The 54,790-nt window shown below is 67.7% G+C and carries 54 protein-coding genes (1 of these 54 cut by a window edge); 26 read left to right on the forward strand and 28 right to left on the reverse strand.

Translation table 11 applies throughout. From position 1 onward, the window contains the following. Window positions 1-45: 45 nt before the first annotated feature. Window positions 46-2,388, reverse strand: coding sequence for a penicillin-binding protein 1A (locus A9976_RS20885; RefSeq protein WP_259649265.1), 2,343 nt, complete (start codon window positions 2,386-2,388; stop codon window positions 46-48). Between the two features lie 163 nt (window positions 2,389-2,551). Then, the gene (locus tag A9976_RS20890) at window positions 2,552-3,121 is read right to left on the reverse strand and encodes a bacterioferritin (protein ID WP_034389809.1); all 570 of its coding nucleotides are present in this window, start codon (window positions 3,119-3,121) and stop codon (window positions 2,552-2,554) included. Between the two features lie 242 nt (window positions 3,122-3,363). Between A9976_RS20890 and A9976_RS20895 the strand changes: the two genes are divergently transcribed. The 3 genes from A9976_RS20895 (at window position 3,364) to A9976_RS20905 (ending at window position 5,636) form a co-directional block, all read left to right on the forward strand. Continuing rightward, complete coding sequence (locus A9976_RS20895; RefSeq protein WP_183020601.1) at window positions 3,364-3,870, forward strand: glutathione peroxidase; 507 nt, start codon at window positions 3,364-3,366, stop codon at window positions 3,868-3,870. 129 nt (window positions 3,871-3,999) lie between these two features. Beyond that, window positions 4,000-5,064, forward strand: coding sequence for an asparaginase (locus A9976_RS20900; RefSeq protein ID WP_183020602.1), 1,065 nt, complete (start codon window positions 4,000-4,002; stop codon window positions 5,062-5,064). A 113-nt stretch (window positions 5,065-5,177) separates the two neighbouring features. Beyond that, on the forward strand, window positions 5,178-5,636 hold the full coding sequence (locus A9976_RS20905; RefSeq protein ID WP_012202823.1) for an RDD family protein: 459 nt from the start codon (window positions 5,178-5,180) through the stop codon (window positions 5,634-5,636). A 37-nt stretch (window positions 5,637-5,673) separates the two neighbouring features. On the opposite strand, the gene A9976_RS20910 is transcribed toward A9976_RS20905, so the two are convergent. From A9976_RS20910 to sbcD, 5 genes are all read right to left on the reverse strand, one after another. After that, window positions 5,674-6,117, reverse strand: a complete 444-nt coding sequence (locus A9976_RS20910) for a lysozyme inhibitor LprI family protein (protein ID WP_183020603.1) — start codon at window positions 6,115-6,117, stop codon at window positions 5,674-5,676. Between the two features lie 192 nt (window positions 6,118-6,309). After that, the gene (locus A9976_RS20915; protein WP_183020604.1) at window positions 6,310-6,918 is read right to left on the reverse strand and encodes a hypothetical protein; all 609 of its coding nucleotides are present in this window, start codon (window positions 6,916-6,918) and stop codon (window positions 6,310-6,312) included. Window positions 6,919-7,124: 206 nt separating this feature from the next. Beyond that, complete coding sequence (locus A9976_RS20920) at window positions 7,125-8,063, reverse strand: GSU2403 family nucleotidyltransferase fold protein (protein ID WP_034366888.1); 939 nt, start codon at window positions 8,061-8,063, stop codon at window positions 7,125-7,127. Between the two features lie 82 nt (window positions 8,064-8,145). After that, window positions 8,146-11,655, reverse strand: coding sequence for an AAA family ATPase (locus A9976_RS20925; protein ID WP_183020605.1), 3,510 nt, complete (start codon window positions 11,653-11,655; stop codon window positions 8,146-8,148). Continuing rightward, on the reverse strand, window positions 11,652-12,929 hold the full coding sequence (gene sbcD / locus A9976_RS20930) for an exonuclease subunit SbcD (protein WP_183020606.1): 1,278 nt from the start codon (window positions 12,927-12,929) through the stop codon (window positions 11,652-11,654). The genes A9976_RS20925 and sbcD overlap by 4 nt, the downstream gene beginning before the upstream one ends. Before the next feature lie 139 nt (window positions 12,930-13,068). On the opposite strand from sbcD, the gene A9976_RS20935 reads away from it, so the two are divergent. Then, window positions 13,069-13,455 (forward strand): VOC family protein, encoded by a 387-nt coding sequence (locus A9976_RS20935; RefSeq protein WP_012202828.1) that lies wholly within the window; start codon window positions 13,069-13,071, stop codon window positions 13,453-13,455. Window positions 13,456-13,594: 139 nt separating this feature from the next. Here the strand turns inward: A9976_RS20935 and A9976_RS20940 are convergent, their stop codons facing one another. Beyond that, window positions 13,595-13,996 (reverse strand): hypothetical protein, encoded by a 402-nt coding sequence (locus A9976_RS20940; protein ID WP_013804557.1) that lies wholly within the window; start codon window positions 13,994-13,996, stop codon window positions 13,595-13,597. Window positions 13,997-14,028: 32 nt separating this feature from the next. After that, window positions 14,029-14,670, reverse strand: a complete 642-nt coding sequence (locus tag A9976_RS20945; RefSeq protein ID WP_183020607.1) for a peptidoglycan recognition family protein — start codon at window positions 14,668-14,670, stop codon at window positions 14,029-14,031. 367 nt (window positions 14,671-15,037) lie between these two features. Between A9976_RS20945 and A9976_RS20950 the strand changes: the two genes are divergently transcribed. The 3 genes from A9976_RS20950 to A9976_RS20960 all read left to right on the forward strand — a co-directional run bounded on the left by A9976_RS20950 (window position 15,038) and on the right by A9976_RS20960 (window position 18,149). Next, window positions 15,038-15,649, forward strand: coding sequence for a class I SAM-dependent methyltransferase (locus tag A9976_RS20950; protein WP_183020608.1), 612 nt, complete (start codon window positions 15,038-15,040; stop codon window positions 15,647-15,649). An 8-nt stretch (window positions 15,650-15,657) separates the two neighbouring features. Next, window positions 15,658-16,503: a tRNA-uridine aminocarboxypropyltransferase gene (locus A9976_RS20955; protein ID WP_183020609.1), complete on the forward strand. Its 846-nt coding sequence runs from the start codon at window positions 15,658-15,660 to the stop codon at window positions 16,501-16,503. Window positions 16,504-17,000: 497 nt separating this feature from the next. Beyond that, window positions 17,001-18,149, forward strand: coding sequence for an acyltransferase (locus tag A9976_RS20960; RefSeq protein WP_013804553.1), 1,149 nt, complete (start codon window positions 17,001-17,003; stop codon window positions 18,147-18,149). A gap of 80 nt (window positions 18,150-18,229) precedes the next feature. Here the strand turns inward: A9976_RS20960 and A9976_RS20965 are convergent, their stop codons facing one another. From A9976_RS20965 to A9976_RS20975, 3 genes are all read right to left on the reverse strand, one after another. Beyond that, entirely contained in the window at window positions 18,230-18,877 is a 648-nt protein-coding gene (locus tag A9976_RS20965; RefSeq protein WP_183020610.1) for a DUF924 family protein, read from the reverse strand. Between the two features lie 200 nt (window positions 18,878-19,077). Then, on the reverse strand, window positions 19,078-20,463 hold the full coding sequence (gene yjjJ, locus A9976_RS20970; RefSeq protein WP_183020611.1) for a type II toxin-antitoxin system HipA family toxin YjjJ: 1,386 nt from the start codon (window positions 20,461-20,463) through the stop codon (window positions 19,078-19,080). 280 nt (window positions 20,464-20,743) lie between these two features. Then, on the reverse strand, window positions 20,744-21,817 hold the full coding sequence (locus tag A9976_RS20975; protein WP_183020612.1) for a porin: 1,074 nt from the start codon (window positions 21,815-21,817) through the stop codon (window positions 20,744-20,746). Between the two features lie 294 nt (window positions 21,818-22,111). Between A9976_RS20975 and A9976_RS20980 the strand changes: the two genes are divergently transcribed. Then, the gene (locus tag A9976_RS20980; RefSeq protein ID WP_183020673.1) at window positions 22,112-22,660 is read left to right on the forward strand and encodes a DUF1439 domain-containing protein; all 549 of its coding nucleotides are present in this window, start codon (window positions 22,112-22,114) and stop codon (window positions 22,658-22,660) included. Between the two features lie 27 nt (window positions 22,661-22,687). Here A9976_RS20980 and A9976_RS20985 read toward each other — a convergent pair whose 3' ends face one another. Beyond that, window positions 22,688-23,674, reverse strand: coding sequence for a tripartite tricarboxylate transporter substrate binding protein (locus A9976_RS20985; protein ID WP_183020613.1), 987 nt, complete (start codon window positions 23,672-23,674; stop codon window positions 22,688-22,690). A 143-nt stretch (window positions 23,675-23,817) separates the two neighbouring features. On the opposite strand from A9976_RS20985, the gene A9976_RS20990 reads away from it, so the two are divergent. Together A9976_RS20990 and A9976_RS20995 are read left to right on the forward strand one after the other, a co-directional pair. After that, the gene (locus A9976_RS20990) at window positions 23,818-24,540 is read left to right on the forward strand and encodes a glutathione binding-like protein (RefSeq protein ID WP_183020614.1); all 723 of its coding nucleotides are present in this window, start codon (window positions 23,818-23,820) and stop codon (window positions 24,538-24,540) included. Window positions 24,541-24,671: 131 nt separating this feature from the next. Continuing rightward, window positions 24,672-25,718, forward strand: coding sequence for a pirin family protein (locus A9976_RS20995; RefSeq protein WP_183020615.1), 1,047 nt, complete (start codon window positions 24,672-24,674; stop codon window positions 25,716-25,718). 16 nt (window positions 25,719-25,734) lie between these two features. Here the strand turns inward: A9976_RS20995 and A9976_RS21000 are convergent, their stop codons facing one another. From A9976_RS21000 to A9976_RS21010, 3 genes are read right to left on the reverse strand one after another with little or no spacing between them, the layout of a single operon-like run. Then, window positions 25,735-26,187 carry a carboxymuconolactone decarboxylase family protein gene (locus A9976_RS21000; RefSeq protein ID WP_183020616.1) on the reverse strand — a complete coding sequence of 151 codons (453 nt, stop codon included), beginning with the start codon at window positions 26,185-26,187 and terminating at the stop codon, window positions 25,735-25,737. 16 nt (window positions 26,188-26,203) lie between these two features. Then, the gene (locus tag A9976_RS21005; protein WP_183020617.1) at window positions 26,204-27,562 is read right to left on the reverse strand and encodes a lyase family protein; all 1,359 of its coding nucleotides are present in this window, start codon (window positions 27,560-27,562) and stop codon (window positions 26,204-26,206) included. Between the two features lie 16 nt (window positions 27,563-27,578). Then, entirely contained in the window at window positions 27,579-28,589 is a 1,011-nt protein-coding gene (locus A9976_RS21010) for a tripartite tricarboxylate transporter substrate binding protein (RefSeq protein WP_183020618.1), read from the reverse strand. 99 nt (window positions 28,590-28,688) lie between these two features. Between A9976_RS21010 and A9976_RS21015 the strand changes: the two genes are divergently transcribed. Then, window positions 28,689-29,603 carry a LysR family transcriptional regulator gene (locus tag A9976_RS21015; RefSeq protein ID WP_183020619.1) on the forward strand — a complete coding sequence of 305 codons (915 nt, stop codon included), beginning with the start codon at window positions 28,689-28,691 and terminating at the stop codon, window positions 29,601-29,603. On the opposite strand, the gene A9976_RS21020 is transcribed toward A9976_RS21015, so the two are convergent. Then, window positions 29,596-30,483 (reverse strand): LysR family transcriptional regulator, encoded by an 888-nt coding sequence (locus A9976_RS21020; protein ID WP_183020620.1) that lies wholly within the window; start codon window positions 30,481-30,483, stop codon window positions 29,596-29,598. The two genes, A9976_RS21015 and A9976_RS21020, sit on opposite strands and share 8 nt — an antisense overlap. Before the next feature lie 116 nt (window positions 30,484-30,599). Between A9976_RS21020 and A9976_RS21025 the strand changes: the two genes are divergently transcribed. The 4 genes from A9976_RS21025 to A9976_RS21040 all read left to right on the forward strand — a co-directional run bounded on the left by A9976_RS21025 (window position 30,600) and on the right by A9976_RS21040 (window position 33,905). Then, window positions 30,600-31,961: an acyclic terpene utilization AtuA family protein gene (locus tag A9976_RS21025; RefSeq protein ID WP_183020621.1), complete on the forward strand. Its 1,362-nt coding sequence runs from the start codon at window positions 30,600-30,602 to the stop codon at window positions 31,959-31,961. Between the two features lie 13 nt (window positions 31,962-31,974). Next, on the forward strand, window positions 31,975-32,334 hold the full coding sequence (locus tag A9976_RS21030) for a hypothetical protein (protein WP_183020622.1): 360 nt from the start codon (window positions 31,975-31,977) through the stop codon (window positions 32,332-32,334). A 47-nt stretch (window positions 32,335-32,381) separates the two neighbouring features. Then, on the forward strand, window positions 32,382-33,365 hold the full coding sequence (locus A9976_RS21035) for a tripartite tricarboxylate transporter substrate binding protein (protein WP_183020623.1): 984 nt from the start codon (window positions 32,382-32,384) through the stop codon (window positions 33,363-33,365). Window positions 33,366-33,434: 69 nt separating this feature from the next. Further along, window positions 33,435-33,905, forward strand: a complete 471-nt coding sequence (locus tag A9976_RS21040) for a peptidylprolyl isomerase (protein ID WP_183020624.1) — start codon at window positions 33,435-33,437, stop codon at window positions 33,903-33,905. 87 nt (window positions 33,906-33,992) lie between these two features. Here the strand turns inward: A9976_RS21040 and A9976_RS21045 are convergent, their stop codons facing one another. Then, complete coding sequence (locus A9976_RS21045) at window positions 33,993-34,838, reverse strand: class III extradiol dioxygenase family protein (RefSeq protein WP_183020625.1); 846 nt, start codon at window positions 34,836-34,838, stop codon at window positions 33,993-33,995. A gap of 47 nt (window positions 34,839-34,885) precedes the next feature. Next, the gene (locus A9976_RS21050; RefSeq protein ID WP_012202847.1) at window positions 34,886-35,227 is read right to left on the reverse strand and encodes a protocatechuate 4,5-dioxygenase subunit alpha; all 342 of its coding nucleotides are present in this window, start codon (window positions 35,225-35,227) and stop codon (window positions 34,886-34,888) included. 76 nt (window positions 35,228-35,303) lie between these two features. On the opposite strand from A9976_RS21050, the gene A9976_RS21055 reads away from it, so the two are divergent. Then, window positions 35,304-36,323 carry a LysR family transcriptional regulator gene (locus A9976_RS21055; RefSeq protein WP_183020626.1) on the forward strand — a complete coding sequence of 340 codons (1,020 nt, stop codon included), beginning with the start codon at window positions 35,304-35,306 and terminating at the stop codon, window positions 36,321-36,323. Here A9976_RS21055 and A9976_RS21060 read toward each other — a convergent pair. Next, a complete protein-coding gene (locus tag A9976_RS21060) occupies window positions 36,225-37,106 on the reverse strand; it encodes a gamma-glutamyl-gamma-aminobutyrate hydrolase family protein (RefSeq protein WP_012202849.1) in 882 nt (293 codons plus the stop codon). The genes A9976_RS21055 and A9976_RS21060 overlap by 99 nt on opposite strands. A 372-nt stretch (window positions 37,107-37,478) precedes the next feature. Between A9976_RS21060 and A9976_RS21065 the strand changes: the two genes are divergently transcribed. Next, window positions 37,479-37,859 (forward strand): HPF/RaiA family ribosome-associated protein, encoded by a 381-nt coding sequence (locus A9976_RS21065; protein WP_012202850.1) that lies wholly within the window; start codon window positions 37,479-37,481, stop codon window positions 37,857-37,859. Between the two features lie 101 nt (window positions 37,860-37,960). Here A9976_RS21065 and A9976_RS21070 read toward each other — a convergent pair whose 3' ends face one another. After that, window positions 37,961-38,920, reverse strand: a complete 960-nt coding sequence (locus A9976_RS21070) for a pirin family protein (RefSeq protein ID WP_183020627.1) — start codon at window positions 38,918-38,920, stop codon at window positions 37,961-37,963. 191 nt (window positions 38,921-39,111) lie between these two features. On the opposite strand from A9976_RS21070, the gene A9976_RS21075 reads away from it, so the two are divergent. Then, entirely contained in the window at window positions 39,112-39,408 is a 297-nt protein-coding gene (locus tag A9976_RS21075) for a hypothetical protein (protein WP_012202852.1), read from the forward strand. Window positions 39,409-39,490: 82 nt separating this feature from the next. Here the strand turns inward: A9976_RS21075 and A9976_RS21080 are convergent, their stop codons facing one another. After that, a complete protein-coding gene (locus A9976_RS21080) occupies window positions 39,491-39,901 on the reverse strand; it encodes an OsmC family protein (protein WP_183020628.1) in 411 nt (136 codons plus the stop codon). A 60-nt stretch (window positions 39,902-39,961) separates the two neighbouring features. Next, the gene (locus tag A9976_RS21085) at window positions 39,962-40,858 is read right to left on the reverse strand and encodes an MBL fold metallo-hydrolase (RefSeq protein ID WP_183020629.1); all 897 of its coding nucleotides are present in this window, start codon (window positions 40,856-40,858) and stop codon (window positions 39,962-39,964) included. 85 nt (window positions 40,859-40,943) lie between these two features. Here A9976_RS21085 and A9976_RS21090 point away from each other — a divergent pair, with 85 nt between their 5' ends. The 4 genes from A9976_RS21090 to A9976_RS21105 all read left to right on the forward strand — a co-directional run bounded on the left by A9976_RS21090 (window position 40,944) and on the right by A9976_RS21105 (window position 44,113). Then, window positions 40,944-41,261, forward strand: a complete 318-nt coding sequence (locus A9976_RS21090) for a helix-turn-helix transcriptional regulator (RefSeq protein WP_183020630.1) — start codon at window positions 40,944-40,946, stop codon at window positions 41,259-41,261. A 27-nt stretch (window positions 41,262-41,288) separates the two neighbouring features. After that, window positions 41,289-41,819 (forward strand): rhodanese family protein, encoded by a 531-nt coding sequence (locus tag A9976_RS21095; RefSeq protein WP_043825412.1) that lies wholly within the window; start codon window positions 41,289-41,291, stop codon window positions 41,817-41,819. A 100-nt stretch (window positions 41,820-41,919) separates the two neighbouring features. Then, a complete protein-coding gene (locus A9976_RS21100) occupies window positions 41,920-43,302 on the forward strand; it encodes an aminopeptidase P N-terminal domain-containing protein (RefSeq protein ID WP_012202857.1) in 1,383 nt (460 codons plus the stop codon). Next, window positions 43,295-44,113 (forward strand): abortive infection protein, encoded by an 819-nt coding sequence (locus tag A9976_RS21105; protein ID WP_183020631.1) that lies wholly within the window; start codon window positions 43,295-43,297, stop codon window positions 44,111-44,113. Before A9976_RS21100 ends, A9976_RS21105 begins: the two co-directional genes overlap by 8 nt. 2 nt (window positions 44,114-44,115) lie before the next feature. On the opposite strand, the gene A9976_RS21110 is transcribed toward A9976_RS21105, so the two are convergent. From A9976_RS21110 to A9976_RS21120, 3 genes are all read right to left on the reverse strand, one after another. Next, complete coding sequence (locus tag A9976_RS21110) at window positions 44,116-45,384, reverse strand: TIGR03118 family protein (protein WP_183020632.1); 1,269 nt, start codon at window positions 45,382-45,384, stop codon at window positions 44,116-44,118. A 190-nt stretch (window positions 45,385-45,574) separates the two neighbouring features. Next, entirely contained in the window at window positions 45,575-47,236 is a 1,662-nt protein-coding gene (locus A9976_RS21115) for an AMP-binding protein (RefSeq protein WP_183020633.1), read from the reverse strand. After that, window positions 47,233-48,216: a cyclase family protein gene (locus tag A9976_RS21120; RefSeq protein WP_183020634.1), complete on the reverse strand. Its 984-nt coding sequence runs from the start codon at window positions 48,214-48,216 to the stop codon at window positions 47,233-47,235. The genes A9976_RS21115 and A9976_RS21120 overlap by 4 nt, the downstream gene beginning before the upstream one ends. Before the next feature lie 373 nt (window positions 48,217-48,589). On the opposite strand from A9976_RS21120, the gene pyk reads away from it, so the two are divergent. Next, window positions 48,590-50,026, forward strand: coding sequence for a pyruvate kinase (gene pyk / locus A9976_RS21125; protein WP_183020635.1), 1,437 nt, complete (start codon window positions 48,590-48,592; stop codon window positions 50,024-50,026). 139 nt (window positions 50,027-50,165) lie between these two features. Here pyk and A9976_RS21130 read toward each other — a convergent pair whose 3' ends face one another. Both A9976_RS21130 and A9976_RS21135 read right to left on the reverse strand, forming a co-directional pair. Then, window positions 50,166-50,750 carry a phosphatase PAP2 family protein gene (locus A9976_RS21130; RefSeq protein ID WP_183020636.1) on the reverse strand — a complete coding sequence of 195 codons (585 nt, stop codon included), beginning with the start codon at window positions 50,748-50,750 and terminating at the stop codon, window positions 50,166-50,168. 12 nt (window positions 50,751-50,762) lie between these two features. Further along, window positions 50,763-51,539, reverse strand: coding sequence for a phosphatase PAP2 family protein (locus tag A9976_RS21135; RefSeq protein WP_183020637.1), 777 nt, complete (start codon window positions 51,537-51,539; stop codon window positions 50,763-50,765). 93 nt (window positions 51,540-51,632) lie between these two features. On the opposite strand from A9976_RS21135, the gene A9976_RS21140 reads away from it, so the two are divergent. From A9976_RS21140 to fba, 3 genes are all read left to right on the forward strand, one after another. Next, the gene (locus A9976_RS21140; RefSeq protein ID WP_183020638.1) at window positions 51,633-52,331 is read left to right on the forward strand and encodes a response regulator transcription factor; all 699 of its coding nucleotides are present in this window, start codon (window positions 51,633-51,635) and stop codon (window positions 52,329-52,331) included. Beyond that, the gene (locus A9976_RS21145) at window positions 52,328-53,698 is read left to right on the forward strand and encodes a sensor histidine kinase (protein WP_183020639.1); all 1,371 of its coding nucleotides are present in this window, start codon (window positions 52,328-52,330) and stop codon (window positions 53,696-53,698) included. The genes A9976_RS21140 and A9976_RS21145 overlap by 4 nt, the downstream gene beginning before the upstream one ends. Window positions 53,699-53,827: 129 nt before the next feature. Then, a protein-coding gene (fba, locus tag A9976_RS21150; RefSeq protein ID WP_183020640.1) for a class II fructose-bisphosphate aldolase crosses the window boundary here: on the forward strand, window positions 53,828-54,790 show its 5' portion. It continues 102 nt past the right edge of the window; 963 of the gene's 1,065 nt are visible here — the first part of the coding sequence; it begins with the start codon at window positions 53,828-53,830; its stop codon lies beyond the right edge, outside the window.

Consider the following 54,790-nt stretch of genomic DNA (forward strand, 5'->3'; position numbering starts at 1 on the left):
TGCCCATGGTGGGAGACTTCATGTCCCGCGCCCTGCGCAGCCCCGTCATCGACGCCAAGGCCCGCTTCGAGCCGCCCGTTCAGGGGTCGGGGTTGGCTCCGGAATGGCGGGTTGGTCGGGCTGGGCGGGCGGCTGCTGGTCGGGCCACCAGCCCTGCATGCGTTCGCGCAGGCGGCCGACCATGTCGGACCACCAGTGGCTTTGTTCGGGCGGCTCGAAGCGGGCCTTGGCGTCGATGACGGGGCTGCGCAGGGCGCGGGACATGAAGTCTCCCACCATGGGCAGGGCGCTGCGCGAGCCCTGGCCCCAACGGTCGCTGCGCAGGGTGATGCGCGGGTCGTTGAAGCCGGCCCAGGCGCCGGTGACGATTTCCGGGTGCATGAGGATGAACCAGCCGTCGGCATTGCCCTGGGTGGTGCCGGTCTTGCCGGCCACGTCGGCGTGGATGCCGTAGCGCTGGCGCACGGCCACGGCCGTGCCTTTGTCCACCACGGAGCGCAGCATGTCCACCAGGGCGTAGGCGTGGTCTTCGTCCAGCGCGCGCTCGGGCTTGGGCGGGCTGAATTCTGCGATGACCTTGCCGTCGGCGTCCTCGATGCGCGTGACCATCATGGGCGGCAGCCAGCGGCCACCGTGGGCCAGGCTGGCATAGGCGTTGACCATTTCCAGCAGTGACACCGGGCTGCTGCCCAGGGCCAGGGCGGGTACTTCGTCCAGCGGGCTCTGGCGCACGCCCAGGGCGCGCGCCAGGCGTGCCACGCGGGCGGGGCCCACGGACTGCATGACTTCGGCGGTGATGGTGTTCTTGGAGTAGGCCAGGGCGTCGCGCAGCGTCATCTCGCGGCCCGTGGGTGGCGTGGCGTCGGTGGGGCGCCAGACTTCGCCGCCGGGCAGCTTGATTTCCACGGGGCCGTCCACGCGCTTGTCGTCGGGGGTGGCGCCCTGCTGCAGCGCGGCGCCATAGACAAAGGGCTTGAAGGTGGATCCGGGCTGGCGCCGTGCCTGCTGCACGTGGTCGTAGGCGTCCTGCGTGAAGTCGCGGCTGCCCACCCAGGCCAGCACTTCGGAGGTGGCCGGGTTCAGCGCCACAAAGCCTGCCTGCACGCGGGTCTTGTCCTCGCGCAGCTGCTTCATGAAGGCCTTGTCGGCCAGCAGGGCCTTGAGGGTGTCTTCCTCGCTGTCCTTGTCCGTTGCCTTGTCCTTGCCTTGGCCGTCCGCGCGTTTGCGCGCCGCGCGCCAGGCGGGGGTCTCCCGCACCAGCTGTTGCACCAGCGGGTTGGCGGCATTCCAGCCGTCGCGCTGGCTCCAGGCGCCGTTGGCCACGCCCTGCAGCGTGCGCGTCTGGCGCGCCACGGCCTGGTTGGCCCAGTTCTGCAGGCGCGAGTCGATGGTGGTGTGCACCACCAGGCCATCGGTGTAGATGTTGTAGTCGTTGCGGTCGGCCCAGTCGATCAGCCACTTTCGCAGTTGCTGCGCGAAGTGCGGCGCCATGCCCAGGGGCTCTTCCTGGCGCTCGAAGTTGATGCGCATGGGGCGCTTCTTGAGCTGGGCGAACTCGGCCTCCTGCAGCACGCCGCGCTTGACCATTTGCGACAGCACCGTGTTGCGTCGGTACAGCGCGCGGTCGGGGTTGAGCACGGGGTTGTAGTAGCTCGTGCCCTTGAGCATGCCCACCAGCGTGGCGCTTTCCAACACCGTCAGCCGCGCGGCCGGTTTGTCGAAATAGGTGCGCGCCGCCATCTCTATGCCGAAGGCGTTGTAGAGGAAGGGCACGGTGTTCAGATAGGTCTCGAGGATCTCGTCCTTGGTGTAGAGCGCCTCGATCTTGAAGGCCGTGATCGCCTCCTTGAGCTTGCGGTTGAGCGTGGGCGCGCGGCCGATCTCGGTCGGGTACAGGTTGCGTGCGAGCTGCTGGGTGAGGGTGGAGCCGCCCTGCGGATCGCCGCGCAGCGTGTGCACCACCGAGCCCAGCGTGCGCCGCCAGTCCATGCCGTGGTGTTCGTAGAAGCGGTGGTCCTCCGTGGCGATCAGCGCCTTGATCACCGAGGGCGACATCTCGTCGAGCTTCACCCACTGCCGGTTGCTGCGCTTGAACTGCGCGAGCTGCTTGCCATCCGCGCTCATGATCTGGGCGGGCTGCTCCAGCTTGGCCTTGCGTATGTCGCGGATGCCGGGCGTGAACGGGATCAGGGCCAGCACATACAGCGCGAACAGCAGCGGCAGCGCAGCGGCGAACAGCAGCCATTCGCGCCGCGTGGGCCAGCGGTGCCACCAGGGCAGGGCCGCCACGCGCTGGCCGATGCGGCTGGCCAGCAGCCTTTGCCAGGCTGCGAGCAGGGCCGAGAGCAAGGCATCAGGCAGCTTCAAGTCATTGAAAGAAAAGCGCATATTGCAAGACGGCCCTGATGACGGGACATCAGGGCCGGTAGGGCGGGACCATTCCGCGAAGCCGAGAGAATGCCCAAAAAAGCGGCACCCCGCTCGCGCGGGGTGCCTTGCCTATGGGCCAAGCCCCGGTATTGTCGGGCTGGCGGGTACTGGCGGGAAGTGCTTATTTCTCCAGCCAGTCGGACAGCTCGTCCGCATGTTCCTGTTCCTGCTCGAGGATGGATTCGATCAGCCGGCGCGTGGTCGGGTCCTTGTCGCCGATCAGGTCGATCATCTGGCTGTAGGCCTCGATGGCCACGCGCTCTGCGATCAGATTGGTGCGGATCATGGCCTTCAGGTCCGTCTCGCCGTTGTAGTCGGCGTGGCTGCGCTGGGTCAGCGTCTGGGGGTTGAAGTCGGGCTCGCCGCCCAACTGCACGATGCGCTGGGCCAGCTTGTCGGCGTGGGCCATTTCCTCGTTGGCATGGACCAGGAACTCGTCGGCAATGGCGGGCGAAGCCAGGCCCACGGCCGTGAAATGGTGGCGCTTGTAGCGCATCACGCACACCAGCTCGGTGGCCAGCGAGTCATTGAGCAGCTTGATGATGTCCTCGCGCCAGGGCCCGAAGTGCGGGGTCACGGCGCCATCGTCCAGGCTGTGCTTGGCGGCCTCCAGGGCCTTGGGGTCCAGCGCCAGGTGGCCGTTGCCGGCGTTGGATTTGGCTTGCTTCGTGGGGGTGCTGTTGGGGTTCATACGTGGTCTCTTCATCGTGGGACGGAAACTACGGCAGGCATGCGCCTATGCGGCTTGTAAACACCTGCCAGCGAAACGGGACCAGGCGGGCCGATGTGCCCCGCCTGTTGCCTTCCAAGGTAAGTTTTTGGCCGCCTGCTGTCTGTGAGACAAGTCCGCATCCCCATGCCCGGCCAGCGCGCCCCTGGGTGTCCCTGGCTATCCCGGCGCTACCATGGACGCTCCACTCCAGGAGCACCCGCATGAATGACATCGCCGCCGCGCCCCGCTCGGCCTACGACTTCGAGGCTACCTCCATCACGGGCCAGGCCGTCCCCCTGTCGGACTACCGCGGCAAGGTGCTGCTCATCGTCAACACCGCCAGCGCCTGCGGCTTCACGCCGCAGTACGCGGGCCTGCAGGCGCTACATGAGCAGTACGGCGAGCGCGGCCTGGTGGTGCTGGGCTTTCCCTGCAACCAGTTCGGTTCCCAGGAAAAGGGCAGCGAATCGGAAATCGCCAGCTTCTGCGACCTGAACTTTGGCGTGCGCTTTCCGCTCATGGGCAAGATCGACGTCAACGGCGCCAACGCCCACCCGCTGTACCGCTGGCTCACGGCCGAGGCGCCGGGCGTGCTCGGCACCAAGGCCATCAAGTGGAACTTCACCAAATTCCTCGTTGGCCGCGACGGCCAGGTCATCCGCCGCTATGCGCCCCAGGATGCGCCGGCCAAGCTGTCCACGGACATCGAGGCCGCGCTGGCGCCTTGACGCGTTGATGCGCGTTGAGGCGCGCTGATCGCGCCTGTCCATCAGGGTTTCACGCAGGGCCGGCAGCGTGGGCCGGCCGCACGCCATGGTTAGCATGCTCCTTGACATCGCAACAAGGAGACAACACCCGTGAAAGCCTTCCGCCGCACCGCCCTCGCCCTGCTCACCGCCTGCACCCTGCCCATGATTGCTACCAGCGCCGCCGCCCAGGACAAGCCCGTGGTCCAGTTCATTGCCACGGGCGGCACCATCGCCATGAAGATCGACCCGGTCAAGAACGCGCCCGTGCCCGCGATCTCGGGCGACGACCTGCTGGCCACCGTGCCCGATGTGGGCAAGTACGCGCGCATCCAGGTCAACAACCTGTCCAACGTGCCCTCCGACTACATGGACCCGGCCCGCTGGGTGCAGCTCACCCAGGCTGTGCAGGCCGCGCTGGCCCGTCCTGAAGTGGCCGGCGCCATCGTCTCGCACGGCACGGACACGCTGGAGGAAACCGCCTTCTGGCTGGACCTGACCGTGCAGTCGTCCAAGCCCGTCGTGCTCATAGGCGCGCAGCGCAATGCCTCGGTATCCGACTTCGACGGGCCGCGCAACCTGCTCAACGCCGTGCGCATCGCCGTGGACCCCAAGGCCCGCGACAAGGGCGCCATGCTGGCCATGAACAACCAGATCAATGCCGCGCGCTACGTCACCAAGACACACACGGCCAACGTGGAGACCTTCCGCTCGGGTGAATTCGGCTTTCTGGGCGAGGTCTACCCGGACCGCGTGAACTTCGCCTCCGCCCCCGCGCGCCGCCAGCACCTGCCCATCCAGGCGCAGACCATGCCCGAGGTGGAGATCTTCCCCATGTACGGCGGCGCCAACGGCCAGGCCGTGCGCCAGGCGGTGGACCGTGGCGTCAAGGGCATCGTCATCGACGCCCTGGGCATGGGCAACATGAACGTCGCCATGCTCGATGCCGCCAAGTACGCCATCGGCAAGAACGTGCCCGTGGTCGTCAGCACGCGCGTGCACAACGGCCGCGTCATGCCCAGCTACGGCTTCGAGGGCGGCGGCAAGACCTCGTACGAGGCCGGCGCCGTCATGGCCGACGACCTGCGCGCGCCCAAGGCGCGGATCCTGCTGATGCTGGCGCTGCAGTCCGGCGTGACGGGGCAGAAGGACCTGCAGGCAGTATTCGATCGATAGTTCGACCGACAGGCCGCCGCAGCCCTGCCGCGCAGGCCCTGGCCTTGCGCGGCATTTCTGGCGGGGCACCGAGGTGGCACACTGGCAGCCTCATATGCCAACCAGGGCGCACCATGCAGGATGACGATCTCGAATACGTGGGCTTCTGGGCCCGCACCGGCGCCGCGCTGATCGACACCGTGATCCTGCTCGTGCTCATGCTTCCGGCCCTGATCTCCATCTATGGCTGGGAATACCTGGAGTCCGAAAAACTGCTGCACGGCCCGGCCGATTTCGTCATCTCCTGGGTGCTGCCTGCCATTGCCGTCGTCATCTTCTGGATCAAGAAACAGGCCACGCCGGGCAAGATGCTCATCGCCGCCAGGATCGTGGACGCGCAGACCGGCGCGGACATGAGCACACGGCAGGCCATCATTCGCTACCTGGCCTATTTCGTGTCCATCATCCCGCTGTGCCTGGGGCTGATCTGGGTGGCCTTTGACCCGCGCAAGCAAGGCTGGCACGACAAGATTGCGGGCACCGTGGTGGTCAGGCCCAAGCACCGGGGCGTGCAGCCGGTGAAGTTCCGCTGACACGCACCTCAGGCGCGCCCGCATCGGGCGCTCCGTGCTATTTCAACGGCAGCTCGGATGTGGCATCGCGCAGCTGCGCGGCCCGCCCGAAGTTCAGTGCTGCAGCACAGGACAGGCGCCTGATCTCCGTCGCGTTGCCGGCTGCGCCGCCAGCCAGAGAAGCAAGCCAGCTGCATTGGGCATCGCGGTACTGCGTGAATTCCTTGCCGGAGGCGGACAGCCTGGCCTTGGCCTGGGCGGCATATTTGGCATCCTCATCCCATTGCCCCAGTGCGCTGGCTGCCTGTTCCTCGGCCTGCTTCAAGGCCTTGTGGCTGTCTGCGAGCCTGCGCGCCAGGCAGTCTCGCATTCCGGCCTGGGAGTGGGCACTGCATTCCTCGCGCAAGGCGCGTTCATCGGGTTGAGGAATGATTTCCGTGGCGAGGCTCCACAGAGGAATGCAGGCTGCCAGTGCCAGCGTTGTCAGTTTTATTGCTCGCATGTAGTGGTCCTGAATTCGAAGGGGCCGGACTCCCTGATCCCGATGCAATGGCGATGGCCGCAAAGGCGCCGGGCATTCTGGCATGCCTGATGGGCCGGTTGCGGGCAACTGCACGCGAACGCCAAGCCAGCGGTCATGCCAATGCGCAGTGGTTTCCCTTGCGCACGAGCACCGGCCTCCCTGCCCCGTGGCTCAATCCTCTTGCAGCCCCGGCTCGTCCACCACGAAGCCCGAGCCGTCCTCGTCGCAGAACACGCATTGCTGCACGAAGCTGTCCATGCTGCTGGCGTGGAACCAGATCAGGCCCTGGTCTTCGTCGCAAAGCATGTCGGTCTGCTCGTCCACGCTGGCGGCGGCAAAGCCGCTCAGTTCCATTTCTTCGAGGAACTGCTCCAGGTCCTCGCAGCCCGCAAACAGCTCATGGTCCAGGCTGCCGATGCGGCCCTTGAAGGCGCCGTGCAGCACTTCCACGAAGGGGTTGCCGCCAGGGTCATGGCCAATGACCATGAAGTGCGCGGCAAACAGGTTCTCGCGCTGGTGGTCCTCCACGTCGCAGTGCTCCGAGCCTGCGCGGAAGTGGTGCAGGGTGCGCAGCCAGGCGTGGTTGTCGCCGGTCTCGTCGTCGGCCTGCAGGTAGTCCTCGCGATCGGGCGCCGCTTCGAGCCGGTCGAAGTCCAGGCCGTTCTGCGTGATCAGGAACTGCGCGTAGGCGTCGGAGAAGCCTTGCGCGGCCTGGTACTCGCGCACTGCCTGGGCGTCGGGCAGTGCCAGGCCGAAGGGATTGGGAAAGCGCACTTGCATGGAGCGGTCCTTGAAAAGGAGTGAACGGCGGCCACGCAGGCCGTGCCCGCAGGATGGTGCAGGCGTTGGGCGGCAGTTTGGTGACAGCTCCGTATTGAGCTGCAGAGCAGAGCAAAGCAGTGGCACGCAATGACTTCCCATATGTGCGTTGAGCCCAGGCCTGCCTGCTCACACATTGCACAGGTCTCAGACGTATCCGAAAGCACTCATGGAGGCAAGTACCCGTCCACCAGCGCTTGCACCACGTCCGCTTGCAGTACATCCCGCCTGCGCTTGATGGCCTCTCGCTCGCGCAGGCCGGCCATCCATCGCTTGAACGCGACGAAGGTTGCCGGGTGGACGGTATGCATGCGCGCCATGGCTCCATTGCTGGCGACGATGACGGCTGAAAACGGTGGCGCATCCAGCAGCACGTTGGCACGCCTGGCCTGGGCCACCCAGAAGTCTTCCTCGGCGTCGCTGAGTTTGATGGGGTGGGGATCGTCTGCCACACGTTCGCGACGGATGATGTCCACTTCAAAACCGTCTTTGTTGACGGCCGTGTAGAGCTGGCTTTTGCGCAGGCGGAACGTGCTGTCCACCTTCTTCAGTACGCCGAGCATGGAGCTGTCTACGCGGGCGAGTTGCGTGGCAAATTGCAGCCGCTTGCGGGTATCCCACAACAGGTCCATGTCGCGCGTGGCCAGGGCATCTGCCTGTAGCCGCAAGCCGGCTGCTGCCTCGTACGCGTAAAGCGCATGCGTTCCTACCACGCGAAAGTGCGGACTCAGCCCGGTGATCGACAGACGGTTGAGCAGCTCCACCACCAGCGGGTCCACCCTGCCTACGCGCAGCGCACGATTCAGTCGCTGGTGCTGGGCCAATGCGGCCTTGAGCCCGGCCAAACGCTCGGCGCTTTCCTGTTTGCGCTGCATGAAGCGTTCATAGATGGCTTCGGTTTCCGGCGTGCGAAGACCGAGGCTGGTTTCGGCGCCCGCAGGCGTGGTGCGGATCAGGTAGCTGGATTGAGGAGACGACGCCGGACCCGCATGCCAATACATGCCACCGCGTACTTGAGCCCCTTCATCCCGGGCTTCTTCCAGGGCTTCGAAGGTGGATACGGCGTCTATGTACTGGCGGGCCGCTGATGGCTGGAGGTCTTGCATTTCGGTATTTTTTTGAGAATTTCTCTTTTATACCGAAATTCTTTTAAAAACAACAGCCTAAGAGATTTTGAAACGCTTCGGATCACGAAGAAACCACCAGCCTCGAATGCCCCACGCCACCGCCTTTCTCCACCCGCACCTGCACGGCGATGCGCTCCTTGAGCGCCTCCACGTGGCTGATGATGCCGATCATCTTGCCGCTGTCGTTGAGCCGGTCGAGTGCGTCGAGCGCGATCTCCAGCGTGTCGGCATCGAGCGTGCCGAAGCCTTCGTCGAGGAACAGGGAATCGATGGAGGTCTTGTGGCTGACCAAGTCCGACAGGGCCAGTGCCAGGGCCAGGCTGACGAGGAAGGCCTCGCCGCCCGATAGCGTGCGCGTGTCGCGCGGGGTGTCGCCCTGCCAGCTGTCGACGATGTCCAGTTCCAGCTCGCCCTCGGGCTTGCGGCGCAGCAGGTAGCGGCCGTGCAGGCGCGCCAGGTGGAGGTTGGCCAGGTGCAGCAGGTGGTCCAGGGTGAGGCCCTGGGCAAAGCGCCGGTATTTGTCCCCCTTGGCCGAGCCGATGAGGCCATCCAGGTGCTGCCACAGGTCGCTGTCGCTCGCCTGGGCGGCGATGTGCTCGAACAGGGCCTGCTGGCCCTGGCGGCGGCGCTGGTCGTCGGCCAGTTGCGTGCGTGCGCCGCCCAGTTGTTCGCTGAGTGCCGTATGGCGCTCCTGCAGTGTTTGCAGCAGGGCCTGTATGGCTTCGGGTGCCAGGTCGGTCAGGGCCTGGGCCTGCAGTTGCGCGTGCTCGCGCTGCGCGGCTTCCAGCAGGGTGGCCGCGCGCTGCTGTGCCGCCTGCAGTTGCTGGCGCAGCGTGGCCAGGCGCTGGCGTTCGGGTGCGGGCAGCAGGGCCTGCAGGAAGGCGGGCTCGTCAGCAAAGGGGCTGGTGCCCAGGGCGGCCTGCCATGCGGATTCGGCCTGGGCCGCTTCCTCACGCTGGCGGGCCAGCGTGGCCTGGGCCTGTTGCTGCTGGCCTTGCAGGGCATCCTGCCGCCGCGTGAGAGCGGCGATGTCGCTGGCGCATTCGGCCAGGGCCTGCGGCAGCTGTTCCACGGGCGGCAAGGGCAGTGAAGGCGGCTCTGCCACAGCCGTATCGGCGGGATGGGGCTGCGCCGTTCTCTGCCCCTCCCACAGTGCCTCCCACTGCGCCTCCCACTGTGTTTCCCACTGTTTGTTCCAGCGCTGCGCATCGGCCTCGGCCGCCTCGCATTCCTTGCGCTGCAAGGCCATGGATTGGGCCAGTTGCTGCAGGTCGTGCCGGGCCTGTTGCCAGTGCTGCCATTCGGCTTCGCGCGCTTCAAGCCAGGGCTGGGCGTCGTCGGGCAGGGTGTGGCCGGCCTCGCCGAGTGAGGCCTGCAACTGCGCGTTCAGCGCCTGGGCTTCGGCCTGCAGGCCGGCGATGGATTGCTGCAGTTCTTCGCGGCGTGCGCTGTGGTCGGCCAGGGCCTGCTGCTGCAGCGCAAGCTGGCCTTGCGCGGTCTGCAGCGACTGGCGGCTGTGCTGGGCAGCGTCCTTGGCCTGTTGCACGGCCTGCTCGCCTTGCTCGGCGGCCTGCACGGCGCGCTTGAGCGTGTCCAGCTGGCGGGCGCAGGCCTGGGCCGATGCGGCGAGGGTGTCGGCCTGTTGCCAACTGTCTGGCGCGAGTTGCAGGGGTTGCGTGAGGCCCTGCCATGTGTCGTTCCATGTGTCGTGCCAGCGCGCGATGTCCTGTTCCAGTTCGTCGGCCTGGCGCTGGCGCGCAGCCTGCGCGGCCGTGGTGGCGGCCAGCGTGGCGCGGGCGGTTTCGCCCTGGGTTTGCAGGGCGTCGAGTTCATCCTGCTTGCGGCGCAGCGCGGCTTCGGTGGCCGAGGCGTCCAGCGCTTCGTAGGCGGCCACGGCCGGGTGCTCGTGCGCGCCGCACAGCGGGCAGGGCTGGCCGGGCTGCAGGGCGTGGCGGTGCTCGGACAGGCTTTGGATGCGCTGCTCCTGGAGGAGCAGGGTCTGCTTGTCCGCGACCTGTTCCTTGACGCTCTTGTACTGCTGCCGCAGAGCTTGCAGCGATGTGTCCTGCGCCCGCGCCTGTGCCTCTCCATCGCGCAATTCCTGCTCCAGCGCAGCTTGCTGGCGCGCAAGTTCGCGGCGCTGCGCGGCCTGGGTTTCTGCCTGGCGCCACAGGTGCAGGCGGTCCTGCTCTGCCTGCTCGCGGGCGCGCAGCTCGGCCATGCCGCCGCTGCCTTGAAGGCGCTGCGCCTGTTCGTCCTGCGCGTGCTGGAGTGCGGCGCTGGCGCGGGCCTGGGCGTCAGTGGCGGCCTGGACCTGGGCCGCGCCGGCTTCGGCGCTTTGCGCCATGCGGGCCTGTTCGGCATCCAGCTTGCGCAGGGCCTGCTGCTGGCTGGCCGCTTGCTGTTGCTGGCTGGCGCGCAGCTTGAACTGCTGGCGCCAGCTGCCCAGGCGCTCGCCCAGCAGGGCATGTGCGGCATGGTGGTTGCAGAACTGTTCCAGCGTTTGGTGCTCGGCCTGCTGGCGTGCCAGGGTGTCTTGCGCGGCCTGGGCCAGGCGGGCGGACAGGGCCTGGGCATGGCGGTGCTGCAGCAGCAGGCGGGCCTGGGTTTGCTGTTCATGCTCGCGCAGTTGCTGCAGTTGCCGGCGGCTGTCATCGCAGGCGGCGGTGCTGCGCTGCCAGGTCTGGTGCAGCGGCTGCAGCGCCTGCGCGGGCTCGCCGTGGGCCAGTCTTTCCAGTTCGGGCGCGGCCTGCTCCAGTGCCTGGGCGGCGTCTGCGCAGCCGGTGCTGGCGGCCTGCAGTGTCTGGTTGGCCTGGGCCAGTTGCTGCTGCCATTGGTGCTGGGCCTGGGTGCGCAGGTAGTCGGCCTGCAGCGTGGCCTGCTCCGTCACCAGACTGTCGGCCTGGGCCTGCAGGGCATCGCGCGCCTCGGGCGTCAGCAACTCCACGCCATCGGCCTGGGCCTTGAGCTGGTCCAGGCGCTGGCGCGCGTCGCGGGCGCGTTCGAAGACTTTCTGCGAGATGAGGCCGTAGATCTCGGTGCCTGTCAGCTCTTCCAGCAGGCCGGCGCGCTCATTGGCATTGGCTTGCAGAAAAGCCGCAAAGCCGCCCTGGGCCAGCAGCATGGACTTGGTGAAGCGCTCGAAGTCCAGCCCCGTGATGGCGGCGGTCTGCTCCAGCTTGTCGCGCGTCTGGCTGCTGAGGATGCTGCCGTCGCCCCGGGCCAGTTCCACCTTGGGCGTCTGCAGCGCGCCATCGAGCCTGTCGCGTGCGCGGCGCTGGCTCCAGAAGGCGCGGTAGACCTGCCCCTTGACCTCGAACTCGACCTCGGCCAGGCAGTCTGCCGTGTGGCGCGTCATGAGGTCGTTGGCCGATGCCGAGATGTTGTTCAGCCTGGGAGTCTGGTGGTACAGCGCCAGGCAGATGGCATCGAGCAGGGTGGACTTGCCCGCGCCCGTGGCCCCGGTGATGGCGAACAGGCTGTTGCCCGCGAACGGTGCCTGCGTGAAGTCGATGCGCCATTCGCCCTTGAGCGAGTTGAGGTTCTTGAGCCGCAGCGTAAGGATCTTCATGCGCGGGCCTCCTCGCCGTGTTCGCCGGCGCCTGGCTGGGGCGCATCGAGCCCGGCCACCACCTCCTGGTAGCGCCGGGTGAGGGCCTGGGCCAGGCCGGGCTCCAGTGTTTCCAGCGCCAGGCGGCGCTCGAAGACGTCGGCGGGGCTGATCTCGTGCAGCGACTCGCCAGCGGCGGCGGCCATGCCGGCTACCGCCCGGCCGCGCTGGCGCCGCACGCGCAGCAGCTCCACCGGCAGCTCGTCGGCCAGGGTCTGCACGCGGTCGGTGAGCTGGGGCAGGTAGTCGTCCTGCTCCACCACCACTTCCAGCCACACGGGCCGTGCAGGGCGGCCGGCCTGGGCGGCGGCGCGCATCAGATCCGGCAAGGCGGTCAGGCTGCCTGCCACCGAGGCCATGGGCTGAAAGCAGGGAACGGGCAGCAGCGTGACTGCCTGCAGCCCTTCGGGGCCCAGGTCCACCAGCAGCATCTGCTTGGACTGGCGGGCCTCGTCAAAGCTCAGCGCAATGGGCGAGCCGCTGTAGCGGATGTGTTCCAGGCCGCCCACTTTCTGCGGCTGGTGGATGTGGCCCAGGGCCACGTAGTCGGCGGGCGGAAAGGCCGAGGTGGGGAAGGCATCCAGCGATCCCACGTAGATCTCGCGCACGGACTCGCTGCTGCTGGCGCCCACGGTGGTGAGATGGCCCGTGGCGATGATGGGCAGGCGCTGGCCGGATGCGGCAGCCAGCGCGTCACGGCGTGCCATGGCGGCGTCGTGCACGCTGCGGTAGCACGACTCGATGGCGGCTTGCAGCGCCTGCTGCTTTTGCTCGGCGCTTTGGCCGGGCTGGCTCAGCACCAGGTCGCGCGGGCGCATGAAGGGCAGGGCGCAGACGATGCAGCCGGGCGCGGCCGGCTGCCCCGGCCGGCGCCGCAGCGGCAGCTCGACCACGTGGCTGGCCGTCTCGCCCACGGCGGCAACCACGGTGGTGTCCAGGCAGGCCAGCAGCTCGCGGTTCTCTGCCAGCGTGGCCACGGAGTCGTGGTTGCCGCCCAGCAGCAACAGGGCCACGCCGGCCGCATGCAGGCGCACCACCAGCTGGCTGTACAGCTCGCGCGCATAGCTGGGCGGCGCGCCGGTGTCGAAGATATCGCCCGCGATGAGCACGGCGTCCACTGCCTGGGCATCGACCTGCTCCAGCAGCCAGTCGATGAGCGCAGCGTGCTCGGCCTGGCGGCTCTTGCCCATGAAGTGCTGGCCCAGGTGCCAGTCGGAAGTGTGAAGAAGGCGCATGGTTTCGGTATCGCGGTATCGGTGCAATGTCCGCCGGCTGTGGCGGGGGCGACAGTATGGTCGCTGGCGCGCATGGGTGACAGCAGGACGGCGTGCCGCAGCTAACATCCCGGTTCGCATCAACCAAGGAGACACAGGCATGTTCAGCCACGTCATGGTCGGGGTCAACGACCTCGAAAAATCCAAGCAGTTCTACGACGCATTCCTGGGCGCGCTGGGCATTGCGCCGGGCATGGCCAACAAGAACCGCTATTTCTACCGCAGCGCGGGCGGCACGTTTGCCATTTCCACACCGATCAACGGCGAGGCTGCCTGCCACGGCAATGGCGCGACCATCGGCTTTGCGACGCAGTCGCCCGAGCAGGCCGACGCGGCCCATGCCGCAGCCGTGGCAGCCGGGGGCGTGACCTGCGAGGATCCGCCCGGCTGGCGCGAGGCTTCGCCCGGTGGCCGGCTGTACCTGGCCTATGTGCGGGATCTGGATGGCAACAAGCTGTGCCTGTTGCATCGGCCGCCGAAGGCCTGAGTTTCTGACCGTGCCGGACGGTGTTTTTTCGGCGCTGGAGCCCTGACGTCGAAACGCCAAAATGCAAACAGCCGATGTGCCATCGCTGCACTCGGCTGTTTTTATTGCGGTTGGCCAAGGTGGTGCCACGCCAGAATAATCACCATTGAAATGGCTTGAACTTGCATTTTGGGCAGTGCAATACCGTCTTGTCCCGGCCCTCCAGGAACAGCGCACCGCCCCGGAACTGGTTGATGCTCCAACTTCCACGGCTGCCATCGCTGAATGCAATTTCGCCGCTTGCATAGCAGGGCGACCAGTCTAGCGTGTAGTGCGCGTCGTTTTCGTTGGTGGTTTTTGCCTGTTGAAAATAACGGCGCACCTGGGAGATGGTCAGGACAAAGTTGGCGCAACTCACCGCTGGGTCTTTTTCGATGGGCGATTTGGCCGCGTTTTCCTGGATGGTGATCTGGCTGATCTTGGGAAGTATCAGTGGGCACAGTGGCGGCTCGAACTCTGAGCCTTTTGTGCATTGATTGGCGGCGGAGGCGGTGCTAGCCATAACAACTAGCAGGGGTAAGGTTAATAGTGATCTCACCATTTTGCTGAAATCGCTTCCGTAGGATTTTTTCTAGAGACTTCTGGGTGCCTGAAAACTTCGCTCATAGATATTATTGGTGTCAGCGTTAATTCCGCGATAAGCCACTGTAGTGCATTATTCTGCTCGCTTGTAACGGCTTGGTAAGTTTTCTTTTCGTCTGGTATGTTCCCGCCACGAGGAAGTGCTTCACCTGCCAATTCAATGCCAATGCTGTCTTGGTTGGCCGGAAATCGTGCTGGAACCTTTTTCAGCATCTCGCGCTTGTTCTCTTGGGTCGGATTGAAATGTTGTAACGATTTTAATTCAACTGGTGTGCATCGCTTTTCCAGTAAGCAACGCGCTTTTATTTTGCCAATGTGCCATGTTTTTTTGTAGAGGGAAGCGGTTTGATATATTGTTCCATCTTTCTCTATCAGGAAATGTGCTCCATTTGCTGATGGGTTTTTGTAACTATCAATTGAAGACTGTGCTGTCGATCCTCCAGTTTGATGAACAATGATGCCATGAAGTTCTTTCATTTCACCACGTTCAATGGTGGGTGCGATGGCTGGCTTTATGAGTGAGTGGATTGCTATTCCATTTCTATCGATTATTGGCATTTGAGTACCAAAGATGTGGGCCTGATGATGGCCCATAAGTTGTTAATCAGTGATTTGCGAGATATCGTAATTGCCGTTGATATGTTAGCCATGATGGGTATTGAGTGGTTGGGTTGAATTCGTAAAATCATGCAATCCTGATCTTTTTGTCATATCTCGCAGTTTTTTAGATGTTTGGGCGGCTGTTGTTGTGATCTGATATGCGAATCAGTCTGCCTGGCGGAGTAGCAACTGTCTTGGTTTATGCGGGTGATCAAGAAATTGGTCGACAACTGGACAGGCTTGGCCTCGGAAAAAGCACCACCCGGCAGGGTCAAAAAATACGCAGGCCCATGCCCACTGCCCTGTACGCCATACTCCCGCCCCGATGCGCCTGCGGGCGCCCCACCCCCAAGGAGAATGCGTGCAATCAGCAAGTGACCAGTGGTTCGACGAGGCGTACTACCAGCGCTACTACTTCGACAAGAAGACCAGCGTGGTCGATACCGAGCATGTGAACCGGCTGGGCGCTTTCGTCTGTTCCTACCTGAGTTATGTGCGCGTGCCCGTGCGCCGCGTGCTGGATGTAGGCTGCGGCATCGGTCTTTGGCGCGATGCGGTGCAGCGCCACTTCCCCGGTGCCAGCTACCACGGCGTGGAGTTCAGCGAGTACCTGTGCGGGCGCTTCGGTTGGGAGCGCGGCTCGGTGGTGGACTATGCGGCGCATGATCCTGCAGAGCCCTTCGATCTGGTGATCTGCCAGGGCGTGCTGCCCTATCTGAGCCCGCCGGATCTCAAGCGCGCGCTGGCCAATCTGGGGCGGTTGAGCCGAGGCGGTCTGTATGTGGAGGCGGTTGCGCGCGAGGATTACGAACGCGGCGTGATCGATGAGGATCTGACCGATCCGCGCCTGTTCCGCCACCGGGCCGATCTGTACCGGCGCGGGCTGGCCGAGCATTTCAAGGAACTGGGAGGCGGCGTGTGGCTGAGCCGCCGCGCCGAGCTGCCGCTGTTCGAGCTGGAAAGCGTGGGATGAGCCTGGAAATGTCAGCTGTGCCTGCTGCGGCGCAGGATGCCTGCGTGCCTCTGTCCTATCTGCGCGGCGTGGACTCCGGCGTGGCGCCGCATGCGGTCTCGCGGCTGCGCACGCAGCGGCTGGCGCGCAGCACGCGGCCGTTTCTGTCGCGCGGCGGGCCGCGCGGTGAGCGTTGCGAGGGATGCCGGCTGCGGCCTTCGCACTGCCTTTGCGCGCTGCGTCCCATGCTGCCGACGCGGGCGGGCTTTTGCCTGTTGATGCACGATGCCGAGCCGCTCAAGCCCAGCAACACGGGCTGGCTGATCGCCGATGTGGTGGAGCAGACGCATGCCTTCGGCTGGGCGCGCACCGAGGCCGATGCGGGCCTGCTGGCCTTGCTCGATGATCCGCAGTGGCAGCCCTATGTGGTGTTTCCCGGCGAGTTCGTGGAGCCGCCGCAGCGCGTGGTGCATGCGCTGTCGGCGCCCCGAGCCGGGGTCGAACCGAACCAAGGCCGGCGCCCGCTGTTCATCCTGCTGGACGCGACCTGGCCCGAGGCGCGCAAGATGTTCCGCAAGAGCCCTTACCTGGACCGCTTTCCGGTGCTGAGCCTGCACCCGGACCAGGTGTCGCAGTACCGCCTGCGTCGCTCCCAGCGCGAAGACCATTTCTGCACCAGCGAGGTGGCGGCCCTGTGCCTGGAGCTGACGGGCGACGGAGGCGACCGGCGCGCAGGCCGCGCGCTGGAGAGCTACCTGGCGCTGTTCACCGAGCACTATCTGCGCGCCAAGAACCAGCAGCCGGTGCAGGCAGACAGTGACGCGCGCCGTGGTCTGCAGGACGCAGTCTCATCCCGCTGTACGCCTGAAGAATAAAAACGATAGCGGTGAACGCTTGTGTTCATTGGGATTGGCGTCGTTTTGTTCCAAATTGTTGACAGCGCATCCATCGCTCAGGCCCGGTGTGCGCCGGTGGCTTCACGGGGTGGAATGGGCCAGGGCGCAGCGATGCCAGCACAAACCTCCTGTTACGTTCTGGCTGCAGGGCGCTGCCCATACTCGCGGCGTGCGAAGAAAGGCGGATGGACATCCGGACGGGGGCATCGGACCCCGGGCTGAATGTCCATCGAACCTCGTCCCCGGGCGGTGATGGCTAGAATCGGATTTCGCTGAAATTCATCGGCCTGGCCCCGCTCAAGCGGGGCTTGTTCGTGCACGCAGGGCCGCCCGTAGAGGCGGCCCGCATCCTCCAGGTGCGCCGCAGCCGCGGCTCGCGGATTGCTGGTCACAGCATCCGCCGGGAACCTTGGGGCGTGCCGTCTCTCTTATCGCGCTGGACCATGCGTTGCGACCCTCCCGGGGACGGCTGCGCCATGTCCGCGTGCTCCATTTTTCATGGGGTTTGTTCATGGCCCGGGGCGTATGCCCCGGCGTTGGAAAGGTGTCCGGTTTTGGTGGTCAAGGATTTCAAACTGCACTACAACCCCGCCCTTGACGGGCTGCGGGGCGTGGCGATCCTGTTGGTGATCTTGTCGCACTCCCATGCGCCTTTGTTCGATGGCGCATTCTTCGGGGTGGACCTGTTCTTCGTGCTCAGCGGCTATCTGATCACCTCGCTGCTGCTGATGGAGAACGAATCCGAGGGCCGCATCGGCTTCTGGCGCTTTTACCGCCGCCGCTTCTATCGCCTGATGCCGGCGCTGGCCTTGTTCCTGGGTGCGTACTGCATCTTCGCTCCCTTGCTGTGGCCGGACCTGAACGACATCTACACCGATGCGCTGGTCTCCATCCTCTATCTGGCCGACTACGGCATCGCCTTCTTCGACAGCCCGGACACGCTGCTGCACATGTGGTCGCTGTCGGTGGAGGAGCATTTCTACCTGATCTGGCCGCCGCTGCTGGTGCTGCTGCTGCGCTTTTCCAAGCCGGGCCGCCTGTGGCGCCCGATTGCCCTGCTGTGGGCGCTGAGCTGGCTGTGGCGCGTGTACTGGGTGGACCAGGGCCAGCATTTCTATGAGATCTTCTTTCGCTTCGACACCCGTGCCTCGGGCCTGTTCGCCGGTGCGCTGCTGGCGGCGGTGATGATCGAGCGGCCCGACTTCATCGCTGCACTGAAGGCGCGCATGCACCACGCCATGTGGGTGCCGCTGGCCGTGCCGCTGTTGATGGCACTGCAATGGGACAACCAGGACGCCATGGTCTGGGGCATCACCGTGGTGGAATGCGCTGCCGTGGTGCTGCTGGTGGCGGCAAGCCAGGGCTCGGGCCTGGTCTTCGACATGCTGTCGTCGCCCACGCTGGTGAAGCTGGGCCGCCTGTCCTATGGCGTCTACCTCTGGCACTACCCGGTGGTGCGCTATCTGCGCGCCGACTTCTCGTGGCCCGTGGTGGTGGCGCTGGGCCTGGCGATCTCGGTGGCGCTGTCGGCGCTGTCGTTCTACACGATCGAGCGCTGGGCGCTGCGCATGCGCGATGGCGAGCGCAAGGGCGGCGAGCGCCAGCCGCAGGCGCAGCCGGCCTGAATGCGGCAGCGCGCCGAAAGCAAAAAAGGGAACGTTGGCACGTTCCCTTTTTTTGTGGGTGAAGGAGATCCGCTGCGCTCTCAGAACCCTGAGCCGGGCTGGGACAGATACTGCAGTTCCTCGGGCGTGCTGGTGCGGCCCAGGATGGCATTGCGGTGCGGAAAGCGGCCGTAGCGCATGATGACGTCGCGGTGCCGGTGGGCGTAGTCCAGCGTACCGGCGAGGAACTCGCGCACGCCCTCGCCGCCAGCGTCACCGGCCTGATCGGCCAGGGCCTGGAAGGCAGCCACGCTGCGGTCCTGCAGGGCCATGTCCTCGGCATGCTCCAGCGGCAGGTAGCAGAAGATGCGCGCCACGGCTGGCAGGTCGGCATGGCGGTCATGGCCCAGGGCGATGCCGTCCAGCGCCAGTTGCAGCGCCTGCGGGTCGCCTGCAAAGCTGCGTGCCGTGCCCCGGAACAGGTTGCGCGTGAACTGGTCCAGCAACACGATCAGCGCCAGCCGCCCCAGCGCCGTGCCGGCCCAGCCGTCCAGTTGGCCGGCCAGCGCCTCTTCGACCAGGGCGCCGAAGCGCTCGCGGATCTGGTCATCAGTGGCATCGGACTTGATGAACCACAGGTTCTTGCAGGCCAGGGCGCCCGCGTTGTCGGGATGCGCGGAGCCCAGCCAGTAGCTGAGCACGTCGGCGATGCGCGGGTCTGCGGCGTGAGAAGGGGCAATGCTTGTCATCGGTGGCCAGGCTCTTGTCGGATGAGGAAGCCTTCGATTGTGCAGGCGCTGGTGTACTGCCCTTGTGGATGGCAGGTTTTGCGCAGTCAAAGCACAGCTTGTGCAGATGTTTTTCAAGAGAATATGCACAGGATCTTCAAGAGAAATTACCGGTGTTATCCACAAATAGGTATTCGGATTTCATTGATGTTGCCTGTCAATCAGGCACTCATGAATTCAAGATTTTTCGTGGCAATGTTGCGAAAGTCCCCGGAGATGCGTGCATCCTGCGCCACGGTCTGCCAGAAGCGGCGTGCCAGCGCCTGGGCATGCGGCCATTCGGCCAGCGTGGCGGCCGTGGGTCGCTGGGGCTGGGCGCCGAAGTCGCGCTCCACGATCTCGCCGTTGATGGGCATGTAGAGCATGGGCAGCATGTCGTAGGTGGGCGACAGCGCCCAGTCGCCATGGGGCTGCGGCAGCACGAAGGAGATGTTGCCGTAGTGCCGGTCGGTGTTGGCGATGAGCTGGCCGTAGGCTTCGAGCAGCCGCAGGCTGCGCGCGTCGGCCTCGGTGATGAGGCCGCGTGCGGCCAGGCGGTTGGCCGTGGCTGCCCAGTTGTCCACCTCGCCCACGTACTGGGCATTGAGCACCTGCAGGGACACCATGCCGATGCGTCCAGGGTTGCTGCCCGGGTGGTCCTGTGAGACTGGCACATCGGGTACATCGCCTGGCACATCGCCCGGCGCCGGCTGGCTGCGGTCGAAGCGCTCCGATTCGAGGAAGGCGCGGCCGCCATCGAGGAACAGCCGCGTGCGCGCTGCGGGCAGGCCGTCTTCGGCCAGGGTCTGCAGTGCCAGGTGCTCGCAGACCAGCAGGTCGCGTATGCGCTGCTCGGCCGGCGCGTTGCCTGCCGGTGAGAACTTGACGATGACGCTGCGCCCGGCCGTGATGCAGCAGAACTTGGGCTGCTCGCCGCCCGCCGACGAGCCCGGATGCGTGCCCTGCATGGCCTGCATGGCCAGGCGCGGATAGTCGGCCGCAGAGGCGGCGCGCAGCGTGCGCGCGGGCAGGGAGTGGAAGCGCTCGAAGGCGGCTTCGCCCACGATGAGGTTGCCCGGCAGGTCTTCGCCAAAGCGGGCCAGGGCGCGCAGCACATCGTCCTCGCCCCACTGGCGCGGGTCGCCGCCCAGCTGCAGTTCGGGGTGGCTGTGCGCAAAGCTGCGGCCGATGAAGCCCTGGGGCCGCATGTCGTCCAGGAACCAGGGCAGGCCGTCGTGCTGCTCGCTGAGGCCGTCGGCCTCATCCACCCAGAAGCCGCCGCCGTGCAGGGCGATCATGCGGCCGAAGGGCGACGCATGGCCTTCGGTGTCCACGCGCATGATGGCCACCTCGGCGCCCACGCCCGCCACCTGGCGCGGCAGCACATAGCGCTGCGTGCGTGCCGCCCCCACCTTGCGCACCTGGCCGGACTGGATCAGGGGTGCCAGCGCGCGCGATACGGTGGGCTGGCTCACGCCCAGCATCTGCTGGAGCTCGCGCGCCGCCAGCGCACCGCCCTGGCGGCGCAGTGCTGCCAGCACCTGCAGGGAAAGGTCTTCAGTGGCCATGGGGAATCAATTAATGAATGGATGAAAAAAGGGGTTAATTTATTGAAAATCAAGGATTTATGCAAATCCATGAATAGATATATGAATAGATAAAAAAACCGCGCCCAAGGGCGCGGCAAAGCTGGATTTCGCGGCGGCTTGCAGGTCTGCGAATCACGATCACAGCCTGTGAAACTGGCGTGCTCCAAGTCAGAGACGCCGAGCAAGAGCCGCCTCGCGGCGGGGGCGCCTAGCCGAGGGCGTCGTCCCCTGGGGGAAGCGGCGCCAGCCGCTCAGGGGGTCAGAAATTGTGCGTGATACCCAGGCTGATGCCGTTGGCGCGTGTCTTGTTGCCTGCGCCCTGGTAACCGTTCTTCCACCTGGTCGTGTCCAGCTCCAGGAACAGGCTGGTGCGCTTGGACAGCTGGTAGTCCACGAAGCCGATCAGGCGCTGGAAGCCGTCGTCGCCCTGGCCCGTGCGCTCGCGGTCCACCTTGTAGTAGCCGCCGTTCAGGCCGATGACGGGCGTGACGGCGTAGCGCGCGCCCACGGCCAGGATCTTGTTCGTGGTTTTCGCGGTGTCGCTGGTCTCGGCCTTGTTGCGGCCGTAGTTGAGCATCAGGCGCAGGTCGCCACGGCTCCAGGCGCCACCGATGTTGGCGGCGTCCAGCGTGCGGCCGCTGGCGTCGTGGAACTGTGTGTAGGCGCTGGTCAGCACCAGGTCGTCCTGGCGCCAGTCCAGGCCCAGGCCGCGCGTGTCCAGGCGCGAGGCCGACACGCCGGTCTCCCCGAAGCTGTACATGGCGCGCGCCGTGAGGCCGCCAAAGCTGCCCGAGTACTTGATGGAGTTGTTGACGCGGTTGGAGCCCACCTTGGTGTTGGTGGCGCCCCATTCGTTGTTCAGGCCGTGGCCCGTGAGGCTGGTGACCTGGATGTTGGGGTTCAGGCCCGCAAAGCGCAGGGCGATGGGATCGACCAGGCCCACGGAGTCGGAGATCAGCGTGTTCTGCCGGCCAGCCGTGACCGCGCCCCAGTGGCCGGCCAGGCCCACGATGGCCGCCCGGTCGAAGGTGCCGGCCACGCCGCCGATGCCGCCCACGTCGGCGCCCAGCGTGGATTCGAGGTTGAAGATGGCGCGCAGGCCGCCGCCCAGGTCCTCGCTGCCGCGTATGCCCCAGCGGCTGGTGGGGCCCACGCCGCTGTTGACGGAGCCCATGCTGCCCGCAGCCGGCGCATTGGCGCCCGACAGGCCGCTTTGCGCGCGCACCGACACGTCGATGATGCCGTACAGGCTCACGCTGCTGGTGGACTGCGCCAGGGCGGGGCCGGCCGCGCAGCCTGTGGCCAGCAGGGCGAGGGCGATGTTCTTCTTCATGGTGTCTCCTTGATTTCTTCTGGAAGGCGGGAACTTTGCGAGCGGCCGAGTTTCCGTATGGGAGCCGGTACTGCCTATGTCCGGCGGGCACTAGCTGCTATGTCGTTTCGTTCTCGAAGTGGCTGCGCGCAGGTGCCGGGCAACACCCACTGCAGGGACAGGGAATAGCCCCTGGCGGGACAATGTCGCTCTCAAAAAACATAGCGCCATGCGTATGGCATGCATGGCGCTTCAGGGTTTCGTGTCGGGCTTTCTGAGGCTTGTGCTGTCGTGATGAATCGCCGCTTTTTGTTGATGGTCGTGGCAGCGGGCTGGAGCCTGGCTGCGACCGGGTGTTCGGGTAAGTCCGGGCCTGGGAATGTCTCGGTTTCGCGGCAAAGGCTGCAGGAGGTGGTGGCCCAGCGCTTTCCCCGGCAGTTCCCCGTGGCCGGCATGCTGCAGCTCAAGCTGCATTCGCCGATGCTGGGACTGCTGCCCGAGCGCAACGCGCTCAATGCGGTGCTGCAGGCCGATCTGTCGGGGCCCGTGCTCAAGCAGGGTTATGGCGGCCACCTGAACCTGGACTTCGCGCTGCGCTACGAGCCCACGGACCGCACGCTGCGCGCCCACCAGATCAAGGTCAACAGCCTGGTCATCAACGACTTGGCGCCCGCCATGAGCGACATGCTCACCACCTATGCCAGCGCGCTGGCCGAGCAGGCGCTGGGCCAGCTCGTGCTCTACCAGCTGCAGGACAAGGAACTGGCCCTGATGGACTCGCTGAACATGGAGCCCGGCGCCATCACGGTGACGCCGGACGGCCTGAGCGTGGCCCTGGTCCAGAAGCCCGTCGCGCCGCGCTGAGCGCAGCGGCGCACCTTCGCCCGCGCCTCAGTCTGCGCGGATATTCGCAGCGCGAATCACCTCGCCCAGCTCGGCGCTCTCGGCCTGAATGAAGGCGCCGAACTCGGCCGGCGTGCCGCCCATGGGCGATGCGCCGATGTCGGCCAGCTTCTGCAGCACGGCCGGCTGCGCCAGGCTCTTGTTCAGCGCCTGGTTCAGCGCCTGCACCACGGCCGGCGGCGTGCCGGCCGGTGCCACCAGGCCCCACCACACGGTGGCCTGCACGTTCACGCCCATCGAGCGCGCCGTGGGCACGCCCGGCAACAGGCGCGAACCATTGTGGTTGAGCACCGCCAGGGCGCGCAGCGCGCCGCTGCCCACATGGCCTGCCACCTCCAGCGGGTTGATGGCCATGAAGTCCAGCCGCCCGCCCAGCAGGTCGGTCACGGCGGCCGAGCCGCCCTTGTAGGGAATGTGCACGGCCTGGAAACCGCCTGCGCGCTCCAGCAGGGCGCTGGCCATGTGGCCAGAGCTGCCCACGCCAGCCGTGCCATAGGACAGCGCACCGGCCTTGGCCTTGCCGGCCGCGATCAGCTCGGCCAAACTTTTGTGGGGCGACTTGGCGTTGACCACCACGACCAGCGGCGCCTCGCCGATGCGGCCCACCGGGATGAGGTCCTTGAGCGGATCGAAATTGAGCTTGGCGTACAGCGCCTTGTTGGTGGTCAGCGTGTTGGATGCCGTCAGCAGCAGATAGCCGTCGGCCGCGCCGCGTGCCACCGCGCCCATGCCGATGTTGGTGCCGCCGCCGGGCTTGTTGTCCACCACCAGGGACTGGCCCAGCAGCTCGGCCATGGGCGGCGTGACCAGGCGCGTGATGATGTCCACGCCGCCGCCGGGCGAGTAGGGCACGACCACGGTCACGGGGCGCTCGGGGTAGCCGGCCGCTGTGGCGACCAGGGGCAGGGCCGCCCAGGCGGCGGCGGTGGTGCCGAGCAGGGCCAGTGCGTGGCGGCGGGTGGAATGTCTTGTCATGCATGTCTCCGTTGGTTTTTATGGCCAGGCGACAGGAGCCTGGTCCGCCATTATTTAGCGTGCCAGGCATGGCTGGGCGTCGAACGTTACGATGCAGCGGCCATCGATTTCTTGGCGAACCCGTCCAGCCTTCAAGGTGCCCCATGACTCCACAGAATCCGCTTTCCGCCTTTTCCGTCACGCGCAAGTGGCCGGCCACGCAGCCGGACCGCATCCAGCTGTATTCCCTGCCCACGCCCAACGGCGTCAAGGTGTCGATCGCTCTGGAGGAGATGGGCCTGCCGTATGAGGCGCACCGCGTGGGCTTCGAGAGCAATGACCAGCTCTCGCCCGAGTTCGTGGACACCTTTCCCAACAACAAGATCCCGGCCATCCTGGACCCGCAAGGCCCGGGCGGGAAGCCGCTGGCGCTGTTCGAGTCGGGCGCCATCCTGGTCTACCTGGCCGAGAAGTCCGGCAGCCCGCTGCTGCCCGCCGACCCGGCCGCGCGCTATGAAACGCTGCAGTGGCTGATGTTCCAGATGGGTGGCGTCGGCCCCATGTTCGGCCAGCTGGGGTTCTTCCACAAATTCGCGGGCAAGGACTTCGAGGACAAGCGCCCGCGCGACCGCTACGTGAACGAGTCCGTGCGCCTGCTGGGCGTGCTGGAGCGCCGCCTCACAGGCCGCGCCTGGGTGATGGGCGAGCAGTTCACCATTGCCGACATCGCCCTGTGGCCCTGGGTGCGCAACATGGTGGTGGAGCAGGGCTACAACGCGGCCGCGCTGCTGGGCTGGGAGCGCTTTCCCGAGCTGCAGCGCGTGCTGGCCGCCTTCGTTGCGCGGCCCGCCGTGCAAAAGGGCCTGGTGACGCCGCCGCGCAACTGACCCGGCGGGCGTTGCATTCCTGGGCCGCACTGTCCCAGCCATGGTGGCTTTCAAAACGGGCGCGGGGGCCGCATCTGTCCGAGAATGCAGCGCCCCCTTTTTCTTGCGGGCGCAGCCTCACAGGAGCCACGATGACCGCAGCCACCACCCCCGTCCTCCAGAGCCAGCCGCTGGGCCCGCTGTGGCCCACCATGGACCCCTTCCTGTTCTGTGCCCACCATGACGATGCCTATCCGCCCAGCGATGGCCGCCTGGGCGTGCAGGCCGTGGACCTGGAAGGCCGCCAGATGGGCAGCGACTTCAGCCGCAAGGACGGCTTTTCCATGTACCACGGCGAGGGCGTGCCGGGCTTTCCCGGCCACCCGCACCGCGGCTTCGAGACCGTGACCCTGGTGCGCAAGGGCCTGATCGACCATTCCGATTCGCTGGGTGCGGCCGCGCGCTTTGGCGGCGGCGACGTGCAGTGGCTCACGGCCGGCAAGGGAATCCAGCATTCGGAGATGTTCCCGCTGCTCAACAGCGACGCGCCCAATCCGCTGGAGCTGTTCCAGATCTGGCTGAACCTGCCTGCGCGCTCCAAGATGGTGGAGCCGCACTTCACCATGTTCTGGAACGAGCGCATCCCGCGCCTGGAGCACGCAGACGCCGCAGGCCGCAGGACCGTGGTCACCGTGGTCGCAGGCAGCCTGCCCGGCGCGGCGCCGGCCCTGCCGCCGCCGCCCGAATCCTGGGCCTCGCAACCCGAGGGCGACGTGGCCATCTGGACGCTGCGCCTGGAGCCCGGCGCACGCTGGACGCTGCCGCGCGCAGCCGGCGCGGATACGCAGCGCATGCTGTATTTCTTTGCTGGCCAGGCACTGCAGGTCGGGCCCACGGCGCTGGCCCAGCATGCGGCCCTGCATGTGGATGCCACGCAGGACTGGGAGCTGCACAACGGCGGCGCCGACACCGTGGAATGCCTGGTGCTGCAAGGCCGCCCCATTGGCGAGAGCGTGGCGCAGTACGGCCCCTTCGTGATGAACACGCAGCAGGAAATCATGCAGGCCATGCAGGACTACCGGCGCACCCAGTTCGGCGGGTGGCCCTGGGCCGAGCAGGACCCGGTGCATGGCGCAGAGAACCGGCGCTTTGCGCGCTACCCGGGCGCTGCGGCCGAGGAGCAGCCTCCGGCTGCCTGAGTCCGGTCAGGCCGCGTCAGGCCGCGTTTGCGGGTGGATGAAAGCTGGCCGGCGCGGGCGTGCGCCCCAGCTCCTTGAGGATCTTCAGCGTGATGGCCATGCCGGTGTTGCCTGCGGGCACGCCGGCATAGACGGCGGTCTGCAGCAGCACTTCGCGGATGGTCTCCAGGTCCAGCGGCGCGGCCTCGGCATCGGCCGGGTCGGCCAGCAGGCCCGTGCGGATGTGCAGCTCGAACTCTTCCCAGCGGCCCATGGAAGCCGTGATGGCCAGCACCATGATGCGGCGCGTGCGGCGCTCCAGGCCGGGGCGGCTCCAGATGCCGTCCCAGGCATAGGCCGTGATCATGCGCTGGAACTCCACATTCAGTTCGTTGGCGCGCGCCACGGATTGGTCCACCCATTCATCGCCCAGCACGCGGCGGCGGTTGGCAAGGCCGCGCTGCAGGGCGTCGGCGGAAGATTCGGTCATGGCGGGGTTTCCTGTGTCAAGCAATGGCATGGATCTGCGGCGCTGCCAGCAGCGCCAGGCATGCATCATGCGATGCCTGCACGGCGCGTGCCGGGTCGCAGGCCCGCGCCAGCGCATCTTGCAGCGCCTGCAGGGCCGCTGCGTCCAGCCGGGGCGCGGCCCATTCGGCCAGCAGCAGGCGCAGCTCGCGCCCCTGCTCCAGCGCCTGCGGGGCCAGCAGCTCCACGGCGGCCAGGGCCCCGGGCTTGCCTGTCCAGGGCGCCAGCGCATGCACGCAGGCCTCTGAAAACACCAGTCCGTGCAGGCCCTGCACATGGCCCAGCATGCGCTGGGGATGCACCTGCAGCGACTGCGCGGCCTGGCGCAATGCGGCGGCGGCGCCATGCACATGGCGCCACAGGTCGGGCCAGTGCGCGACCTCGGCCTGCCACTCGCCCAGCGCGCGCTCATGGGCCTGGGCCATGCAGCCCAGCAGCAGGGCCGCGAGCGGGGGCACGGCCTGGGCCTGTGCCACCGCCTGCATCAGGTGCACGGGATTGCGCTTGTGCGGCATGGCGCTGGAGGTGCTGCCGCGCGGTGCCTCGCTGACCTCGCCCACCTCGTACTGCGACATCAGCGACCAGTCCTTGGCCAGCTTGGCCAGGCTGCCGCCGCATACGGTGGCCTCCATGGCCAGGCGCATCCAGTCGTCGCGCTGGGTATGCCAGCTGCGGCCGCAGGCCGACAGGCCCAGGCGCCGGGCCAGTGCCTGCTCCACCTCGGCACGGTGGCTTCCCAGCACGGCGCCATTGCCCACGGCGCCGCCCAATTGCACGCACAGCGCAGCGGTGGCAAGCCTTTCGAGCTGTTCGATGCTGCGCCCCACGGCGGCAGCCGACTGCGCGCACTTGAAGCCGAAGCTGGTGATCTGCGCGGGCTGCAGCAGGCTGCGCGCCAGCATGGGCGTGGCCGCGTGCGTGCGGGCCAGGGCCTGCAGTGCAGACTGCAGCGCGTCCAGCTCGGCCAGCAGCGCCTGCAGGGCCTGCTGCGTGAGCAGGGCCTGCGCCGTGTCCACCGCGTCCTGCGTGGTCGCGCCCCAGTGCAGCCAGGGCAGGCCTTCGGGGGCATGGGCCTGCAGCCACTGCTGCAGCGGCCGCACCACGGCCAGGCCCAGCGCGCCGCTGGCACGCGCCTGCTCCACCACGCCTTCGCAGGTGAGCGGCGCCTGCGCGCAGGCGCGCGCAATGGCCTCGGCCGCCGGGCGCGGCACCAGGCCGCAGTCGGCCTGGGCTGCGGCCAGCGCGGATTCGAAGCGCAGCAGCGCCTGCAGCCAGCGCGCATCCGCAAACCAGTGGCCGCTGTCGGCCGGGCCCAGATAGTCCTTCACCAATGACATGCTGTCCTTGCCGGTCTCAGGCCGTGGCGCCCGAGGCCTTGATCACGGCCGCCCACTTGGCGCTCTCCACCTGGATGCGGGCCGCGTACTGCGCGCCATCGCCCAGCAGCGGCACGGCGCCCTCGATGCCCAGGCGCGACTGGAAGGACTCGGCAGACGCCACCTTGAGGATGTCGCGCCCCAGCGTGCGCACCGTCTCGGCAGGCGTGCCCCTGGGCGCGAGGATGCCGTAGGTCAGCGAGCTCTCGAAGTCGGCCAGCGCACGCACGCCGGACTCGGCCACCGTGGGCACGTCGGGCAGCTGGGGCTGGCGTTTGGCTCCGGTCACGGCCAGGGCGCGCAGCTTGCCGGCCTTCACCAGGGCCATGGCCGCGGGAATCACGCCAAAGCTGAAGTCCACATTGCCGCCCACCAGGTCGGTCAGCGACGGGGCCGTGCCCTTGTACGGCACGTGGATGGCCTTGGCGCCCAGCGCGTGGGCGAACATCTCGCCCGTCAGGTGGCCGCCCGTGCCCGAGCCGCTGGAGGCGTAGTTCATCTCGCCGCTGCGCCTGCGCATCTGCTCGGCCAGATCGGCCACGCTGCGCGCGGGCGAGGAAGCCGGCACCACCAGCAGCAGGGCCGACGAGGCGAACATGGCCACCGGCTGCAGATCGGTGGCCGCATTGAACTTGAGGCCCGGATACAGCGAGGGATTGATGGATACCGTGCCCGTATGGCCCAGCAGCCAGGTGCTGCCGTCGCCGGCCGAGCGCACCACGGCTTCCGTGCCCAGGTTGCCGCCCGCGCCAGCCTTGTTCTCCACGATCATCCCGTAGCCGAAGGACTCGTTGAGGCCATGCGCCATCTGCCGCGCAAACACATCGTTGCCGCCGCCCGGCGCAAACGGCACCACCAGGCGGCTGCCGCGCCGCTGGGCCAGGGTCGGCAGGGCGGTGGCCGCCATGGCCGCAGCCGCCGCGGACAGCCAGAGGCGGCGCGACAACGGGGCGTGAGCCTGGGCGTGAGAGGGGTGCAGGCAATCCATGCGTGTCTCCTGAAAATAGTCGTTGTCACGCAGTGTGGTGCAGCGGCGCCGGGGAAAACAGCAGTTGCATCTGCGTTGTGATCCAAGAGAATGTGTGAAATGGACGTGAGATACATACACAATTTCTTGAGAGTGGTGGACACCGGCTCCATGTCCGAGGCCGCTCGCCAGCTGGACCTGAGCCCCTCGGCCATTGCCCAGCAGATGCGCGTGCTGGAGGGTGAGCTGGGCGCTGCCCTGCTGGTGCGCCATGGCCGCAGCGTGCGCGCCACCGAGGCGGGCGAGCGGCTGTTCGAGCGCGGCCGCCAGCTGCTGCAGGACTTCGAGGGCCTGCGCGAATGGGTGGCCTCGGATGCCGACGGTGGCGAGCTGCGGCTGGGTACGGTGAACACGGCGCTGCACGGCTTTGTGCCCGCCGTGATGCGGGCCTTCGTGGCGCGCCACGCCGAGGTGCGCATCAGCGTGCGCGCCGGCCTCACGCCCGAGCTGTACACGGCCCTGGTCCAGTCCGAGCTGGACGTGCTGATCTGCCTGCAACCCTCGTTCGACCTGCCCAAGACCGTGTGCTGGGCCGAGCTGCGCCAGGAGCCTTTGGTCGTGCTGTGCCGCGCCCGCGATGCGCAGCAGGACCCGCTGGCCCTGCTGCGCACCCGGCCCCTGGTGCGCTACGACCGCTCCCTGGCCGGTGGCCGGCTGGCCGACCGCTACCTGCGTGCCCAGGGCATTGCGCCGCTGGAGCGCATGGAACTGAACTCGGTGCTGGCCGTGGCCATGATGGTAGACCAGGGCCTGGGCGTGGGCCTGGTGCCCGACATCGGCCCCGTGCTCTCCCAGGGCCGCGACGTGCGCGTGCTGGCCCTGCCCGAGCAGGGCGTCGCTGCGGACGGCGCCGGCTCGCGCCCTGCCGATGCGCGCAAGGTCGGCCTGCTGTGGCTGAACACCTCGGCCCGCGCGCGCTGGGCGCGCAGCCTGCTGGAATGCGCGCGCGAGTGCCTGGCTGAGGGCTCTAGCTGAACTGGGCCGCCAGGAAGTCCACCACGGCGCGCACACGCGGCGCCAGCGACCGGCCGCGCGGGTACAGCAGGTAGAAACGGTCGTCCTCGCTGCGCTCCTGGTAGGACTGCAGCAGGGGGACGAGGGCGCCGCGCTCCAGGTCGGCGGCGATGTGGAAATGCGCCAGCCGCACCACGCCCAGCCCCAGCAGCGCAAAGCTGTGCAGCAACTCGCCCTGGTTGGCGCCGATATGGCTGGGGATGTCGATGGTCCTCAGGCCTGCCTCGTCATGGAAGGTCCAGCGATTCCACTGCGTGCGGATGGTGAAATTCAGGCAGCGGTGGCGCAGCAGATCCTCGGGCCGCTCGGGGCGGCCGAATCGTTCCAGGTACTGCGGCGATGCCGCGATCACCCAGGGCCTGTGCATCAGCGGGCGGCCGATCAGCGTCTGCTCCGTGGGTCGGCCGCTGTGGATGGCCACATCCAGCCCCTGGCGGATGAAGTCCCCGCGTTCCGTGCCCAGCACGAAGTCCAGGTGCAGGCGCGGGTGCCTGTCCAGCAGCAGCGGCAGGCGTGGCGCCACCAGGTACTTGGCCGTGGTCAGCGCCGTGTGGATGCGCACCGTGCCCGAGATCTCGGCGTCGGCCACGCGGACCGAGGCCTCGGCGTCTTCCATGGCCTGCACCACCTGCTGGCTGGCCTCGCGAAAGCGCTCGCCCTCCTGCGTGAGGCGGATGGCGCCAGCGATGCGCTCGAACAGTCGCACGCCCAGGCGCATCTCCATGCGCGCGATGAGCTTGCTGACCGTGGAGGGCGCCAGTTGCAGGCGCCGTCCGGCGCCCGAGAAGCTGCCCTCCTCGACCACGCGCAGGAACACCGTCATCTGTCCGAACTGGTCCATGAGCGCCTCCGGTCTCCCTGTGAATTGCGTTCACATGCGCTATGGCCGCGCATGCGTTGTCTCGTGCAGGGCCACTGTACAGAATGGTTTCGACGACCAGAACGGAGACAACACCGATGAGCCAGAACCCGATCCTGCGCATAGGCGCGGGCGCCGCATGGTGGGGCGACCGCATCGAGCCCGCAGCCCTCAATGCAGAGCACGGCGCGCTCGACTACCTTTGCTTCGAAACCATGGCCGAGGCCACGGTTTCCGCCGCCCAGGTACGTGCGCGGCGCGACCCGTCCTTTCCCGGCTACGACACCTACCTGGACGAGCGCATGCGCGCCGTGCTGCCGGCCTGCATGCGGCAGGGCACGCGCATCATCTCCAACCAGGGCTGGATCAACCCGCAGGGCGCGGCACGGCGCATCGTCGAGTTGCTGGGCGAGATGGGCATCCACGGCGTCAAGGTGGCGGCCGTGGGCGGCAGCCTGATCACCGATCGGGTGCTTTCGCTGGCGCCCACCATCCTGGAAACCGGCGCATCCACGCAGACGCTGGCCGGCACGCTGATCTCGGCCGAGGCCTACCTGGGCGCCGAGCCCATCGTGCAGGCACTGAAGGCGGGTGCGCAGATCGTGGTGACGGGGCGCGTGGCCGATCCCTCGTTGTTCCTTGCCCCCATGGCGTACGAGTTCGGCTGGGACCCGCTGGACCACGAGCGCATGGGCGCGGGCAGCGGCATCGGCCATCTGCTGGAATGCGGCGCCCAGGTCACGGGTGGATATTTCGCCGATCCGGGCCTCAAGGATGTGCCCGAGCCCTGGAACCTGGCCTTTCCCATCGCCGAAGTCGATGCCGATGGCGGTGTCACCCTCACCAAGGTCAAAGGCACGGGCGGCATGGTCACGGTGCAGACCGTCAAGGAGCAGATGCTCTACGAGGTGCATGACCCCGCCCACTACATCACGCCGGACGTGGTGGTCGATTTCACCCAGGCGCGCATTGTCCAGGCGGGCCCGGACCGCGTGCGCGTGACGGGCCTCACCGGCAAGCCGCGCACGACCACGCTCAAGGTTTCCATGGGATGCACCGAGGGCTTCATCGGCGAGGACATGTTCTTCTACGCAGGCCCCGGCGCGCTGCGCCGCGCGCAGCTGGCGCGCCGCATTCTGCAGGAGCGCTTCGACATCGTGAAGCTGGAGGCCGAGGAGGTCCGCATCGACTTCCTGGGCCTGAACGCCGTGCACGGCGCGGCCACGCCGCAGCAGGCGCCCGAGCCCTACGAAGTGGCGGTGCGCGTGGCAGCGCGCACCCGCACGCGCGAGCAGGCGGCCAAGGTGGGCCGCGAGGTGGATGGCATGGCCGTCTCGGGCATTGCCCATACGGGCAAGCGCGTGCCCCACCAGGAGCGCACGCGCGAGGTGATCGGCGTGTGGTCGGCACTGGTTGCGCGCGAGCAGGTGCCCGCGCACATCGACTATTTCACGAGCTGAACGGGAGGCAGGCATGACCGCCAAGGTACGACTGGAACAGGTGGCGCATACGCGCTCGGGCGACAAGGGCAATACCTCGAACATCGCCGTGTTCGCCTACGAGCCCGCGCTGTATCCGCTGCTGTGCGAGCAGCTGACGGCCGAGCGCTTCAAGGCCTTCCATGGCACTGCCATCACGGGCGAGGTGCTGCGCTACGAGGCGCAGAACCTGCACGCACTGAACTTCGTCGCCCATGGCGCGCTGGGCGGCGGCGTATCGCGCAGCCTGTCGGTGGACAACTACGGCAAGGCGCTGTCGGCGGCCATCCTCGGCTTCGAGCTGGAAGTCCCTGTCGAACTGCAGCCACTGCTTCGCCAGCGGGCGCCGGGCTGAGCTTCGCCGCCTTGCATCACAGGCAAAGAAACAGAGGAGACAAAGACATGGCATTGCAACCCTTCCGAGCGCTTGCCGCGCTGGCACTGGCCGCGTGGACGGTGCTGGCCCCCGTGCAGGCCGGCGCCCAGGCCTACCCCTCCAAACCCGTGCGCATCGTCGTCCCCTATCCGGCGGGTGGTACGACGGACATCATTGCGCGGCTGGCGGCGGCCCAGCTGACGCAGCGGCTCCGGCAGCCCTTCGTGGTGGAGAACCGCGCGGGCGCCAGCGGCGCCATCGGCTCGTCGGCCGTGGCCCAGGCCGCGCCCGATGGCTACACCCTGGTCATGGGCACGGCCAGCTCGCACGGCATCAACTCGGCGCTGCAGAAAACCCTGCCCTATGACGCCGTGCGGGACTTCGCGCCCGTCACCGTGGTGGCCAGCACGCCCAACATCATCGTGGTCCATCCCGACGTTCCCGCGAAGACGCTGGCCGAACTGCTGGCCATGGCCCGGGCACGGCCCGGGCAGGTGAACTTCGGCTCCACCAGCCCCGGCGGCTCGCCGCACATGAGTGCCGAGCTGCTCAAGATGATGGCCGGCGTGGACATGGTCCATGTGCCCTACAAGGGCGCCTCGCCCATGCTCACCGACCTCATGGGCGGACAGATCCAGGTGGGGTTCGACAACCTGCCCTCGACCATCGCCTTCGTGCGAAGCGGAAAGCTGCGCGCGTTGGCCGTGACCACGGCGCAGCGCTGGCCTGGCGCGCCAGACATTCCCACGGTGGCCGAAAGCGGCGTGCCGGGCTACGAGGTCTCGGGCTGGTTCGGCCTGCTGGCGCCGGCGGGCACGCCGCGCGCCGTGCTCGATGCGCTGCAGTCGGCCGTCGCCCAGGCCGTGCGCGCCCCCGAGGTGGCCAGCCAACTGCGTGGCCTGGGCGCCGAGCCTGTGGCCAACAGGCCCGAGGCCTTTGCCCAGCAGATCCGTGCCGACGTGGAGAAGTGGCGCGGCGTGGCCAAGGCCACGGGCGTGACGCTGGAATAGCGCGCGTCGCCGACAATGGAGGTTTTGCGCGGCGCGCCTTCTGCGCTGCGGTTTTCCAAGGCCTTTGCCATGAACATCACCAAAGACACCGCCGTCACCATCAACTACAAGATCACCGACAAGCTGGGCAAGCTGCTCGACAAGGGCGACGTGGCCTATCTGCACGGCGGCTACGACAACATCTTCTCCAAGGTGGAAGCCGCCCTGGACGGCAAGGCCGTGGGCGACACGCTGACCGTGGACCTGGCCGTGGAAGACGCCTTCGGCGCGCGCGACGAGAGCCTGACCCGCACCATCCCCAAGGGCGAGTTCCCGCCCGGCGTGAAGGTCGGCGGCCAGCTGCGCGGCACGGATGACCAGGGCCAGCCCCAGATCTACCACGTGGTCAAGATCAAGGGCCCCGTGGTGCTGCTGGACGGCAACCACCCGCTGGCCGGCATGGCGCTGCACTTTGCCTGCAAGGTCACCGAAGTGCGCGCGGCCAAGCCCGAGGAAATCGAGCACCGCCACGTGCACGGCGGCCACGGCCACCACCATTGAGAGGCAGGGCCGGGATACACCCGGTCCGCACGGCCCCGCAAAGCACAAAGGCCGCCCCGCATGCCCGGCGGCCTTTGTGTTTTCCGACTAGACCGACTCCAGCGCCAGCACGGCCGTGGCGGTGTTGGAGATCGGTATGTGGTAGTTGCCGTGCACGCGCCGCACGCCGGGCGCAGCCGCGGACAGGGCACCGCGCATGGCCAGCCACATCAGCAGTTCCACGCCCTGGGTGCCGGTCTTTTCCACCAGTTCATGCACGCTGAACTGCGTGGCCCATTCGGGATTGGTGGCCATGCTTTCAAGGAACTGCAGGTCGAAGGCCTTGTTGATGAAGCCGGCGCGCTCGCCATCGAGCTGGTGCGACAGGCCTCCTGAGGCGATGACGGCCACGCGCTGGTCGCTGTCCCAGCGCGCGATGGCCCGGCCCACGGCCTGGCCCAGCGCATAGCAGCGGCGCGCCGAGGGCAGCGGGAACTGCACGGTGTTGATGCACACCGGCACGACGGCCACCGGGCAGTCGCCCTCGGGCCAGAACAGCTTGAGCGGCAGCGTGCAGGCGTGGTCCACCAGCATCTCCTGGCAGCTGACCACATCGAAATCCTCGCCCACCAGGGACTCGATCAGGTGCCATGACAGCTCCGTGTGGCCGCGCAGCGGTGCCAGCGTGGGAATGCCCCAGCCTTCGTCGGCGTTGCAGTAGCGCTCGGCCGCGCCCACGGCGAAGGTGGGCATCTTGTCGAGGAAGAAGTTCAGGCCGTGGTCGTTGTAGAACATCACCACCACGTCGGGGCGCTGCGCGGCCAGCCATTCGCGGATGGGCGGGAAGCCGTCGAAGAAGGGCTTCCAGTAGGGCTCGTTGTGCAGGCCCTTGTGGATGGCGTTGCCGATGGCGGGAATGTGCGAGGTGCCGAGGCCGCCGATGAGATGTGCCATGGTGGGTGTCTCCTGTGCTGTGTCTTGTGTGTGGGCTGCGGCGGGGCTCAGGCGTGCGAGCGCAGCAGGGCCTGGAATTCGGCCTTGGTCATGCCGGTCTGCTGGGCGCCTATGTCCTGCATGTCCAGGTGGAAGATGCCGGCCAGCTTGGCCAGGTAGTAGGCGTTGCCGCCGGCCGCGATCATCTGCAGCACGTTGCGCGCGCGCACGGCATCGGCCTGCTCCTGGTTCAGCCCGTAGCTGCGCATATAGGCCTCCTCGTCGGCCAGGAAGGCCTGGCGGTTGGCCAGCTCGTTGAAGGAAAAGCACATGCTGTTGAGTGCATAGCCCTTGCGGGCCTGCCTGCCATCGAACAGGGTGGTGCCGGGAATCTGCGGCTGATCGGCCATGTTTTGTCTCCGGTATTTGCGTTGGATCAGTGGCAGTGTCCGGCCCGCGTTGCCAAAGATAAAGCGGTGGCCAATCATGGAATGCATGAGACAAATCGATGGATCGCAGCTCGATGGCAGGCTGCTGCAACTGCTGCTGGCCGTGCTGGAGACCGGCAGCGTCACGGCGGCGGCGCAGCGCCTAGGCGTGACGCAGTCGGCCGTCAGCCATCTGCTGGACAAGCTGCGCGCCATCACGGGCGACCGATTGTTCGTGCGGCAGGGGCGGGGTATTGCACCCACGGCCCATGCGCTGGCGCTGCAGGACCCGGCGCGCGAGCTGCTGCGGCAGATGCAGCAGTTCGGCCAGGGGCCCAGCTTTGACCCTGCGCACTGGCGTGCCGAGATCACCATTGCCGCCAACGACCTGCAGCGCGAGTTGCTGCTGCCCGCGCTGGCCCGGCGCCTGCGCACGCAAGCGCCCGCAGCCATGCTGCGCGTGATCGACAGCGGCGCGCCGGATGCCGAACTGCTGCGCTCGGACGCCTGCCTGCTGGCCATCAGCCCGCGTCCGCCCGATGCCACGGACATCGTGCAAAAGCGCCTGTTCAGCGATGAGTACGCAGTCTTCTATGACAGCGCCGTGCGACAGCCGCCGGCCAGCCTGGCCGACTATCTGCAGGCCGACCACGCCACCGTGGCCTATGCCGACCGCCAGGCGCTGGACCTGGACCTGCAACTGCAGGCGCGCGGGCTGGAGCGCCGCTTTGCCGTGCGCGTGCCGGGCTTTGCGGCGCTGGCCGCCTTTGTGCGCGGCACGCCGCTGCTGGCCACCGCACCATCGCTGCTGGGACGCACGGCCCTGTCATCGCTGGCCAGCTTTGCCGTACCCGTGGACTGCCCGCCGCTGCCCATGTTCATGATCTGGCACACGCGCCACCAGGCCGATCCCGCCCATGCGTGGCTGCGTGGGCAGTTGCAGCAGGTGGTGGCGCAGGCGCTTGGCGGCGCGGGGCCGTCAATGCCTGCGAAGCAAGGCGCGGCGCAGCAGGCGCGCGGCGCGGTTGCGGATCTGGAAGGGGCTGTGGCTCACGGCCGGGCTCACGCGGGCGCGTGAGCAGGCGGCCAGGAAGTCGCGCAGCAGCACGCTGTCATCCAGCGTGCTGGTGTCCGGGTTGCGGAACTGGAATTCGGGGTGCCACTGCGTGGCCGCGATATAGCTCTTGAGCGTGCCGGGCTTGCGGAAGATGGCCTCGGGAATGCGGTCGGGCAGGCTCCAGGCCTCCACATCGAACTCGGGCGCCACGTCCTTGATGCCCTGGTGGTGGATGCTGTTCACGCGTGCGCGGTCCAGCGTGGGGTACAGCGCCTCCAGCCGGCTGCCGGGCACGATGGCGATGTCGTGGTAGTGGCGGTCGTACTCGGTGGGATTGCGGTGCAGCTGCGAGCCGGGCACCTGGGTCTCGATGTCCTGGTAGAGCGTTCCGCCGAAGGCCACGTTGATCAGCTGCAGACCGCGGCAGACGCCGAAGATGGGCTTGCCGGCCTGGGAAAACGCCTCGACCACGGCCAGGTCGTAGAGGTCGCGCACGCGGTCGCCCAGCCATTCGGGGCGCATGGGTTCCTCGCCATAGCTGCCGGGCCAGACATCGGCGCCGCCGTGCATGACCACGCCGTCCAGCCACTCGGCATAGTGCTCCAGCGTCACGTCGCCGCGCGCGGTCTCGCCTGTGGGGCAGGGCACCATCACCACCATGGCGCCGGCCGACATGATCCAGTGCGCTATCGATTGCTCCACGTACTGCAGCGTCTTGCCCGTGAACAGCGGACGCTGCGGGTCCGCATGGGAGAAACAGGCCGAAAGGCCGATCTTGAGGCGGCGTGAGGCAAGTGGGCTCATGGGGTGGTGGGCAAGGGGGAAGTCCTGATGGTCACGTTGTAAGCCCAATCGTGCCTGCGACCTGTAGGAAGGGGTTGAACGCCCGCGACCGGCGCAGGGCCATCACTGCAAATAGGTGTAGGTGAATGCAAGAGTTGTCTTGAGGCATCTCAAGCTTTTTCCGTCCATTCGTGCAGGCGCCCCGCCCGCGGGTGTAGCCTGTAGGCAGGGGTTGGGGCTGCGGATGCTGCAGCGCGAAAAACCTGACGACGCAGGGTGCGACTTGCTGTGCAGGCAGCCCGCATGGCGTTACGATGGATTCGCCAGTTCATCCATGGCCCCGACAACCCCGCCGCGCCGGTGGTGCGGCTTTTGGCGACTAGGAGGATATGCATGCAAGTTCAGGTTCATGCCGACGATTCGATCCAGGGTGGCGAGTCCTTGGCGCAATGGGCGCAGGAAGAGATCAACGCCAAGCTGGCGAGATTCAAGGACTACGTGGTACGCGTGGAGGTTTTCCTCACCGGCGTCGATGCGCTCAAGACCTCCGGCGCTCCCGGCAAGCGCTGCGTTCTGGAGACCCGGGCCAATGGCCGCCCGCCGATCGCCGTAAACGCCGAGGCTGAAAAGGTCAAGGATGCCTTCAACGCGGCCATTGAAAAGCTGAAGCGGGCCGTGGAGACCGACCTGGGCAAGCTCAAGGACAAGAACGGCCGCGAGAGCGTTCGCGGCGTGGAAGACGGCACCGAGGTGGATGCGGCCAGCCCGGCCTGACGCTCGAAATTCCCGCAACACAAACGGCAAGGCGCCCCATTCGGGGCGCCTTTTGGTTGGGCAGGGCCATAGTTGCAGGGCGAGAGCCGCAGCAGGCGTGTTCAGCGCGAGGCGCGCAGCACCACGCCGTCCAGCGAAGGCGCATGCAGCGGCTTCAGGGGCGATGCCAGCGGCGGCCCGAAGCGGCGCGCCGCACCTGCGGGCAGGGCCTGCGCATCCTGACCGGCCTCCGCTTCCCATTGCGCGCGGGCCTCGGCGATCTCTTCGCTGGTGCGGGCCACGAAGTTCCACCACAGCAAGATGGCTTCATCCATGGGCTCGCCGCCAATGACCAGCAGGCGGCTGCCGGGCGTGGTCTCGATGTCGACCGAGGCCGTGCCCATGGGCAGGTAGAGCAGTTCCTCCACCGGCAGGGGCTGGCCATTCACGCTTACGCTGCCTTCCAGGCTGAGCACGGCATGCTCGAAATCGGCGCGCAGCGGCAGCGTGGCGACGGCATTGCCATTGCCTGCGCTGTCCGCATGCAGGTCCACGCTCATCAGGGGCGTGTGCACCTCGGCCGGCGACGTCAGGCCCAGCGCCTCGCCGGCCAGCACCGTGGCCGTGAAGTCGCCCACCGTGGTCCTGGGCAGCTCGGGGTAGTGCTGGAAGCGAGGCGGACCGTTGCGGTGCGACTCGGGCAGCGCAATCCACAGCTGCGCGGCGTGGATGTGAGAAGGGGTCTGGCTTTCCTCGGAGTGGGCGATGCCGTGGCCGGCCGTCATCAGGTTGACCTGGCCGGGGCGGATGATCTGGGTGTGGCCCAGGCTGTCGCGGTGCAGCACTTCGCCGCGGATCATCCAGGTGAAGGTCTGCAGGCCGATGTGCGGATGCGGGCCGACCTGCATGCCCGGTGGCGCGGGGTCGGCAGGACCGGCGTGGTCGAGAAAGCACCAGGCGCCGACCTTGCGCAGGGCGCGCTGGGGAATGGCGCGCTGGATGGGAATGCCGCCCACATCGGCGGTGCGGGTGGGCAGGTGCTGGGGTTGGGTCTGGGGCTGGGGCTGGGACGTGTCGGACATGGTCGGATCGGCCTGTTTCGTGGGGGAAGCCACCAGTGTCGTGCAGCGCGGCGCAGCAGGCAAACGCGGCTCGCATCGATTGGGCCTGTTCGCTGACAGCGCATTCTCAGGAACATTGTTTACATTCGAGGAACGGACCGGCGCCCGCCATTTTGGCGGGCGCCGGCCTCACTCTTACAGGAGAAAACGCCATGAATACATCCGTACAGACGCAAGCCGAAGCCGCTGAAGAGGCGGTCCAGAGCGCCGTGGAAGTGCAGCGATTCCCCGAGAAGTTCGAAGCCACGGTCACCGGCAATGTGCAGCACCGGGTAGGCGACGGCCCCCTGGAAGACATTCCGCGCGGCACCCGTGTGCAGGTGGCCACGGCCATCGGGAGCTATGTGCTGTCCTGGACCCAGGACGAGCAGCCGATCACCGTGTCGCTGGCCAAGCGCGAGTTCGAGCTCTATGTCGATACCGGGGAGATCGAGGTCAGCCAAGCCTGACGCCGGCCATGTCCCCATCCACTCCCAAAAGCCCTGCGGCCTGACAGCTGCAGGGCTTTTTGCATGGTGGCCCGGCCCCCGCTCAGGCCGGCAGCTGCAGCGCGGTCTGGATGCGTACCTCGCCGGCCAGCAGCTTGTGCACGGGGCAGGCCTCGGCCACCTGCAGCAGGCGCTGGCGCTGCTCGTCGTCCAGCTCGCCTTGCAGCGTGATCTGGCGTTCGATCAGGTTGCCGCTGGCCGGCGTGCCTTCGGGGTTCAGGCGCAGTTGCACGTCCACCTGCTCCAGCTTCCACTGCTTGCGCGCCGCGTACATCTGCAGCGTGACCGTGGTGCAGGCGCCCAGGGCCGACAGCAGCAGCTGCAGGGGGTCGGGCGCCGTGTCGCCGCCGCCCTTGTCCGCAGGCTCGTCCACATGCCAGCGGTGGCCTTGGGGGTCGCCAAGCGTGACGCGATAGGGGGTGTCCGTGCTGGTGGCGTGGGCGCTGTGGATCATGGAAAGTCCTTTGTCCTGGAAGTTGCCGCAAGAGGCGCGGGGGAGGCGGAGCGAATGACTCTACGCCTGCTTCGCTTCCGCCGCCCGGGGCCGGTGCTTCATGCGCAGCGGGATTTTGAGGTAGTGCACGCCATTGGCCTCGGCCGCGGGCCAATGGCCTGCGTGCATGTTGACCTGGATGGCGGGCAGCAGCAGGGCGGGCGCGGACAGCGTGGCGTCTCGCCGGTTGCGCATGGCCACGAAGCTGGCCTCGTCCACGCCCGTGTGCACATGCACATTGCCGGCGCGTTGCGCGTCCACCGTGGTTTCCCAGGCATGGCGGTCGCGGCCCGGCGCCTTGTAGTCATGGCACATGAACAATCGCGTTGCGGGCGGCAGGGCCAGCAGGCGCTGGATGGAGCGGAACAGCGTGCCCGCGTCGCCGCCGGGGAAGTCGGCGCGCGCCGTGCCGTAGTCGGGCATGAACAGCGTATCGCCCACGAAGACCGCATCCGCGATGCGGTAGGACACGCAGGCCGGCGTATGGCCGGGCGTGTGCAGCACCTCGATGCGCAACCCGCCCAGCGGCAGGCTGTCGCCGTCGGCCAGCAGCCGGTCGAAGGGCTGGTCGCCGCCGGGCGCGGGCAGGTTGAAGACGGGGCGGAAGATGCGCTGCACCTCGCGGATGTGCTCGCCCACGGCAATCGGGGCGCCCGTGCGCTCGCGCAGGTAAGGGGCTGCGCTGAGGTGATCGGCATGGGCATGGGTTTCGAGGATCCAGCGCACTCGCAGGCCCTGGGCCTGCGCGGCGTCCAGCACGGCATCGGCCGAGCCGGTGTGGGCCTGGCCGCTGGCGTGGTCGTAGTCGAGCACGGGGTCGATGACGGCGGCCTCGGCCGTGTCCGCATCCCAGGCCAGGTAGGTCACGGTGTGGGTGTTGGCGTCGAAGAACGGTGCAATGCGCAGCGGTGATGTCATGAAGGCACTCCTGGTTCGATGGCTCATGTGCAGCCTGCCGGCAATTATATTAGAATTTGCTAAATTAGATTGTTCTTGATCAACCATGACCGGACCGACGCTCTCTCCCGAACAGGCCTTTTTGCAGCAGGGCGCTGCACGTGCCGCCGCGCTGCTGCGCGCCGTGGGCAACGAAAACCGCCTGCTGGTGCTGTGCCTGCTGATCGAGCATGGCGAGCTGTCCGTGGGCGAATTGCTGCAGCAGATCCCGCTGAGCCAGTCGGCCCTGTCCCAGCACCTGGCCCGCATGCGCGAAGAGGGTCTGGTCGCCTACCGCCGCGAGTCGCAGACGCTGTACTACCGCATCGCCAATCCCGATGTGCAAAAGCTGGTGGCCACGCTCAAGAGCATCTTCTGCGCCTGAAATCCTCTGTTCCCAAGGAGCTGATCCATGTCCCTTTCCTCCGTTTCCTCCCAAGCCGCCCGCCAGATGCAGGAGCAGGGTGCCTGGCTCATCGACATCCGCGCGCCGGACGAACATGCACGCGAACGCATAGGCGGCGCCCGCAGCATGCCCATGGACCGCCTGGCGGCGGGAGCCCTGGCCGGCGCGCCCGCCGCCGTGGTCTTTCACTGCCGCTCCGGCCACCGCACGCGCCTCAACGCCCAGGCCCTGGCGGCGGCCTTGCCGCCCGGCTGTGCCGGCCATGTGCTCGACGGCGGCCTGGACGCCTGGAAGGCACAAGGCCTGCCCGTGCTGCGCGACAGCCGCCAGCCGCTGGAGCTGCAGCGCCAGGTGCAACTGGGCGCGGGCGGGCTGGCGCTGCTGGGCGCCGTGCTCGGCGCCACGGTGTCCCCGTGGTGGCACCTGCTGTCGGCCTTCGTGGGCTGCGGCCTGATCGTGGCCGGGGCCACGGGCTTTTGCGGATTGGCGCGCGTTCTGATGAAGGCGCCCTGGAACCGGCGGGCCCTGGGGCAGTGACGGCGCCTGCACTGAATCCAGCCTGACACCTGCTGCCTGACCCCCAAGTTCCCCTGTTCAGGGGACTGTGGAGAACCCCGGACGGCAGTACGATAGCTGTATGACATCTGTTTACGCCCAACGCCGCGCACGCTTGGCCGCCCAGTTGGGCGCTGGCGGCATCGCCATCATTCCCACCGCTCCCGAGCGCCAGCGCAACCGGGACACCGGCTACCTGTACCGCCACGACAGCTACTTCTACTACCTGACCGGCTTTGCCGAGCCCAATGCCTGCCTGGTGCTGGCCGCCGATGGCACCAGCGTGCTGTTCTGCCAGCCCAAGGACCTGGAGCGTGAAATCTGGGACGGCATCCGCCTGGGCCCCGAGGCCGCCGTGGCCACGCTGGGCGTGAGCCAGGCGTTCTCCAGTGCCGAGATCGATACGCGCCTGCCCCGCCTGCTGGAGAACCGGGGCCGCCTCTGGTATCCGTTCGCCACGCATGAAGGCCTGGCCGTGCGCGTGGAAGGCTGGCTGGGCCAGGTGCGAGCGCGCGTGCGCTTCGGCGCGCTGTGCCCGGCCGAGCAGGGCGACCTGTGCACGCTGCTCGACGAGATGCGCCTGGTCAAGGACGCGCATGAGCAGGACATCATGCGCCGCGCCGCCGCCATCAGCGCCCAGGCCCATATCCGCGCCATGCAGCGCTCGGCACGGATGCTGCGCGCAGGCCAGGAGGTGCGCGAGTATCACCTCGACGCCGAACTGCTGCATGAATTCCGCCAGCAGGGCTCGCAGTACGTGGCCTACGGCTCCATCGTGGCGGCCGGCGCCAATGCCTGCGTGCTGCACTACCAGGCCGACAAGGCGCCCGTGCATGCGGGCGAGCTGGTGCTGATCGACGCGGGCTGCGAGCTCGACGGCTACGCCAGCGACATCACGCGCACCTTCCCCGCCGATGGCCGCTTCACCGGCCCGCAGCGCGCGCTCTACGAGCTGGTGCTGGACAGCCAGAAGGCCGCCGTGGCGGCCACGCGGGCCGGCGCGCGCTTCAACGATCCGCACGACGCCACCGTGGCCGTGCTGGCACAGGGCATGCTGGACCTGGGCCTGCTGGACAGAAAGGTCTATGGCAATGCCCAGGACGTGATCGAGCAGCGCGCCTTCTTCCAGTTCTACATGCACCGCACGGGCCACTGGCTTGGCATGGACGTGCACGACTGCGGCAGCTATGTGGAGCCCTCGGAGCTGGGCCAGTCGCACGAGCGCAAGGACCCGCTGTCGGGCGAGACCATCACCAACCGCCCCAGCCGCATCCTGCGCCCGGGAATGTGCACCACCATCGAGCCGGGCATCTACGTGCGTCCTGCGGCCGGCGTGCCCGAGCAGTTCCACAACATCGGCATCCGCATCGAGGACGATGCCATCGTCACCGAGACGGGCTGCGAGCTGATCACGCGCGGCGTGCCCGTGGAACCCGACGAGATAGAAGCCTTGATGCGTGACTGACAACGCCAGCCTGCCCACCACCGGCCCCGTGTCCACCCTCATGCCCGCCCCACCGGCCTATGCCCCGCCCGCGCTGCCACGGCTGAGCTGGCGCATCTTCACGGTGCTCTGGCTGCTGGGCCTGCCCGGCGTGGCGGCCATGGCCTGGTTCGTGCTGCCTGACTGGATGCGCCTGCTGGGCCTGCCTGTGCAGCCGCTGGCCACGCCGCTCGCCGGCATTGGCGTGATGGCCGCGCTGCTGGCCCTGCCCGTGGGCATTGGAGTGTGGCTGGGGCCGAGGCTGGGCCTGTCCGCACCGCTGCTGACCACCTGGGTGGCCGGGCGTTCGCCCCAGCGCGCCGTGCGCTACCTCACGCTGCCGGGGCTGGCCGGCGGCGTGGTCGGCGCGGCCTGGCTGGTGACCCTGGCCCTGGCCTGGCCCGACGACCTGACCCTGATCGATCCCGTCTACGCCATGCCGCTGGGCGCCAAGATCCTGTACGCGGGCATCACGGCCGAGCTGGTGATGCGCCTGGGCGGCATGACGCTGGTGATGTGGCTGCTGTGGCGGTTGAGCGGGCGCACCGACCGCCGCCCGGGCTGGATGCTGGGCTGGTGGTCGGTGGTGCTGTCGGCCCTGCTCTGGGGCTTGTTGCAGCTGGCGCTTGCCTGGGGTACCTGGGGCGGCCTGTCGGATGCACTGGTGCTGCAGCTGCTGCTGTTCGAGATCGTCCACGGCGCCGTGGGCGGCTTTCTGTTCTGGCGCTATGGCCTGGAGGCGGCCATGGTGGCCCATGCGATCACCTACCTGCTCTCGCACGGGCTGGTTTGACACTAGCCAAACCTCAGCGAGCCGAACAAGCCTTCGGTCTCATCCTCGGGGCCTGCCGCGAAGTACAGGGCGTTGCTGTCGCCCAGGGCCACGCCGTTGCCGAACTGCAGCGCCCAGAGGCCGGGTATGGCGACCGGGCGATCCTGGCCATCGCGCAGCTCGTCCACGTAGCTGCCGTTGTCCAGATCGAAGGCGCAGATGCGGCCTGCGCCGCCGAAGTTGCCCACCAGCAACCGGCCCGATAGCGGCCCGAAGTCGGGCGGTGCGATGGCCACGCCCCAGGGCGCGTTGAGCCTGCCATCGTCTGAATAGATCCGCTGCAGGCGGCCGTCCAGGTCGAACTCGGCCAGCTTGCCGCGCGCGGGGCGGTTGCCGGTGGCGGCCTCGCGCTCTGCATCCATGGCATCCTCCTCACCCGCGAAGAAGGCGCTGGCGTCCTCGGGGTCGGGCTGGCTCATGGCGTAGAGCACGAAGACGCGGTCTCTTGAGCCGTCGTTGACGACCTGGATATTGAACGGCACGGGATCGCCAGGTCTGGCAGCGCCGGCAGGGCCGCTGGCGAAGGGGTTGGCGAAGCCCTGGGTGGAGGTGAGCTGCCACTGTGCGTCCAGTGTGCGGATCTGTGGCTGGTCGCCGAAATCAGCCAGCCACAGGCGATCCCAGCGGCCCGTATGCAGGGCCGCGCCGAAGAAGGCCATGCCCCGGTCCGTGCCATCGAAGACCTCGACGGCTGGGCCGTCCACGCGCACGATGGCGCCCGTCTCGGCGTCGCGCTCGGTCCAGGCACTGACGCTGCCGCTGTCGGTCACGAAGACAAAGCGCGCCGCGCCGTCGAGCAGGCGCCCGCCTGCGGGCTGGCCACGTACGCGGAACAGGTTGGATTCCAGGGGCGCGCCGTGGTAGACCACGCCAGTGACCTTGCCTGCGCTGCCGTCGTCGGTCCGGGAGTCCGACCGGGGCACGGCCACCTTGCGAAGGCCGTCCTGTTGCAGGGTGCGCAGGCTGGGATCGGACGAGCGGGAGACGTCACCCAGGTATTGCCAGGAAGTGCCACCGCCGCCAATCCAGAAATGGCCGCCTGCGCCGGCCGGGCGGATGGCAATGCCCCAGCCGTTGACGAAGCCCGGTTCCGTGAAGCGCGCGCCGTAGCCGGCATGGCTGGCGAGCAGTGGTGTCTGCAGGTAGCGGTTGGCGGGCGCACCGCCGCCGCTGCAGGCGGTCAGCGCCGAGGAGGCGAGGGCGCTCAGAACAAAATGTCTCCGGTCAAGCATGTTGGATTCTCTGGTCGCATGGCAAAGCGGTGGATGGGTTGGCTGAGCATGCGAAACCAAGGGGCACCGGATGTTCTGGCTGCTGCCTGCGGACCGGGCGGACCGCAGATATGAACAGGCGATGCTAGAGAGGGGCAGCCTGCCGGGTCAATGCGGCCCCGTCTGATTCTGCAGAGCGATGCAGGAGGACTCAGCGCAGCTGCCTGCGCAGAATCTTTCCGGTCACGGTCTTGGGAAGTTCCTCGCGCAGCTCGACGATGCGCGGCACCTTGTAGGCGGCCATGTGCGCCTTGCAATGGGCGATGAGTTCCTCGGGCGCGGCCTGCCGGCCCGCCTTCAGCGAGACCACGGCCTTGACGGTCTCGCCCCGGTAGTCGTCTGGCACGCCGATGACGGCGGCCTCGCGCACGGCGGGGTGGGTGTAGAGCACGTCCTCGACCTCGCGCGGCCAGACCTTGTAGCCGGCGGCGTTGATCATGTCCTTCTTGCGGTCCACCAGGTAGAACCAGCCGCGCTCGTCCATGAAGCCCACGTCGCCCGTGCGCAGCCCGCCCTCGAACATGGCGGCGGCCGTGGCCTCGGGCAGGTTCCAGTAGCCGGACATGATCTGCGGGCCGGCCGAGACGATCTCGCCGATCTCGCCTGGCGCGGCCTCGCGGTGCTGGTCGTCGATGATGCGCACCACCGTGCCATAGACCGGCACGCCTATGGACAGCGCACCCGATGCCGGGTCCACCGGCGCCCGCGCGCCCAGCGGCACGAAGTGCGTGGGCGAGCAGGTCTCGGTCATGCCGAAGGCGTTGTGTATGGCCAGGCCCGACAGCTGCTCGAAGGCCTGGATCACGGCCGGCGCAATGGGCGCGCCGCCCGAGTACAAGGCCTTGAAGCTGCGGAAATCCTCGCGCGAGACGCCCGGGTGGTTCAGCAGCGCCACGAAGGCGGTGATGGCGCCGATGGTGAAGCTGGGCCGGTGCTCGCGCATGGATTCGAGCATGGTCTCGGGATGGAAGCGGTGGCTGAGCACCAGCGGGCAGGGCACCAGCAGTGCCAGGGCCACATGGCCGACCAGGCCGGTGATGTGGAACAGCGGCGCCAGGCCCAGCACGCTGTCGTCCGCGGTGATGCCGATCCAGTCGCGGTAGGTCTGGGCGTTGAAGGCCAGGTTGCCATGCGTGTTCATGGCGCCCTTGGGCTGGCCCGTGGTGCCCGATGTGTAGGTGATCACGGCCGTATCGCCCGCCGTGGGCCGGCGCGCCAGCGGCGCGGGCTGGCCGCCGGCCTGCACCAGCGCAAGCAGGTCCAGCGTGCCATCGGCCACGGGCAGGCGCGGACCGTCGCCGAGCACGCGCGCATCGTTGCGCGTCTGCCAGTCCAGCGCCGATGTGGTGACCACGGTGGCCAGCGGCAGGCCGCCGGCCGCATGCACTTCGCGGGCCACGTCCAGGTACAGCTGGTCCAGGCACAGCAGGGCCTGGGCGCCTGCGTTGTGCAGGATGTAGTGCAGCTCGCGCTGCCGGTTCATGGGATTGACGGGCACGGCGATACCGCCCAGCTTCCAGGCCGCCACCAGGCCGATGACGAAGGCCGGATTGTTCTGCGTATAGAGGGCCAGCCGGTCGCCGGCCGCAAAGCCCCGCGCCTGCAGCGCATGGGCCAGCGCGCTGGCGGCCTGGTCGAGTTCGCGCAGGTTCAGCCCGCCGTCGAAGTAGCGCACGATGGCGCAGCCGGGTGTCGCAGCCAGCGAGGCTTCGAACAGGTCGAGCATGCTGCTGAACTGCGGCCGCATCTCGGCCGGCTGGCCCGGCGCGTAAAGGCCCAGCCAGGGCCTGCCGTGCGATGGGGCCGCGCTCATTTGATCACCACGGGATTGACGGGCGAGCCCGTGGCGCGGTGGATCTTCAGCGGCGCGGCCACGTACAGAAAGGTGTAGCGGCCGTCGCGCGCGCAGCTGTCGGCCAGGGCCTCCAGGTCGCAGATCTCGGTCAGCGTCACGCCCAGGTTGCGCATCAGCGCGCAGTGCAGCGGCAGGGCCACGCCGTGCACGGGGTCCATGGTGACTTCGTTGGCGATGGTGTCGGTGACCAGGTTGGGGATCTCCATCGCGTGGAACCAGTCCACCAGTTCGGGCGAGTAGGTCAGGCCGGGCTCGCAGAAATCGGTGTAGAAGTTCTCCGGGTCTTCGTAGAAGCCCGACAGGAAATTGGTGCGCACGATCAGGATGTCGTGCTTTTCTATGGTGTGTCCCTGGGCCTTGGCGCAGGCCATCAGGTCTTCGTGCGTGAAGGTCTCGGCACGCTCCAGCGCCACTTTGCCGCGGTGGCGCGCCATGTCCAGCAGCACGCCGCGCCCCACGATGCCGCGCGCGCCCAGCGCCTGCACGCTGGCCTTGTCCAGCCCGCCGATGGTGGTGCGCGCGTCATAGCCATTCCAGATGCGCCCTCCGTACCAGACATGGCCCAGCGCGTCGTACTGGGTCGATCCCTGCAGGAATGCGTCCAGCTTGTCATCGGCATAGTGCAGGCCGCCTGGGAACCGGGGCGCATCGGGGCCGTCCCAGCTGGACTCGTCAAACACCATGGTGCGCTCGGCCGGTGTGCGGCCGGGCCAGACCGGATCGCCGCGCGGGTCGCCGATCAGGCGCTGCAGCGTGAAGGTCTCGCCCGAGCGGATGTGGGACACGCCGCGCAGCACCTCGGCGGGCGTGAGGAAGTTCAGCGCCCCGACCTCGTCGTCGGGCCCCCAGCGGCCCCAGTTGCTGGGAGCGTTCCTGAGCAGATCCTCCATCAGCGGGGCGTCGTCGTGCGTGTGTCCATGGTCGTGAGCATGTCCCATGTCTGTCTCCTGTCGTTGGTTTGTCGAACAAGGCGCGCAGGGCATTCAAACGCCAGGATGGGCGCGAGGCTGTCGCCGGTTCGACACGAGGGCGGCGGGCATTGCGATCGTCCCGGGCAAAACTGCTTTCACAGGCGACAGGCATGGCGATGCGCCTGCACCGGCGATGCTGCGTTGCAGCATCAAAACCGATAGCGGCAAAGGCCAGGCGCCACGGTGCTTTGCGATGGGCCGCATGCTGCGCCTGCACGATCTGCGGGGTGCCTGGGGCCTGGCTTTCAGCCCCTTGCCGCAGGCCGGAATGTTCCCTTCATGTAACCGCATTCGTGTGAGAATTGAAACCCGATTACAAACCCTGAGCGAGAGACATTCCATGCAAGTGAGCCGTGCCACCAAGATCGTCGCCACCCTGGGCCCCGCTTCCAGCGACCCGCATCTGCTGGAACAGATGGTGCGCGAAGGCGTCAACGTGGTGCGCCTGAATTTCAGCCACGGCAAGGCCCAGGATCACATCGACCGCGCCACCATGGTGCGCGAGGCGGCCCAGCGCGCAGGCCGCGAGGTGGCCATCATGGCCGACCTGCAGGGCCCCAAGATCCGCGTCGGCAAGTTCGCCGAAGGCAAGGTGATGCTGGAGCCCGGCGCACGCTTCGTGCTCGACGCATCGCGCACCGAGCCCGGCGACCTGGGCGGCGTGGGCCTGGACTACAAGGAACTGCCGCGCGACGTGAAGCCCGGCGACGTGCTGCTGCTCAACGACGGCCTGATCGTGCTCACCGTGGACCATGTGCGCGGCGACGAGGTGCACACCACCGTCAAGCTGGGTGGCGAGCTGTCCAACAACAAGGGCATCAACAAGCAGGGCGGCGGCCTGACGGCGCCCGCGCTGACGGCCAAGGACATGGAGGACATCAAGACCGCCATGAGCTTTCAGGCCGACTACGTGGCCGTGAGCTTTCCCAAGAACGCCACCGACATGGAAATGGCGCGCCAGCTGTGCAACGTGGCGGCGGCCCAGTACGGCCACAAGCCCGGCCTGATCGCCAAGATCGAGCGCGCCGAGGCCATTCCGCGCCTGGAGGAAATCCTGCATGTCTCCGACGGCATCATGGTCGCGCGTGGCGATCTGGCCGTGGAAGTGGGCAACGCGGCCGTGCCCGCGCTGCAAAAGAAGATGATCCGCATGGCGCGAGACATGGATAAGTTCGTGATCACCGCCACGCAGATGATGGAGAGCATGATCACCAACCCCGTGCCCACGCGCGCCGAGGTCAGCGACGTGGCCAACGCCGTGCTGGACGGCACGGACGCCGTCATGCTCAGCGCCGAGACCGCCGCCGGCAAGTACCCGCTGGAGACCGTGCAGGAAATGGCCAAGATCTGCGCCGCCGCAGAAGCCGCCGAGGACCCGGACAGCGATGCCGAGTTCACCGGCCGCCAGTTCTCGCGCATCGACCAGTCGATCGCCATCGGCGCGCTGTTCACCGCCCACCACCTGGGCGCCAAGGCCATCGTCGCCATGACGGACAGCGGCTCCACCGCGCTGTGGATGAGCCGCCACCGCATCCACATCCCCATCTATGCGCTCACGCCCAAGATCTCCACGCAGCGCAAGATGGCCATGTACCGCAACGTGCGCCCCCTGCTCATGGACACCAGCGCCGACCGCGACACCGCGCTGGACCAGGCCGAAGGCCATCTGCGCGCGCGCAACATCGTGCAAAGCGGCGATGTCTACGCCATCACCTGCGGCGAGCCCATGGGCCAGCCCGGTGGCACCAACATGCTCAAGATATGTCGTGTGAACTAACCCCCTGAGGCGCTTCGCGCCTTCCCCCTCTCGCTACGCGGGGGGGACGACACCCTCGCGGCGGGGCGGCCCTTGCTCGGTGTCCCTCGTTTTGGGGAGCGCCAGTTTTATGTGCGGTGCGCTATGCCTTCGCCATGGTCTATTGGGGCCTGCCTGAGTGGGTTCGTGCGTTGTAGGGCAGCAGGTTAGGCATGACGGCAAGGCGGCGCCACAGCGCGGCATGCCAGACCAGGGTGGCGCTGCAGATGCCCACGATGGCGCCGCCCAGAACGTCGGACGGGAAGTGCACGCCCAGGTGCACGCGGCTCCAGGCCATGCCCAGGGCCAGCGACCAGGCTGACACCATGACCCAGCGGCGGTGGCGCGTGCAGCCCAGGGTCAGAGCCTGGGCCAGGGCAAAGGCGCCCGTGGCGTGCATGCTCGGAAAGCTGGACCGCAGCGCGTGATCCACCCATTGCACGCCCATGCCCAGCTGGGCAGGACGCGGTGCCGGAAAGCCCCAGCGGATCAGCCGCGCCACGGCCCAGGCCACCAGCATGGACAGCAGGGCCAGCACCAGGGTGCGGCGCAGGGCGGGCGAGCCGCGCAGCAGCCCGGCCATCACGGGAAGGGCGCACAGGGAGGGAAGCCAGGAGGATATGGCGCGCGCCGCCTCGATCGAGATGGCAGGCGTTTGCGCATTGGCGTTCAGCAGCGTGAACAGGACGGGGTCCAGGGGCAGCATGGCAAAGCTCGATCAGGGAGTGGAAGGCGGCAGGCTGGCGGCGGGCCACAGGGAGTCAGGTGTGCCGTCCCTGGCCTGCAGCAGGCGCGTGACCGCCAGGTCGAGGAGCCAGCCCGCCGTCCAGCACAGCCAGCCGGTCCACAGCGTGTGGCTCATGAAATGGGCGCCGCGCACCTGCTGGGCCAGGCCCATCGACAGGCCTGCGGCCAGCGCAACGGCCAGCCAGATCCAGGCTGCGCGCGGTGCATGGCGGCGCAGCGCGAAATAGCCGGCCACAAAGGCAAAGCCCGCCGAGGCATGGCCTGCGGGAAAGCAGCGGCCCGGCCCGCCATCGGCCAGGCCCAGCGACCAGTGCGAGACATGGCGCGCCACGCCGCCGAACTCGGCCAGGTCCCAGGGGCAGCTGGTTGCGCTGGTGTACTTGAGTAGCGAGATCAGGGCCAGCGACAGCAGGATGCCCGCCACCAGTTGCACGCGCCGCCCATGGGGCAGCAGGCGCAGCGGGCCCACGGGCCGCCAGACGCACAGCGTCAGGCCCAGCACCACCAGCCAGGCCAGGCGGCGTGCACCTTCGTGGGCGACGTTCACGAAGAACCAGTCCGAACGCAGCGCAAAGCCATCGGCGTCGCCGAACCAGCGGGCCATGGCCAGGTCCAGGGCGCTGGCATCCCAGGCCAGGACCACGGCCAGGGCCGCCAGGGTCCACAGCAGGGTGCGTTTGAAGGACGGGCCCTGCGCGGGGGCTGCGGAGAAATCTCGGGGTTCAGGTGTCGGCATGGCCGGCAGCATGAGAAGCGCGGCTTAAACCCGTCTTAACGCATGCCCCGGGCTGCGGCCATCGTCTGGCGCCGCAGCCGGCAGCGGTCATTGCACAATGCGCGCATGCGAATACTGGTCGTCGAAGACAACGCGGGCATTGCCGCAGGCCTGCAGGCCAATCTGCAACAGCGCCGCTACGCGGTCGATGTGTGCACCACCGTGGCCGAGGCCTGGCATGCGCTGGAGATGGAGCGCTTCGATGCCGTGCTGCTGGACCTGGGCCTGCCCGATGGCGACGGCAGCGAAATCCTGCGCCGTCTGCGCGGCCCGCGCCGCCCGGGTGGCGACAGCCAGGCCCTGCCGGACCCCAACACGCCCGTGCTCATCCTGACCGCGCGCGACCAGGTGCGCGAGCGCATCGCCGGGCTGGACCTGGGTGCCGACGACTACCTGGTCAAGCCCTTCGACATCGACGAGCTGGAGGCGCGGCTGCGCGCCATGCTGCGCCGCGCAGGCGGGCAGGCGGCACCCGTGATCCGCCATGGCGAGCTGGAGGTCGATCCGGCCGCGCGCACCGTGCGCCGCGAAGGCCGGCTGGTGGAGATGTCGCCGCGCGAGTTCTCCGTGCTCTGGGTGCTGCTGCAGGCGCGCGGGCGCGTGCTCTCGCGCCTGCAGATCGAAGAGCATCTCTACAGCTGGGGCACGGCCGTGGAAAGCAATGCCGTCGAAGTCCACATCCACCACCTGCGCAAGAAGCTGGGCAATGCCAGCATCGTCACCATGCGCGGCGTGGGCTACTTCATGCCCGTGGAGAACACATGAGCACCGCGCCGGACCGCCGCCCCTCGCTGATCTGGCATCTGATGGCCTGGATGCTGGGCGCGCTGGTCGTCGTCTGGGCCAGCTTCGTGGCGCTGGGCTACCAGACCGGCGTGCATGAGGCCGACGAGCTCACCGACGGCCATCTGGCCGGCGTCGCTGCGCTGGTGCTCAACCTGCATGTGGAAGGTGCCGTGGACCACGGCGAGGCCACGCCCGTGCACGAGCCGCCGGGCCTCATGGCCCACGACTACCAGCAGTCGCTGGGCGTGGCCCTGTGGGATGGCACGGGCCGGCTGATCTCGCGCACCGGAGATGCGCCCGAGCCCTCCTTCGACACCGAGCAGGGCTTTGCCACCCTGCGCCTGGGCCCGGAGCGCCGCGCCTGGCGCAGCTTCACCCAGTGGAGCCGCGACCGTGCGCGCAAGGTCAGCGTGATGATCGAACTGCAGGAGCGCGACGAACTGGCCGACGACATTGCGGGCCAGATGGTCGAGCCCGGCCTGTGGCTGCTGCCCGTGGTGGCGCTGGCGCTGGGGCTGGCGATTCGCCGGGGCATGCGGCCGCTCAACGAACTCTCGCGCGAGGTGGAGCGCCTGGACCTGGCCCAGGCCGAGCGCGTCTCGCACCGCCACGCGCTGCGGGAATTCATGCCCGTGGTCAATTCCATCAACACCTTGCTGGACCGCCAGCAGGAGGCGCTGGAGCGCGAGCGCAGCCTGGCCAACGAAGTGGCCCATGAACTGCGCACGCCGCTGGCCTCCATCGCCTTGCAGGCGCGGGCCCTGGGCGATGCGCCGGCCGGCGCCATGGACGCCCCGGCCCAACGCCAGGCGCTGGCGCAGATAGGCCGGGACGCGCTGCATGCCGGCCATGTGCTCAGCCAGCTGCTGGCACTGGCTCGCGCAGGCCGCGCCATGCTGGCCGAGCCGCCCGTGCCCGTGGACCTGGCCGCGCTGGCCCGGCAGGTGGTGGCCGCCCATGCGCAGGCGGCCTGGCAGCGCGACTGCAGCCTGTCCGTGCAGGCGCCTGACGCACTGGGGGTGATGGGCAATGCCGTGCTGCTGGAGCTGGCGCTGCGCAATCTGGTGGAAAACGCCCTCAAGCACACGCCGCACGGCACGCAGATCGAAGTCCAGGCCGGGCAGGGGCCGGATGGCGAGGTTTGGCTGCAGGTCTGCGACGATGGCCGACGCGACGGCGCCGAGCGCGCTGCGGCGCCCGTGGACAGCCTGCACCTGGGCCACGAGATCGTGGCGCGCGTGCTGCGTGCCCACCAGGGAAGCTTTGGCGAGGCCGCGCCGCCCGAAGGCTTCACGACCTGCTACCGCATGGGAATGCCCGGGACAGGGTTGGCGGCAGCTGGTTAAAATCGCCAGTTACCAAGCGGTTACTGCCGCGATCCCCCGGCCGTGGCCCCGCAGCGCACCCATGACGCAGCGGCGGCTGCCATGCGGCAGGGGCATCCCCCTCTCAACAACTTGATACGGACCCTACACATGCCTCTCGTTTCGATGCGCGAACTGCTGGACCACGCTGCCGAAAACGGCTACGGTCTTCCCGCCTTCAACGTCAACAACCTGGAGCAGGTGCAAGCCGTGATGTCGGCCGCCGACGAAGTGGGCGCGCCCGTCATCCTGCAGGCCAGCGCAGGCGCCCGCAAGTACGCCGGCGAGCCCTTCATCAAGCACCTGATCCAGGCCGCTGCCGAGCAGTATCCCCACATCCCCCTGGTGATGCACCAGGACCACGGCACCTCGCCCGCCATCTGCCAGGGCGCGCTGAACCTGGGCTTCGGCTCGGTGATGATGGACGGCTCGCTGATGGAAGACGGCAAGACGCCTTCCTCCTTCGAGTACAACGTGGACGTGACCCGCAAGGTCGTGGAAATGGCCCACAGGCTGGGCGCCACCGTCGAAGGTGAACTCGGCTGCCTGGGCTCGCTGGAAACCGGCATGGCCGGCGAGGAAGACGGCGTGGGCGCCGAAGGCGTGCTCGACCACTCGGCCCTGCTGACCGACCCCGAGGAAGCGGCCCAGTTCGTCAAGGCCACGCAGCTGGACGCGCTGGCCATTGCCATCGGCACCAGCCACGGCGCCTACAAGTTCACGCGCAAGCCCACGGGCGACATCCTGTCCATCCAGCGCGTCAAGGAAATCCACGCCCGCCTGCCCAACACCCACCTGGTCATGCACGGCTCCTCCTCCGTGCCCCAGGAACTGCTGGAAATCATCCGCCAGTACGGCGGCGCCATGAAGGAAACCTACGGCGTGCCCGTCGAGGAAATCCAGGAAGCCATCAAGCACGGCGTGCGCAAGATCAACATCGACACCGACATCCGCCTGGCGATGACCGGCGCCGTGCGCAAGTTCCTGGCCGAGAACCCCGAGAAGTTCGATGCCCGCGAATGGCTCAAGCCCGCCCGCGAAGCCGCCAAGCAGATCTGCAAGGCCCGCTACATC

The organism is Delftia sp. UME58 (assembly GCF_014170385.1).
GTDB classification, from domain to species: Bacteria; Pseudomonadota; Gammaproteobacteria; order Burkholderiales; family Burkholderiaceae_C; genus Comamonas; species Comamonas acidovorans.

Coding starts and splice junctions, on each gene's coding strand:
- A9976_RS21110 (WP_183020632.1), bottom strand. CDS start 45,384: ATGCTTGACCGGAGACATTTTGTTCTGAGCGCCCTCGCCTCCTCGGCG.
- A9976_RS20990 (WP_183020614.1), top strand. CDS start 23,818: ATGACTCCACAGAATCCGCTTTCCGCCTTTTCCGTCACGCGCAAGTGG.
- A9976_RS20925 (WP_183020605.1), bottom strand. CDS start 11,655: ATGAAGATCCTTACGCTGCGGCTCAAGAACCTCAACTCGCTCAAGGGC.
- A9976_RS21130 (WP_183020636.1), bottom strand. CDS start 50,750: ATGCTGCCCCTGGACCCCGTCCTGTTCACGCTGCTGAACGCCAATGCG.
- A9976_RS21005 (WP_183020617.1), bottom strand. CDS start 27,562: ATGTCATTGGTGAAGGACTATCTGGGCCCGGCCGACAGCGGCCACTGG.
- A9976_RS21115 (WP_183020633.1), bottom strand. CDS start 47,236: ATGAGCGCGGCCCCATCGCACGGCAGGCCCTGGCTGGGCCTTTACGCG.
- A9976_RS21000 (WP_183020616.1), bottom strand. CDS start 26,187: ATGACCGAATCTTCCGCCGACGCCCTGCAGCGCGGCCTTGCCAACCGC.
- A9976_RS20940 (WP_013804557.1), bottom strand. CDS start 13,996: ATGGCTAGCACCGCCTCCGCCGCCAATCAATGCACAAAAGGCTCAGAG.
- A9976_RS21070 (WP_183020627.1), bottom strand. CDS start 38,920: ATGTCCGACACGTCCCAGCCCCAGCCCCAGACCCAACCCCAGCACCTG.
- A9976_RS21040 (WP_183020624.1), top strand. CDS start 33,435: ATGAACATCACCAAAGACACCGCCGTCACCATCAACTACAAGATCACC.
- A9976_RS21025 (WP_183020621.1), top strand. CDS start 30,600: ATGAGCCAGAACCCGATCCTGCGCATAGGCGCGGGCGCCGCATGGTGG.
- A9976_RS20890 (WP_034389809.1), bottom strand. CDS start 3,121: ATGAACCCCAACAGCACCCCCACGAAGCAAGCCAAATCCAACGCCGGC.
- yjjJ (WP_183020611.1), bottom strand. CDS start 20,463: ATGGCCACTGAAGACCTTTCCCTGCAGGTGCTGGCAGCACTGCGCCGC.
- A9976_RS20905 (WP_012202823.1), top strand. CDS start 5,178: ATGCAGGATGACGATCTCGAATACGTGGGCTTCTGGGCCCGCACCGGC.
- A9976_RS20915 (WP_183020604.1), bottom strand. CDS start 6,918: ATGCAAGTGCGCTTTCCCAATCCCTTCGGCCTGGCACTGCCCGACGCC.
- A9976_RS21085 (WP_183020629.1), bottom strand. CDS start 40,858: ATGACATCACCGCTGCGCATTGCACCGTTCTTCGACGCCAACACCCAC.
- pyk (WP_183020635.1), top strand. CDS start 48,590: ATGCAAGTGAGCCGTGCCACCAAGATCGTCGCCACCCTGGGCCCCGCT.
- A9976_RS20945 (WP_183020607.1), bottom strand. CDS start 14,670: ATGGGCCATCATCAGGCCCACATCTTTGGTACTCAAATGCCAATAATC.
- A9976_RS21145 (WP_183020639.1), top strand. CDS start 52,328: ATGAGCACCGCGCCGGACCGCCGCCCCTCGCTGATCTGGCATCTGATG.
- A9976_RS20920 (WP_034366888.1), bottom strand. CDS start 8,063: ATGCAAGACCTCCAGCCATCAGCGGCCCGCCAGTACATAGACGCCGTA.
- A9976_RS21100 (WP_012202857.1), top strand. CDS start 41,920: ATGACATCTGTTTACGCCCAACGCCGCGCACGCTTGGCCGCCCAGTTG.
- A9976_RS21075 (WP_012202852.1), top strand. CDS start 39,112: ATGAATACATCCGTACAGACGCAAGCCGAAGCCGCTGAAGAGGCGGTC.
- A9976_RS21090 (WP_183020630.1), top strand. CDS start 40,944: ATGACCGGACCGACGCTCTCTCCCGAACAGGCCTTTTTGCAGCAGGGC.
- A9976_RS21030 (WP_183020622.1), top strand. CDS start 31,975: ATGACCGCCAAGGTACGACTGGAACAGGTGGCGCATACGCGCTCGGGC.
- sbcD (WP_183020606.1), bottom strand. CDS start 12,929: ATGCGCCTTCTTCACACTTCCGACTGGCACCTGGGCCAGCACTTCATG.
- A9976_RS21065 (WP_012202850.1), top strand. CDS start 37,479: ATGCAAGTTCAGGTTCATGCCGACGATTCGATCCAGGGTGGCGAGTCC.
- A9976_RS20975 (WP_183020612.1), bottom strand. CDS start 21,817: ATGAAGAAGAACATCGCCCTCGCCCTGCTGGCCACAGGCTGCGCGGCC.
- A9976_RS21015 (WP_183020619.1), top strand. CDS start 28,689: ATGGACGTGAGATACATACACAATTTCTTGAGAGTGGTGGACACCGGC.
- A9976_RS20935 (WP_012202828.1), top strand. CDS start 13,069: ATGTTCAGCCACGTCATGGTCGGGGTCAACGACCTCGAAAAATCCAAG.
- A9976_RS21055 (WP_183020626.1), top strand. CDS start 35,304: ATGGAATGCATGAGACAAATCGATGGATCGCAGCTCGATGGCAGGCTG.
- A9976_RS21045 (WP_183020625.1), bottom strand. CDS start 34,838: ATGGCACATCTCATCGGCGGCCTCGGCACCTCGCACATTCCCGCCATC.
- A9976_RS21140 (WP_183020638.1), top strand. CDS start 51,633: ATGCGAATACTGGTCGTCGAAGACAACGCGGGCATTGCCGCAGGCCTG.
- A9976_RS20995 (WP_183020615.1), top strand. CDS start 24,672: ATGACCGCAGCCACCACCCCCGTCCTCCAGAGCCAGCCGCTGGGCCCG.
- A9976_RS21135 (WP_183020637.1), bottom strand. CDS start 51,539: ATGCTGCCGGCCATGCCGACACCTGAACCCCGAGATTTCTCCGCAGCC.
- A9976_RS21035 (WP_183020623.1), top strand. CDS start 32,382: ATGGCATTGCAACCCTTCCGAGCGCTTGCCGCGCTGGCACTGGCCGCG.
- A9976_RS21080 (WP_183020628.1), bottom strand. CDS start 39,901: ATGATCCACAGCGCCCACGCCACCAGCACGGACACCCCCTATCGCGTC.
- A9976_RS21120 (WP_183020634.1), bottom strand. CDS start 48,216: ATGGGACATGCTCACGACCATGGACACACGCACGACGACGCCCCGCTG.
- A9976_RS20965 (WP_183020610.1), bottom strand. CDS start 18,877: ATGACAAGCATTGCCCCTTCTCACGCCGCAGACCCGCGCATCGCCGAC.
- A9976_RS21050 (WP_012202847.1), bottom strand. CDS start 35,227: ATGGCCGATCAGCCGCAGATTCCCGGCACCACCCTGTTCGATGGCAGG.
- A9976_RS21010 (WP_183020618.1), bottom strand. CDS start 28,589: ATGGATTGCCTGCACCCCTCTCACGCCCAGGCTCACGCCCCGTTGTCG.
- A9976_RS20985 (WP_183020613.1), bottom strand. CDS start 23,674: ATGACAAGACATTCCACCCGCCGCCACGCACTGGCCCTGCTCGGCACC.
- A9976_RS21020 (WP_183020620.1), bottom strand. CDS start 30,483: ATGGACCAGTTCGGACAGATGACGGTGTTCCTGCGCGTGGTCGAGGAG.
- A9976_RS20960 (WP_013804553.1), top strand. CDS start 17,001: ATGTCCGCGTGCTCCATTTTTCATGGGGTTTGTTCATGGCCCGGGGCG.
- A9976_RS21060 (WP_012202849.1), bottom strand. CDS start 37,106: ATGAGCCCACTTGCCTCACGCCGCCTCAAGATCGGCCTTTCGGCCTGT.
- A9976_RS20885 (WP_259649265.1), bottom strand. CDS start 2,388: ATGCGCTTTTCTTTCAATGACTTGAAGCTGCCTGATGCCTTGCTCTCG.
- A9976_RS21095 (WP_043825412.1), top strand. CDS start 41,289: ATGTCCCTTTCCTCCGTTTCCTCCCAAGCCGCCCGCCAGATGCAGGAG.
- A9976_RS20955 (WP_183020609.1), top strand. CDS start 15,658: ATGTCAGCTGTGCCTGCTGCGGCGCAGGATGCCTGCGTGCCTCTGTCC.
- A9976_RS20895 (WP_183020601.1), top strand. CDS start 3,364: ATGAATGACATCGCCGCCGCGCCCCGCTCGGCCTACGACTTCGAGGCT.
- A9976_RS20980 (WP_183020673.1), top strand. CDS start 22,112: ATGGTCGTGGCAGCGGGCTGGAGCCTGGCTGCGACCGGGTGTTCGGGT.
- A9976_RS20910 (WP_183020603.1), bottom strand. CDS start 6,117: ATGCGAGCAATAAAACTGACAACGCTGGCACTGGCAGCCTGCATTCCT.